Origin of the sequence: Haoranjiania flava (assembly GCF_025631005.1) — a bacterium.
GTDB classification, from domain to species: Bacteria; Bacteroidota; Bacteroidia; order Chitinophagales; family Chitinophagaceae; genus Haoranjiania; species Haoranjiania flava.
The window spans coordinates 1-57671 of sequence record NZ_JAOTPL010000001.1; the positions used below are offsets into that span (position 1 = coordinate 1).

The following is a 57671-nucleotide window of genomic DNA, read 5'->3' on the forward strand; positions in this document are numbered from 1 at the left end:
CTCCCACTCATCTGATGTATTGTTGATGTTGGTTAAAGCCAGCGAACGAACGCCTTTATCCGCCGCTTCCTTGACAAGTTTGCCGGTTGAATATGTGCCGTAGCGCAGGCTGTAATATTTTTTACAGTTCAGATACATGTTTCCTCCTTTTCAGGAAGTAAAGGTATAGATTAAAAACTAAAATATTTAGTATAAATACTAAATATTTTAGCTACCATTTATAGTTCGTTGATAATGCAGCTAAAAAATTAAACGAATGTTGCTAAGATCAACATGTAAGAAATACTAAACCAAAGTATAGATTTTTCAATAAAATATTATCTTAATATTCCTAACATAGGAAATTTGAATACTTTCATAAATGAATAGAAAAAAATTCTGATAAAATAGCAACGTGAAGATTATCAACCAAATCATGATCATTAAAAATTCATTATTATTCCTTTTTTTAGTTTCTACTTTGATTTCTTGTAAAGCTTTACAGTATGGAAGCAATTATCCGGAAGAAAGTAAGTTTATTAACATAACGTCTATGGGACTACCCAAAAAAGACTTTGTTGCCAAATATGGCAATCCAACAAGTTTGATTATACAAACTGACGGAAGTGAAAAACTTTATTACTCAGAAAAATTACAAACTGTTATTGTTACTACAATATTCACGTTCAAAAAGGGTGTTCTTGTTGAAATGGAACTTCTTAATATTTCAGAAAACTTCCAACCTTATATGGATTCAATTAGATGGGAAATAAGGACACATTAATTAAACAAAATATATAATCATGAAAAAAATCACACAGTTCGCTTTAATGGCATTAGCCTTTGCATTTTTGGCGACTTCCTGTACGAAGAAAAATGAACTTATTGTTGATGAAACTCATAAATCATCTAAAATATCAGGTCATAGTAGTGAAAAATTTTTATCTAAAACCTTTTCCAATTTGAACGACACGATTATTCCTTTGAAAAAAGAAGATTACCTAAATCAACAAAAAAAGAACATGTCTGTGGTTAGGTCGGGGGATGTTTGGAGTGACCTTTATCAGCTTGAAGGAATTGAATTTCAATTGAGTACTATTAACAGCTATTTTGGAAAAATACTTTAAAAACTAACGGTGCAGGTCAGCCCCTCACATTTGATTCGTATACAACTAACCCCAGTGAAGCACATCTATTTTATTTAAAATTTTTACCAGCATCATCTGGCATCCCGTATATGATCTACTCTTACAAAGAAAAAAAGCCAGTTGGAATAGGCTCATATCAAAGTGATCCTAATACTTAAATCGTTTATACCAAACAAAATGATGTGGGAAGTACATTTGGTTTTGCTTGGGATTTCTTGACAGGTACAAATAATAAAGGATATATAGTTCAAAATAATGATATCCCTTTTGCGGGAGATGATAGTCCATGGGATATTTATTATAGAGTTATTACAAATAATCAAGGAAATGTCTCATTGCAGCGCAATTCCAATTCTCTTTATCAGCAATTCAATGTTATTCCAAATGATGAGTTTCAAATCCTACAGATGACAATGGATATTGATAATGCTATAATATTATCTTCAACCCCAACTGTAATTTCTCAAAAGACTGTTGAAAATCCAACAAATGAAATTGGATCTAGAACAGTTACCTTTACAGAAATCAAACAAGATAAGTACGATTTCAAAGAGTCTTCCGGCGTCTCCTATCAGTATACTGCAAATATCAGTGCTAGTTTTGAACTCTTTAAAATAATACAAGCTAGCTCTTCTTTCACCTTTACTACTGGAAATACTACTTCATTAGAATACACAACAGGAAATAGCAAGACTATTCAATTAAGTGACAGCTATACAGTACCTGTACCCCCTCAAACTCGTTCTTTGTGTACATTTAATGCTATGAAACATTTAGCTAATGTACCTTATACTGCCACAATTAAGGGCATTAGAACAAGAAAACCTATAACCATCCATGGTTATTTTGAAGCAATTGATTATACTACATCAAACCTAAGAGTTGAAAACTTTCCCATAACTGGAAAAACTATAATACCATCAAATGTTATGTACATAGAACCAAATAAAAAGAAATGACGAAATCAGCATTAATCCTTATTATTCGGAATATGGACAGATAAATCGTATGACAATTGAAATTCTACAAATTTTTCTTTATAAAGACATAATGCCAAACTATTTTTTTACATTCAGGGAGCCGCAACTTACGGCTCTCTTTCATTTACCTTAATAGTTCATTTGTTCTTAATCATACAATAATTTTAAATGCCTTTGTGGCTGTTTGGAATTGCAAATATTATTTGTTGAGACAAGTGCTTCCTGGCTAACATAACTTATTGGAAATCTTAGTTAACATACTGAATTTGATTATAAATGGAACATCCGCTCCATTTGTTATATCAAGCCTATTAATTCCCCTAAATAATAAATGACTTAATGGCTAAAAATAAATCTACATCTTTTTCATTTTCTTCTTCAAAATATGTTTGATTCTTCTTTATAAATGACATCAACGTATCGTCTTGTATACAAATGGGAAAGGTTTCAGAACAAATATATTCAATTGAGCTACCTAACGTCTCTACATTAATACCAAATTTACGAAGTGTATAGATCAGCTTCGCATCACATTCTGCAAATAAAATGCTGTTCCCAATCGATGCTATGGGATAAAAAGCATTGAACAACATTTTCTTCAGAAGTTTTATTCTGTTACCCGGTATTTTATTCGAGATAAAGAACCTGCCAACATGCCATATATTTTGCGTTTCAATAAACGGCAACCGATCTATTTTTATACCAAACAATTTTTCTATGGGTAATGTGCAATTTCTATCCCGTAAAGTAGTTCGTATTGATGCGTGTATATTATTTTTTTTATGATCCCGTAAAACATAATATACCGAGTTGCTGAAGTAATTGGTATCTTCAGCATATAGAACCCCAAGCTCTTCCAAATAATCTTTTTGTGTAAAATTTATAAAATCAAAGTGGTCGTATATATCTAATATAAAAGAGCTTAGCAGTTGTTTTATCTCATTTTTTTGAAGAGTACTTAAATAATAATCTTCAGGTATGTAATGCATTTTTTTTTAGGTTTAATTACTCCGACGGACAAAGTTAGATAGCTATGGTTATATTTCGTGATTTTTCATAAAATACTATACTTTAGTGTAGTTCTTCTTTTATTGAATTAATTTAATTTTGTAAAGAATGAAAAATTATCCCATATGAAAAACAGTATAACACCAAAAAGCTTTGAGGAAGTAAGCCTGGTAGTACTGCCTAAAGGTAGAAATGATTATCTGGGTTTAACTTCTTACGTAGAAACAGCAAAAGCCATTTCCAGAGCCAGCCATCAATGTGTTTACATCTTTGATTATTACAAACAAAACTTTCTGTATTTGCCTGATAATTCCATGTTCTTATGCGGTAAAAAGGCACCCAAAGTAAAAGAGCAGGGTTTTAATTTTTTTATAGATCATGTGCCCGAAAACGAAGTAAAGATGTTAGTAAAAATCAATAAGGTTGGCTTTGAGTTTTTTAATAGTCTTGGGGTTGAAGATAAATTCTTACATACAATTTCATATAACTTTCATCTTAGGCAAAGCAAGGGAGAATACATATTGGTTAACCATAAATTAACGCCCATAAAAGTTGATGAGTTCAATAATATCTGGCTGGCGATGGGTTTGGTTACCATGGCTTCTGATACCAGCATAGGCAATGTGGAAATAATGAAAACCGGCACAAACCAAATTTATCAATATGATTTTGATAATGAAAAATGGGAGCTGAAGAATGGGCTGCAACTATCATCCAGAGAAAGAGAAATTCTATTTCTTACCGCACAAGGCTTAACAAATAAACAAATTTCAGAAAACATTCACTTGTCTGAGACGACCATAAAATTTCACAAAAGCAAGCTTTTTAAAAAAATGGGCGTGAATAATATAGCCGAAGCGTTTGTATATATTACCAACTATTTGAAATTGTGAATGATGGGACAGCATTAACTAATCAAAGAGGTAAAATAAAAGTCAGGGAAGTATTTTATCTTCTTATCCCTAACAAAACTAAAAATAATTTCATTTACCATTGCTGCAAGCAGGTAAACGCCTGCAGATAGTTGAGGGGGTGACAAATTTAAGTTTTCAGCTTTATATTCATTTATAAAATCCTCAATCCAAGTATATTGTTGTCCTGTTTTCTTTAAATTATCAATCAAAAAAGCCGCGACCTTGAATTCAAAATTCATAAAGTTATTTCCAAGCATATCCATTGGATCTCCGGTTGGTGAAATGATTGTTACGAAACCGGCCCATCCGAAATTATACGGATGAATGACCGGAATATTTTTCTTTTGACATATTTCATCGAATAGAAATGGTACGTTAGAGGAAAAATCAAGTGCATTGATAGCAATACCAAAATCATGTATAAAATTGCTCACATTCTCAACTGTAATAAATTCTGAAAATATCTTTATCCTCGCATTCTTATTAATGCTAAGTAATCTTGTTTGCAGAGAGATGGTTTTATAATTACCAATATCACTCTCCGTATAATTTTGTCTGTTCAAATTGCTGAGCTCTATCTTATCTCCGTCTATGATTGTAAGATTTTCAAATCCAAATCTTAGAAGGCATTCAGCTATGACACTGCCAATGCCTGCGCCGGCTAATAAAATCCTGAACTCTTTGATTGTTCTTTGATCTTCTTCGTTTATATAAATTCTATTTCTATGATAACGGTTCTCCATGTCTAAAACTATTACTTCCCAAAAGTAAAATAATCTTAAGAAAATCCTCATAAAGCTTTGCAGTATGCTCATTTCCTATACTTATGTATAGTTTTTTCAGGAATTCGATTGAAGTTTATGTATTCATCCTTTGACCTCCCCCCTAAAAACCGTAGCGTTTAAAAGTAGAAAATTGGGGCAATATTCATAAATTGAAAAATGAAATATTGCGCATGAAAAAGTCAAAATTTACAGAGGCCCAGATCGTGTTTGCGATACGGCAATCTGAGCAAGGTGTAAGGGTTGAGGAGATCTGCCGGAAGATGGGGATTTCGGAAGCTACTTTTTATAATTGGAAGAAAAAGTATGGCGGTTTAGGCGTATCGGAGCTTCGGGAACTCAGGATGCATAAGGACGAGAACGCCCGGTTAAAGCAAATGGTGGCCGACCTGAGTTTAGATAAACAAATGTTGCAGGACGTGATAAAAAAAAAGCTCTGAAACCTGCGCAGAAAAAAGCATTAGCCGAATATCTCATGCAACAGTACAAGGTATCAACCAGGCGTTCTTGTCAGGTCATGATGATTTATCATTCGGTGTTTTATTACAAGCATCGTCGCAGAGAAGATCAACCCCTGCGGCATAGAATTAGAGAAATAGCCGAAACGAGGATCAGGTATGGTCATTGGCGTGTTTAGACTTTGCTCAGGCGTGAGGGTTGGAAGGATAATCACAAACGGGTCTATAGGGTGTACAAGGAAGAAGGGCTTAATCTAAGAGGTAAGAGGCCAAGACGTAGCAAGGCTGGAGCACATCGTGTGGAACGCCCTGATAACAACAGTTTACACGCCTGTTGGTCGATGGATTTTGTCAGTGATGCGCTATTTGACGGCAGAAAGTTCAGGGCTTTAACTATAGTGGATAATTTTAGTCCTGAATGTTTGGGTATTGTAACAGGCCAATCATTGAAAGGAAGTGATGTTGTGAGCGCATTGGAGCAAATCCAGGCGCAAAGAGGTATATCTCCTCAAAGAATCCAGACAGACAATGGCAGTGAATTTACTTCTAAGGAAGTGGATCGCTGGGCATATGAAAACAACGTTACAATGGATTATTCCCGGCCAGGTAAGCCGACGGATAATCCGTTTATAGAGTCATTCAATGGAAGTTTTAGAGATGAATGTTTAAATGCGCATTGGTTCTTATCTTTACAGGACGCAACTGAAAAAATCGAGGCTTGGCGAATAGAATATAACGAGTTCCGGCCTCATAGTTCTTTGGGTGATAAAACACCAGCTGAATTTATTGATTGGTGGAAAAGCCAGCAGATGTAAATACAATTATTTTATGCCTGCCGGCGGCTCCTACGTACGCAATGATGTGTTACGATCTTTAAACAGAAGGATCAAATAAGTGACCACACATCATTGCGTCCGCAGGCTTACAACTAATAGAAAACAGCCCCGATTCTACAATTTAAGCTGCTACGAAATATGGGAGGACGTCAAAATTTAATGGTTTTCCAACTAAACTTGTCCGATTTTCGGGGGGAACTATAAAAGCAACCGTTAACATTGCTCAGAAAATATATTGTAATAAGACTCACTTTGGACAGTATCCGGTTCAGCACCTCTAAAGTATCTAAAAAAATTCATCGAGCAGTCTGTAGAATTTCATTTTACGCTCATCCAACCCGGACATTCCGTATTCATGGCAGAATAGACTGACCAGGTCATCATCAAAGTGATCCTGAATATTTCTTACTGCAATGGCAATATCCCGGTACTTATCGGCCACCCCTCCGCCGCCGATATCAATAAACCCACTGAGGCGATCTTCATGAAAGATGATATTGTCAAGGCTGTAATCTCCGTGGGTAAATACCAGTTCATGATCAGATGGCTTTAATTCCAGCAGCCTGTAAAACAGTTGTGAAGCAGTTGAATACCGGTTTTCCGGTTGCAGGTCGTCCATGTCCATCAAGCTGTTATCCAGATTAAACCTTGCTTTACTGATTATAGTGTCGAGCGGCTGTACCTGTGCCGCGCTGTCTATTGGCAGGGAGTGCAGGAGCTTCAATGCACGTGCATAACGGGTGACTATTTCTTCAGTATTGAGTTCGCCGATATAGGCCTCAAGGGTTTTACCGCTTAATTCTGAGACGCAAAGCAGTTCCTCTGATCCTGTTGTGTAAAAAAAGGCCACGGCAGGAACGGGAACTTTATTCAGCAGCCATTCATAATTTTGTTTTTCGCTGCAAAGGCTGTAAGATGCAGCATTGGCAGGCTGTGTTTTTAAGATGTAAGTCCCTTTAGTTTTTGTGATTATTTTATACAGACAAGCAGCAGTAGCCCCTCCGGGGATTGGCAAAACCTCGTAGTTTCGGAAATACTGGTTTAAAATATGTTTTAAATCAAAAAGTGGTGTCATACTTGCATAGTTACAAAAAGTTATTCATCGCTATTAACCGCATCTTGTCTATCCGGCAATTGACAAAGCATTTGCAACTATTCAAATTTTTTTTCTTTGCTAAGCATATTACAAATGGCTGCCGCTAACACATTGATTACAGATGCCGACTTAATTTATTCTTCACTGTATTATCGGACGCCAGGATTTGTTTAGAGCTAAGATAGCACTTTATCATCACACTTGAGAGTTCTGTTTCGAACTTATGCATTGTAAAAGCAGATTGCCTGAGGGTTATCGATTTGAATAGCAATTAATGGCCGGACAGGTCAAAAATAATTATCTCTGTGGATAGCTTGAGAATTATTTATTCACTGAATAATAAAAAAGGAAAAATCATCAGATGGTTGATAAAGCAATATTAACTAAGAAGCAAAGCCATGTTTAATTATATTTAAACACTGTTAAGTTTTATGGGTCAATTCCATTTACCAATAAATTGTGAGAAGATATCCTTATACTGATGGCCCACGTTGATCAGTATCTTGCCAATATGTACTGAGCTTTTGGTCATCGAAGTGATCTTGTCCAGCGAAATAATAAACGAACGATGTACGCGCATGAAACGTTTCGCGGGTAATTTTTCTTCCAAGGCCTTCAGGCTGGTGAGGGAGAGTAATGGTATTTCTGTATTCTTTAATTGAACTTTCACATAATCCTTCAACCCTTCAATATACAAGATATCGTCCAAGGCTATGCGTACGAGTTGATATTCTACTTTTAAAAAGATATAATGCTCATGGGTGTGTTCAGGCTCATTTGAGATAACGGGTGGTGTAGCACGTCTATTCAGTAACTCTGTGTAATGTAAAGCTTTATTGCCTGCACGCAGGAACTCTTCATAGTTAAAAGGTTTTAGCAGGTAATCCAGCGCATCTACCTGATAGCCTTCAATGGCAAACTGATGATGAGCAGTTGTAAATATAATGTGTGGTTTATTCGTTCGTTTATCCAGGGCTCGCGCCAGTTGAATGCCGTTAAGGTCGGGCATTTGTATGTCCAGGAACACTACGTCTATCTTCTGCGTGTGAATCGCATTCAATGCGTGCAAAGCATTTGAATATTTTCCCACCAGTTTAAAAAATGGAGTCTGTTCAATAAATTTGCTCACCTGCTCTAACGCCAGGGGTTCATCATCTACTGCTATGCAATTTAAAGTCATGATAAATTAAGAATTAAGTGAACAGTATATTCATTATCCGCATTCAGTTCGCATATATCCAATTTATGCTTACCGGGATAAAGCAAATCAAGCCGCCGCCTTGTATTTACCAGGCCAATACCGCTGTTAGTATCTATATCAACACTAAAGTCATTTATAATCGCATTCTTTATGGTAATATCAAGCATGCTGGCGCGTTGCAGGATGCGGATGTCGATGTGGCTTCGCTGAGTTGCGCTCACTCCATGCTTAAATGCGTTTTCCAGGAAAGGCAGTAGCAGCATGGGCGACATAGACATATCCACTAAGTCAGAAGGCGTATCAATACGCACCTTCACCGCATCAGTCAGCCTCAGTTGCATCAGTTTGATATAATCTTTCACAAAGGCAATTTCCTGGCTCAATAGTGTCTCTTCCTGATGCGTTTCATAAAGCAGGTACCGCATCATGCGCGAAAGCCGGTGAATGGCCTGGCGTGCCATCTCCGCATCAACCGTTGTAAGTACATAAATATTATTCAACGTATTAAAGAAAAAGTGAGGGTTGATTTGCGCCTTAAGGTATGATAATTCCGAAGTTATTTTATCTTTCTCCAGTTCGTCTCGTTTTTGCTTGTCTTTCTGCCACTTCCCAATGGTCGCCAGGCTGGTGCTGATACCCAGCACTAGTACAGAAATCACTAAAGTAAAAACTTGCAATATATTTTCTCCGCGATGTGCCAATATTTGCATCATCACGCGTTTATGAAAAGCCTCATTAAACAATATTTGCTGTAGGTTAAGTGCCGGCTCACTCCATCCGTCTAAAAATATGATCGCTATAATAACACTAAGTATGATAGCAAAATAAGCTCCTGTACGATTTTTTAGCAAAAACTTCGGCACCAGAACAAACGCATTAACATAAAATGCAATCACGAGCAGGCCAAGCGTAATTACTTGCCTGACCCAGAATTGATAATGAATATCAATACCTGAAAGGAATGGAACATAAAAGAAAATAGCCAGCCCGAATACACACCATGCCAGAACATGCACCAATAGCGTGATCCGTTTATTTTTTGATAGGTGTATCATGGATTTATAAAGTAGGCAATATAACCTATTTAGAAATTACCTGCAAACGCAACCGCCGGCGCCCCGTTTTTTACCGACGAATAGTAAATTATTATCTGCTAACTTCTAAAACAATCCTTGGTCGCATACACACCTCTCCCCGTCTGTGTTCATAAGCTTGCTATCTATTACGTTTTTTGGTAGTTGAATAAAGTTTTTGTTTTGTCTTATGAAGATCCGCTTAATAACAATATTTATCTTCTTTACCTATTGTGCATTCCTCATCAAAGTTATGGTATTTAAAGACGTGCCATTCATCAGAATCGGATGGATGATGATTTATTTTGGAGCTTGGCAAACAGACCCGGCCAACTTAATACTCTTCAAGACCATTTTAATATACCTGCCTGGCGGCAAGGGTTTCATCATCGGTGGCATCAATCTTATCGGGAACACTGTACTGGTTATTCCTGTCGGGTTACGCAGCCCTATTAAAATTACGGATCGCACTACTATAAGAAACTCAGCCGGTGCCATTTCAGCATCAGGTTTAAAGATAGGTAACAGGGTAACGATAGTCATATTCAATCAGATAAAGACGGGAAGAAAATTTCAGCCACCGTTTTAGTCTGCAACGCACAAAATTAAAAATATGAAAACGCATTTCCTTACAGTCATCGTATTGTTTTTAACCACTCAATTGTATGCGCAAACCGGCCGCCAGGTAAGTGGTGTTGTAAACAATGCGGAAGGCACAGCACTGCCTGGAGCAACGATCAAATTATTAACCGCTAAGGACAGCTTAGTTGTTGCCGCTGATGACCAGGGCAGGTATCACTTTCTTTCAGTGCCGGTTAATCAGTTCAGCCTGCTGGTTACTTCTATTGGTTATCAGCAGGCAAAGTATAGCTATAGGCTTCCGCCCGGCAGATTGGCTGTCGAACTATCGCCGGTCATTTTGAAAAGCGATACAACTACACTTAGAGACGTTACCGTTAGCAGCATTACCGCTGTGAGAATGAAGGAGGACACGATTGAATATAATGTTGCAGCATACAAAGTGCGTAAAGGTGCCGTAATAGAAGATGCACTTAAAAAAATGCCGGGATTGGAAGTTAGCAGAGACGGCAGCATCTCTGTACAGGGCAAACAGGTAAGTAAAGTACAACTGAATGGAAAGGATTACATGGCCGGTGATGTAAAAAGCCTTACCCGAAATTTACCTGCAGAACTGGTGCAGAATGTGCAGGTAATAGATGATCACGGCGATCAGGCCAGGCTTACAGGAATTAAAACCAGCGATGCACAAAAGGTGATGAACATCAATATAAGAAAAGACAAGAATCATGGTTATTTTGCCCTGGCAACAGCAGGTGGTGGCGGTGATATGATTCCTCAAAGCAGGGGCGGAAGGAATAACGGACGCTATGCGGCTTACACTAACATATTTAATTTCGAAGGCCAGCGGCAGATCACCCTTTCAGGAGACCTTAACAATACCAACACAAGCCTGTTCGATTTTAGCGAAAGTGGAAGAAAAGGTCCGCCCGATCTGTTTGGCGATAAACAGAATGGTATAACTACTGTGCGCTCATTGGGATTTAACTATCGTGATGATTGGGGAAAACAGCTCACTGTTTATGGAAGCTACAGCGTTGCGGAGAATGGAGTAAACACTATTTCACTAACAATAAGAGATAACCTATCGGGGCAATCCGCGTCCACACAGACGAGCAATAGCAACAGGAATGACCGTAATTTGAATCACCGCGCTCATTTCAATATAGAGTTCAGGCCAGATACCCTGAACTATTTTAAACTTATGCCCACGTTTTCTTATGGTAATATGCGCACCAATGAATCTGTTGCAAGCAGGTTGCAGGCAAGCAATGACAGCGGTGCTTTAATGTCGGACTATACCAGAAGTTTGCAGGCCCGTTCTTCATCAATCAATTTTGGAATCAGTGCATTATACAATCATCGCTTTCGCAGGCGGGGACGCAATATGAATATATTGCTCAACGGCTGTACGGTAACAAGTGATCGGTACGAAAATCCTGTTTACAATTTTATGGCAGGCACAGCAAATGCTCCGGCAAACCAGATCATCAATACAAGCGGGCGTACAGACAGTGCAGGTGTATCGTTGTCGTATCTGGAACCAGTAGGTAAAAAGTCATACTTCGAATTCAATTACAATTTTCAGAACACCAGTATAACAGCAGACCGGTTGACGGACACTCTTTCCGCTACCGGCGAAGTAAACCGTGCATCCGATCTGAGTAATGATTATAAGTTCGATTTCATGATCAACCGTTTTGGAGTCAACTACCGGCTTATAGAAAAGAAATACAATGTTACATTAGGTTTCGCCGCGCAGCCAGCCTTACTCCAGGGCTCATCATCAGCTATGGCCAGCACGCGTAAGACATCCCTCAACTTTTCTCCCGTACTGCGGTATGTATACAACTTCTCAGATCTTCAGGCCATAGCCGTTAACTTTTCGGGAGAAAGCAGTTCGCCGTCTTATTATCAATTGCAGCCGGTAACCGATTTTTCTAATGCCAATTATCCTGTTCAGGGTAACCCCACACTACTGCCGGAGTATAACAATACCCTGCAGCTCAGGTATAACAAATTCGGTGATGGAACAGGTAAGACCTTTTTTACCACCTTGAGCTTTACACAGACCAATCACAAGATTGTAGTCAATACGGTCACTTATCCCGGCAATTATATACCCGACCCTAAATTGGCCGGCACCATACTCACCAACTATCGTAACACTTCAGGCTTTTACAATGTTTCCGGCAATTACGTGCTCTCCGGTGCCTGGGCCAAACGTAAATATACCTGGCTGTTGAATGGCAACATTTCTTATAACAACAATATAGCTTACCTCACTGATGTCCTCGACTCCAAGGGCATGAATCAAGCGATAAGAAAAAACATCGCCAAAATCCTAATACTCGCGCAGGGTGCTCGTTTCAGGGCAGATATCCTTGATGTGATAGATGCGGACGTCAGCGCCAATTACCTGATCAGCCATTCCGGGAATGCCATACCGGATGCTGATCTGAACAAGAATTTTCAAACCATTACCCTCGGCACTAGCGGCAAACTGTATTTTTTAAAGAACTGGACGCTGGGCTACACCTACAATAAGACGATTTATAAATATTTCCAGGGAGCCGCTAACCCAAATTTGTTCGATACCTATATTGAGTTCCGCTTTCTAAAGCAAAACATGGCTGCCATTCGTTTTTCAGTCTATGATCTGTTTAATGAAAATACAGGTTTTTCCTCAGCGCAAACTGCGCATAATATTATACAAACCAACGTAAAGCGTTTAGGCCGTTACTTTCTTCTCAGCTTTACATTCAGGCTACAAAAGTTTGCCGGGAAGGTTCCGCAGGAAGCGCCAGGCATGGACAATGGTGGTTGATCGTAGGTTTGTTTTTTTGGAAATATTAGCTTAAATATGTATTCCTTAGAAAAATATAATGACGATAAAACCACTCTACAATATTGATCAAGCACACCTCGGCAACTGGGGCCATAATGGCTATAGGTCTGGCTGGAAATATGAAGCAGTAAGGGAAGCAGGCAATGAAGGCTTTCACTTCATAATCAAGCCCCGAAAGCTGGAAGAGACTTTTGTAAAGTACTGGCACATGGATACCAAAGACATCCTGGAACTGAATGAAATTGCTGCGCAAGGGCATTCTTTTGGCGCTTACGATAATGGTAAACTTATCGGCTATATTATCTGTGAGGACAGGGACTGGAATAACACGCTGTTTATAGAGACTTTTCTTATCGCGGAAAGCTACCGCGGAAAAGGTATAGGTTCGCTTCTTATAACCGAGTTAATAAAACATGCCGGTGAAAAGAAGTACCGGCTTATAGAGCTTGAAGTGCAGAACACGAATTTTCCGGCCATAATGTTCTATCAAAAAAATGGCTTTTCGATTACCGGCCTTAATTTGAAGTTGTATAATAAGCTTGATGAGATAGCACTTTATATGACAGTTGAGCTATGAGGCGTTATGCTCCGCAATTATGTACAAAGTATTCATTGCTTACCCAGCTACAACCATTATCCGGAATTTCTAAGCCTGTAACAAGCAAGAAGCAACTACGTCTATTACAGTAAATGCCCAGTTATTATGCACAGCTCTCTGCCTGGTTTCGACGCGCCGCTGACATAGCCGGTTTGAAACCTCTGGTACTATCTTTTGATATGGTTGAAGCAGGAAAATCACCAATATCATCTAAGCGCTTTGCAATTGTGAATTTCACAGCTTTTCTTCCATTCACGGCATCAATACTTCTTTTTGCGTTACCTGGTAGCTCAAGTAATGCTGGAATTTTGCGGCAATTCAAATATAATTTAAAATGATTCTAAATAGACCGGTAATAGTTGCTCCGAAAAAATGTATAATCTTTATTTTAGTATGGCTATTCACGTTGCCTTACTCATTTTCCCAATCGAAAAATGGAAGATTATCCGGAAGCGTATACGCTGAGGAAAGGATCCCTGTCCCTGATGCCATCATTTCCATTTCAACACTATCATTAACTACTCATACAAATATTAAGGGTGACTTTTCTTTTAATAAGATTGCTGCGGGAACCTACGAAATTAGCGTAAATGCGATGGGGTATAAAGAAGTGAAGCAGACTATTTACATCAGCGAAGGCAAACAAAACACGATAGAAATAAAATTGGCGCCGCATGCCGCCACGTTAGAAACTATAACTCTAACTGCCGAAAAAAGGACAACGCTTTTACAAAAAACACCTGTTTCGGTATCGGTGTTGAACGCAAGAAAAGTTGAAGCTTATCGGCTTTGGTCAATGAAAGATCTGAGTGCTGTTGTACCCAATCTGCTCGTTGCCCACGTAGGCAGTGATCTGCCTTCTTACGCCATCAGGGGTATGTATTCCAATGCAGTTGACCAGTCTGTGTCCGTATATGTTGACGGAATTATCCAGTATGATGCTGACAATACATTACGTAATTTATACAATATTGAGCGTATTGAGGTGCTGCGAGGGCCGCAAGGAACTTTGTACGGGAGAAATGCCATGGCAGGCGTAATCAATATCATTTCCAAAAAACCTGGCAATGTAACGTCCGGCTGTGCGGAAATCTCGTTGGGAAACTACGGAACACAACGCTATTCGGCAGGAATTACTACCCCGATTGTAAAAGACAAATTGTTTGCAGGACTTTCAGGAAGTTACAATAAGACAAACGGTTATTACACCAACTCATTCGACAATCAGAAGTTGGACAAAAACGATCAGTTAGAGGGCAGCTTACATCTGCGGTACCTGCCGTTTGTGAACTGGGCCTTCTTCCTGAATGTAAAGGCACAGCAGACTTTCAATCATGGTACATTCCCGTATATAAGGAACGATAGCATTGCACTGGCAGACGGCTATGTAACTGCCCAAAACGCGAAGGGTGTGCACCGCAGGCACATATACAGTGCAGCATTATCTGCACAGCATTACGGCAAATGGTTTGACCTGGCAAGCATTACCGGGTTTCAGTATACTGACAAATTCGTGGCCAAAGGACTTTGGGACGGCGATTGGTCTGCTTACGATTTTTTTGAAATGGGATATGGAGGTCGTCCGAAAGACAACAGTGGCCGAACGTTCACACAGGAAATACGCCTCAACAGTGCCAACGAAACTTCTGATAAATGGAGTTGGACGGCAGGAGCATTCTATATGTATCATCCGGAAAAGGAAACGTCCTTATTGATAGCAGGGGAAGATGCCGCTACCATCCTGGATAATCCTTATGCTCCTTACACGCTTTCAACGCCATCAAAACTTACCAGTAACGGCTATGCTTTGTTCGGACAGGCAACATACAAGCCAACATCCAAACTGAACATTACCGCAGGGCTGCGGTACGACAGGGAAACCAAATATATGTACACCCAAACCACCATGATAAAAGCGGGCTATCCCGATATGGATTTGGCAAAAAGAATAAGACTGGACGGCAAATACAGAGCCCTGTCACCAAAATTTAATATCGCTTACCACCTCGATAATTCTATGATGGTATATGCTAATTACTCAAGAGGTTTCAGGGCAGGCGGATTAAATACAAGAAGCCTTGATCCTGATTTCTATGCTTATGGCCCGGAGTTCAGTGACAATTTTGAACTGGGATACAAGGCGGGCTGGCTGGATCAAAAATTATTTACCAACCTGGCACTCTTCTATACTAATTGGAATGATATGCAGGTTACTGCCTTTGGAAATACACCGGCCGAAACAGGCATACGAAATACAGGGAATGCAGAACTAAAAGAAATAGAACTGGAAATCACGACCGTTCCGGTTAAAGATCTAAGCATAGATTGTCATTTCAGTTATAATCATGGCAGCTATACAAAGTTGACCAAACCCGATGCAAGCAGCGGAACCCAAATAAACTTAAAAAACAACCAGCTTATCATGCAGCCTGAGTATATGTCCATGCTGGCTACGCAGTATTCAAAGATCATCGCGGGCAACCTGAAAGGTACGATCCGTGGCGAATGGAGTCTTCTTGGGAAACACTACCTGAACGTGGATAACACAGTCGTCCAAAAGCCCTATTCGTTGGTTAACGCAAAGGCAGGAGTTTCGTATAATAAAATTGAGCTGCAATTTTGGGCAAGGAATATTTTTAACGAACGCTACCTTTCATTTGTATATCCGTCCGGCGCACCCTATGCTATGCTCGGCTTTCCTGCCACATTCGGGGCAGGCATTATCGCCAAATTTTAATACCCTGTTTTGAAAACAAATAAAAAATACACCCTGCTGATATTGCTGTTTACCACGCAAACAATTCCCATCGCTTTTTTCGGACATGCTGTGCCGGCAATTATGCGCGACAAGGGCCTATCCCTGGAAGCAATAGGGTGGTTCCAAATGGCGCTTGCTCCTTACGGCTTCAGCTTTTTGTGGGCCCCTGTCGTGGACAAATATGGGAGAACGTATTTTAGATGGGTAAACATCTCCACGTTATTATATGCAGTATTTATATTTCCTCTTATATTTTTTGGCTTCGACAACATGGTCCCGCTAACCATATTAGTGGCACTTGCTGTAATTTCTATGACCACGCAGGATCTGGCTGTGGACGCATTTGCCATCAGGTCGTTAAGCGATGGTGAGAAAAGCATTGGCAATGGCATGCAGTCAGGAGGCGCCTATTTTGGTTTCCTCATCGGAGGCGGTGTGCTGTTGATGGTTTACAACGCTATTGGGTGGTCAGCCTGCATCCTTATTCTTTGTGTGCTAATTGTTCTGCCGTTATATTATACTTTAAAATATAGCAAGCATAGCACAAAAGACAATTCGGCATCTTCAATAAGCCTGAAAGATATATTTTCTTATTTCAAGGTGAAAGAGTTCCTGAGATGGATAGTGATGCTGCTGGTTATAAAGACACCGTTGGAAATCGTGTTTCAGTTTCTAAGACCTTTATTGATCGATAAAGGTTACCGGCTTGAGCAGGTAGGATTTATGTTTGGCATCATTACCATGTCGTTTGCAATGGCCGGTGGATTTTTGGCGGGTTTATTCTTAAAAAAGAAGAGTGAAAGGATAAAATTGATAACAGCCATAACCGGCTCTGTCATCGCCATTGGTTTCGCACTGCTCATGGCTGAATATAAAGCTTTGCCCTATTCGGCTTACCTGCTCTTTTGCTCGATTATCGGCTTTGCTTGTGGCTGGAAGGCTATGGTAGTGTTCCATATTGCCATGAACAAAGTGAGAGCGGGAAAGGAAGCTACCGATTATTCTTTTCAGAGCTTTTTAGGTTCTGTGCTTTTTATGCCCATGTTGCCGATAAGCGGCATGCTTGCTGACAGATATGGCTACACCTTGCTGTTTAGCCTGATGGTGTTTTTTTCCCTGATTATCTTTGTAATGGTGATCCTGCTTTCAAAAGCTCGGCTGACTCAACCAGCACACGATTAGCTTTTTAATTCACTGGGCAAAATACCGAATTTGCGCTTGAATGCTGCTGCAAAATGCTGCGGGTGCTTATAGCCGATCTGGTCGGCCACTTCGCCGACGTATAGTTTCTCGCACACCAATAGTTGCCGCGCTTTTTCCATTTGAAGATCCTTGACGTAGCCGAAAACAGTAGTTCCGAATAATTCCTTGAAGCCGCTTTTTAATTTGGTCTGGTTGATACCTACGATTTTAGCCAGGTCGATGATGGTACACGGTGTGTGATAGTTCTTTTCAATATACAACCTTGCTTCGTGCAGGCACGAAATATCACGGTTGTTTAATTTAGTTGTAATAACCGGGTTGTTTATAATCGATTGAACCTGTTGGAGAAAAAGATCAGCAGCTTTAGTTTCCAGGAATAGCTGTTGCAATGAACCGGTAAACAGGCTGCTATCCAGGTCTTTAATACACTGAAGCATGGCAGGCATTATGGGGCATTTGATGGCCGTGCTGTATTCATTTTTATGTAAACTGTTGAAAAGAACCTCTGAATAGGGCGCCTCTTCATCAATCACCTTTTGTAAAAATGACCGCTGCACAGCGAGCTCCAGAAATTCATGTTGTTGTCCGGCAGTGATACTATCTGCTTCTGCCTGCTCTTTGTGCTGGTAATAGGCACTGTAAGTATTTACACACGATGCAGTAAGATTAAGGCCTTCATTAGTGAAAGTACTGTTCAGGACAAAATGAGCCACATAAAACGAATCATCAAAATTTAAAGAATAGGTGCTGTCCGTTTCAGAAGATTGTTTTCCACGCATCAGATGAAAATTCCTTAAAGATACATCGTTCAGCTCCATTGAAATATTGTCATCTTTATATACCGTAGTACTTTCCAATAATTGCGGGCTGAAAAAATCATTTTCAGCAAATAAAGTCGCTTCTCCTAATTGCATTTTATACCCCATAGCAAACTTCCTTTTACGGCTTTAATACTTCCAAAAGCGTTGATGCTCATCGGTAACTCATCAAGAACTTTGCAGACGTAAACCTTACCGTAAAGGTACATTATTTAGAATGAAATTAAATTAGACATGGCATTAGAAAACCTTACCCGTCAAGAAAAATTAAATGATACCGCTCAACCCACGAAACTTATGAGCAGTGATGCTCTAAGCCGTTTGCTATCTCCTGTAAAGGGCTATATCATTGCAGGATGCCTGTTAGCTATGCTGGCGTCGGCTTTCGGATTAGCGCCTTACATCGCCATCGCAGAAATAGCGGTGCTCATCTTTAAGGATCCTAATACCGCTTCTCAAGCAGTTTGGCAGTGGGTAGCCATTGGGATAGCAGGAACGTTTCTTCGGATGGTTTTATTGGTCTTTTCAACACGGCTGGGACACATTGCCGATGCGGAAATCCTGCATAAAATCCGTATCCGTATTGTCAGGCGTTTGGGAACTATACCCCTGGGTTGGCTCAGGGCAAAAGGTTCGGGCGTGATTAAGAAAGTAATGACTACCGACCTGGAGGAAATGCACCAGCTCATCGCTCATTCACTTCGTGAGATGATAGGCGCGGTAACGGCAATTGCGGTCAGTATCGCCTATTTATGGGTGGTCAACCGGCAGATGACGCTTATCAGTATAGCTGTTTTGCTGACGATGTATGTCAGCTTCAGGGTAGCAATGCGTTCGGCAACCACACATATGAACAGGCTTATAAATGCCGAGACCAGAATAAGCACATCATCTGTGGAATATGCAGATGGCATTACGGTTGTAAAAACCTTTGGTGTCGGCGGAAGGTTGTTGTCGCGTTTTGATAACGCTGTAAAAGAATATAGCAATGCTTTTAAAGTTTGGGTTTCGGAAACCAGGTACAGTTCTGCAATTTCACGCATGTTCGCTTCCGAAGTAACCCTTTTAGGCGTTTTGATTATTACAGGAATGCTGTTTATCAGCAAGGGTATGCTTGCTGTTGCAGACTTTCTTCCATTTCTTATTGTAGGCATTGGTTTGCCTACGGCCATCGTTCCCGCCGTACATGGCTCGCAGGGATTGCGTAAAGGCAGGCTTTCCGCATCCAATATTGAGGAAGTGCTGTTACAGGATGTGATTCCGGAAAGTGATAACCCGCAACAACCGCAGGAATATTCCGTTGCTTTTCATAACGTATCGTTTGCCTATTGCGGAAACAATGATGTAATCAGGGATATCAGCTTTGAATGTCCGCAGGGAACGGTAACAGCGTTGGTAGGCAGGTCCGGTTCGGGGAAATCAACCATTGCCCATTTGTTACCCCGCTTCTATGATGTCCGGAAGGGCAGCATCACCATCGGCAGCATCAACATCAGGCAAATAAGTTCCCAAAAGCTTTTGAGCAGCATGTCTTTGGTATTTCAGGACATCGTTTTGTTAAGAGATACCTTAAGGGAAAATATCCGCATTGCCCGTCCTGACGCTACGGACGAGACAATCATAAAAGCAGCGAAAGCCGCATACATACATGAAGTTATCGAACAGCTTCCCCAAGGTTATGACACCGTGTTGGGAAAAGGTAACTTCGGGTTATCGGGAGGCGAACAACAACGGCTGACCATTGCAAGAGCTATGCTTTCAGATGCACCTATTGTAATACTGGACGAAGCAACAGCTTCGCTTGATCCCGACAATGAGGTCTTAGTACAAAGCGCCTTGAGCGCGCTTGTAAAAAATAAAACGGTCATCATGATTGCCCACCGCTTATATACGATAAGCAATGCACATCAGATTATAGTGCTCCAGGAGGGAAGAATAGCTGAAAAAGGAACACATCAGCAATTACTAAACAATAAATCGCTTTACGCGAAAATGTGGGAGGCACAAGCTATTCACTAAATCTTCAGAAATAAAATGATAAAACGACTTTATACTTTATTCCCGAACAAATCGGTTATTCTCAGGCTAACGGTACTTAACGTTATTCTTGCTTTATTACAGGGCATCCTATTGGCGATGCTTGTACCGATACTCCACTGTCTGCTTGAACCGCAACCCGATTATAGTTCGATCACCATTTGGTTGACAACAGGCGGTATAGCTTTTTTATGTTACCTGATCTTAACCGCCATTTCTTCGCCGGTTGGATTTAGTGCAAGTATGAAACTGGCTGAACAATTAAGAAACGATATAATGAGCCGTGTTACACAGTTTCCCTTAGGCTGGTTTACAGCAGATAAAAAAGCGCGTTTAGCCCGAAACATCACCGCTGATGTGGGGTTGATCTCACAGTTGGCTGTAACCATCGGAGCACCTGCTATTGTTGCCATAATCGTTCCTGTAGCAATTATCATTGTCGCCTTTTTTATCAGCTGGAAAATAGGGGTATTATTGCTGGTGTGTATGCCCATTGCACTTTTGGTATTGCGATGGATCGCAAGGATAGCAGCGGAAGAAGACGTAAAACTGGATAAGGAAGCTACCAAAATTGCAGGACAAGCGATCGAATTGGGGCAGGCTCAGACGGTACTTCGGGCGGCTGGAAAAAGCGTTGAAGGTACGGCAGCATTACAGGGGGCGCTTGAAAGGCACCGTATCGTTTACCGCAAAGGATTGCGGCGGGCAACATTGCCCTATTTAGGTTTTACCGGTACGCTTACGGTTGGGTTTGTTGCCGTTCTTTTTTTGACAACCTATCTGTTTCTTGAGCAATCGTTTTCCGTTCCGGAAGCTATTGTTTTATTCATTTTGGCAGTACGGTTTATTGAGCCGTTAGGCCATTTCACAGAATTGATCGGAGCTTTGGAGGCAATGGACAATGCAATGAAACGTGTACAGCAATTATTACAAACCCCTACGCTCCCAATGCCGGAACGCCCGGTTAACGACATTAAAAGCGCATCTGTACAAGCAGAAAACATCGCGTTTGCTTATGGCGAAAATCCTGTAATAGAAAATGTTTCTTTCCATTGTCCGCCGGGAAGCGCCACCGCTTTAATCGGCGCATCAGGTTCGGGGAAAACAACCCTTGTCCGGCTGATTGCCCGGTTTTATGACGTGCATAAAGGAGCTATAAAAATTGGGGGAACAGACATCCGGAAATTAGACTACAACACAATGATGAACGACATTGCCATTATTTTTCAGGACGTTTATTTGTTTGATATCACCATAAAAGAAAACCTGCTGATTGCCAAGCCCGATGCCACAGAATCTGAACTAAAAGAAGCAGCCGCAGCGGCACAGCTTACTGAAATGTTGGAACGCCTGCCCGATGGTTGGGACACAAAAACAGGAGAAAGCGGTTTGCAGCTTTCAGGGGGTGAACGTCAGAGGGTATCCATTGCAAGGGCGTTTTTGAAAAAGGCGCGCATGATACTTATAGATGAAGCAGCATCAGCCCTGGACCCTGAAAATGAAAGGGCAATCAGTAAAGCTATTGCCAACATTAGCCATGATAAAAACCGGACGGTCATCATCATTGCACATCGTCCAGTTACCATACAATCCGCTAACCAGGTTATTGTTTTAGATAAAGGCAAAGTAATAGAAATGGGCAGCCCGCAGGATTTGTTGAAACAAAACGGGCACTACGCTAAATTTATTCAACAGTATCAGCAGCGTAAGGAATGGAAGGTGGAAGGTTAAGTTCAGCTTTTAAAGATACTCATTGTTCGCTATTACTTACCCTTTGGGAAGAAATTATCTGCCATCAGTTTTAACCTGAGATTCATTTCCGAAAAGGCTTTCAATCATCCGGCACATAGTACATCCGCGGGATATTGCCTGCGTTAACGCTTTACGTACCTAAGGTAACTTCTTATATTTTCTTCCAAGTCGAATGGATAATTATATCCCAACCTAACAGCTACGGCGGTGCCCAGCAGGTGAGCTACATCCGCGTAGGCAAACAATGCCTTCCAGTTTTCTTCAAGGTTACTTCCTGAAAAGGTTTGCTCAATTTTTCCCCATAAGCCTGCCGGCAAATATTTTTTAAACAGCCTCCCATGTTTATTGGTGGTGATATTCCAGCCATGCTCACTGCCAATATACCATTCTATGAGCGGAACCAGATAATCTGTTCTCATCATATCTTCAGACATGAATTTGGCATAGAAGAGTTCATCGCGCTTCAGGCATTTGGCAACATAAGTCATGTCCCACCAAAAATCATTCAGCAACTGGTTAAATCTTTTTTCTTCCGGTTTGTTAATGAGCACAGATTGATAAGTTGGGGGTTTTAATGCTGTAGTAATACCATCTTTATCGACCAGCACCTTGTAACCTACATCCCAGTCTTCCGGTAATTCCTCTTTTTGAGCATCCTGCATGAACTCATGCTTTTTGTACAACTTAAAATCAACTTTCACATGATCGTCATAAAGCACCATTTTCATCGCGTTCTTTCCTTCAAAGAATGTCTCATCTTCCTCCACCATTGCAATCGGTTTTCCAAAATCCCACACCCATTTGCTTGAGAATTGGTAGGGATCAATATCATCAAAAACCAGTTCAATATCCAGGTCACTAAACTCGTCAACCGGGGCGATGGCGCTTGCTAAAGAACTGGTCAGCAATACGGCGCGGACATCGTTATTTTCTTTTGCCCACTGGGTAATTCTTTTCAATTTATCTTCTCTTGCCTGCATAGTTGTGGTGTATTGTGAACAGATCTTTTTAAATTTTATATGCTTTTCGAAGTGTTGCTAAATTTGTGGTGCATGCTTTCCCTGCAGGGCAAAACATACAACTTCTTTGATTATTTTTCGCTATTTCATAAATAACGTATATGCCCTAAAGCTGCTACTAAAATTATCTCAACATATTCCGGGTTTAAGCGGCATTTAAAAACTCAGTAATTCTGCTGCCAGCGAGTTCAAACAGGCTCTCCGAATGTAATCAGGTTATTATCAGGATCAACAAGGCAGAACTCTTGCTGCCCCCAGGGTTTGGTCTCCAATGGAGCATTTGGGTGAATGCGCACGTTTCTATCCAGTAGCGCCCGGCACAAGCCTGTAATATCTTTTGTTCTAATATAAACCTGCCCGTAATTACTGTATATATCCAGGCCTTTGAATTCAAAAAAATGGATCTCGATACTGTCTTTAGCCAAAATCAGATAATCACCGTAGTCGGCTAACTCTGTAAATCCCAGTTTCCCTATATAAAAATCTTTTGTTGTGTTTATGTTCCGCATTGGAAGCTTCGGATGTACACTCACTAAATTAAAATTTGACATTTGCAGAATTTGTATCAGGTTGATCAATTAAATGACTTTATAGGATTTCTAAGTGTAAATTAAATAAAAATGCTACTGCAAAATCATAAGAAGAAAAAAAATTTCTGTAAATGCTAAATCATAAGGTGAATGCACATGAAATAACCATAAGCAAGGTTGCATACCAACCGCGGATGAATAAAGGCTATTCCATGTGACCATAAAGAAAAAATAAAAATATACACATGAAATAGCCATAAGCAAAGGTGCATACCAACCGCGAATGAATAAAGGCTATTCCATGTGACCATAAAGAAAAAATAAAATATACACATATGAAATAACCATAAAGATTAGGAATCTATACGGGAATGAGTATTGAATCTAAAAAAATGGTTATTCCATGTGGCAACTGAAAAAACAAATAAATATACACACATGAAATAACCATAAGCAAGGTTGCATACCAACCGCGAATGAATAAAGGCTATTCCATGTGACCATTAAGAAAAATGAAAAATATACACATGAACTCCCTTACACATTGTAAACAATTCTACCAGCCTGTACCTGAATCATTTTCAAAGTGGAATAGTATTTGATTCACTAAATATACTCACCACATAATCTGAACTATGAGCCTCGAAAAATATAAACAAAAACGGGACTTTAAAAAAAGCCCCGAGCCTACAGGCGGCAAATCTGATGACAACAAGCTGCGCTTTGTAATTCAAAAGCATGATGCCTCTCACCTCCATTACGATTTCCGGCTGGAAATGGAAGGCGTGCTCAAAAGCTGGGCAATACCCAAAGGCCCTTCTACAGACCCTTCCGTAAAAAGGCTGGCAATGATGGTAGAAGACCATCCGTATGACTACCGTACATTCGAGGGGATTATTCCAAGCGGCTATGGCGCAGGTACCGTTATCGTTTGGGATGAAGGGTTTTATGAACCGGCAGAATCAACAGCAAAGGATAAAGATACACAAGATAAAGAATTGCGGCATCAGCTCCACGCGGGTAAATTAAAGATCACCCTGAAAGGTAAAAAACTGAAAGGCGATTATGCACTGATCAAAGCCCATGGCCGTGGAGAGAATGCCTGGCTGCTTTTTAAGATCAATGATAAATATGCATCCACGGAAGATATTTTACTGAAAGATAAATCTGTCATCTCAAAAAAAACATTGGAGCAGGTGGAAAAAACCTCCTCAAATTTTTATGGCCAGCCGCCGGAACAGGAAAAGAAAGAAGCTTCAAATACTGTAAAAAAAGTTGCTGCTAAAAAATCCGCTCCGTCAACGACTGCCGCGAAAAAATCTGCAACAAAAACCGGAACAATAAAAAAAAAGCCTGAACAGTTAGCTGTGTCAGCATTGATTGCCGATGCACCGGATCAACCTTTTTACACCAGCCTAAAACCTATGCTGGCTACACTGGTAGACAAACCTTTTGAGGACGAAGGATGGTTGTATGAAGTAAAATGGGATGGATACCGGGCCGTAGCATTCATGAATGAAGGCGAAGTGATACTGAAATCAAGGAATGATAAGGGTTTCGAGGCAAAGTTTTATCCTGTCTATGAGGCGCTGAAAAGCTGGGGCATCCATGCGGTTGTGGATGGCGAGATCGTGGTGATTGATGATAACGGCAAGTCCAATTTCGGCGCATTGCAAAACTGGCGTAGCGAAGCTGACGGAGCCTTGTATTATTATGTGTTCGATATGATATGGCTGGACGGCAAAAACCTCAGCCAGCTGCCATTATCTAAAAGAAAAGAAATACTGCGTTCGCAATTGCCAGGCGAAGGCATTATCCGGCTTAGCACTGACTTTAGTGAATCAGGAATAGATTTCTTTGAAGCTGCAAAGAACATGGGACTGGAAGGTATCATCGCCAAAAAAGCCGACAGCGTATATACTACTAATGCCCGTTCCAGAGAATGGCTGAAAATCAAAGCCAATAAACGACAGGAAATGGTGATTGGTGGCTTCACAAAAAATGATGATACCAATAAACTGTTCAGCGCATTGCTGGTAGGTGTTTATGACAATGGCAGGCTGCATTACACCGGCAAGGTAGGTACCGGGTTTAACCGCAAGATGCAAAAAGAAATGATGGATCAGTTTGAAAAAATCATTATTGACACGCCGCCTTTCAAAGAAATACCAGATATCAATAAACCTTCTCGTTTTCGCCCGAACCCGCCGCACGCTATGGCTACCTGGCTAAAACCTGAACTGGTATGTGAAGTAAGTTTTGCAGAAATGACCTCGGACGGTATCATGCGGCACCCCTCTTTTGAAGGTATGCGCGCAGATAAAAGCGCTAAAGAAGTAGTTATGGAAAATGAATTACCAACCGGGCAAATCGTACAGCAGGCCAATGACAGGGAGGAGTCAACCATTGTAAAACCGGCAGATAAAAAAGAAAGGCGAACACTATTAAATCCTACAGAAAAAACACAGGTAAAAAAGGTCAACGGCCACGAGCTGAAATTCACCAACCTGAGCAAAGAGTTCTGGCCAAAAGAAAAAATCACCAAAAGAGATCTCATCAATTATTATTACCAGGTAGCGCCTTATATTTTGCCTTACCTGAAAAACAGGCCCCAATCCATGCTGCGCCACCCTAACGGCATTGAAGGCGAAAGCTTTTTCTATAAAGATGTTACAGGACGCGCGCCCGAATGGATAGAAACCTATCTCTATCACAGCGATGCCGATAACCGTGACAGGCAATACCTTGTAGCAAAAGACGAGGCAAGCCTGCTATACATGGCCAACCTGGGCGCCATAGAAATGAACCCCTGGCACAGCACGGTGAAAAAAGAAGATTACCCCGATTGGTGCATTATGGATCTTGACCCGGCCGAAAATACTTTTGAACAGGTCATCGAAGCTGCACAGGTAACCCGTGAAGTGCTGGAAAGCCTGGGCATTACCGGCTACCCTAAGACCAGCGGCTCTACAGGCATACACATTTATATTCCTTTAAGGGCCAAATATACCTATGAACAATCCAAGGAGTTTGCGCGAGCCATTGCCAAGATGGTGCACAGCCGCATTCCTGAATTTACAAGCATTGAGCGCGCAGTAAAAGACAGGCAGGGAAAAATGTATATCGATTTTTTGCAAAACCGGCCACAGGCAACGGTTTCAGCGCCTTATTCCGTAAGGCCAAAGCCGGGCGCTACTGTTTCCATGCCATTGGAGTGGAGCGAAGTAAAAAAAGGTTTAAAGATGTCTGACTTCAACATCCACAATGCAATGGACCGCATCAAATCATTAGGAGATATCTTTAAACCCGTGATCGGCAAAGGCATTGATATGCGCAAAGCCATCAAAAATTTTGAAAACCTGGCGGAAAAATGATCAGGAGCACAACTAAAATTACTTTCCAGTGCACATGCAAGAATCTTTGGATTTGCATTACAGCACCGAACCTATAAAAACTTACCGGCTAAATTAAATGCACTCTGGTAAATATCATAGAGACGGAGAGCTGCCGGTACAATAAATATCTTTCTCCCCGCTAAAGCGGGGCAAAATTATTAGCCTCCTGCGAACGCAAAAAGTATACGAATGAAACTAATACAATCACTGGCGATCTGTTTATTGATCACCCAAACAGCCCTGGCGCAAAAACAAAAACAGATTGAAGCCGACAGGCCTGGCAATGGCGTGTCCGGATCTATTACAGGCATCAACCAGCTGGTTACAGAAATCGGTTTTGAAAGAGAGGCGCAGGAGAACGAATGGCAACCCGGCTGCCTAATACTTTCCTAAGATATGGCATCGGCAAAAATATGGAGCTGCGCCTGAAAACGGAGTTAAGCTCCACCAAAGACCTGCTCACAAACGAGACGCAGACTGGGCTGCAGCCACTGCAGCTGGGAACTAAAATTGCTTTGGCAGCGGAACGCAACGGCTTCCCTTCCGTTGCAGTTTTATTAGCTTCTGACCTACCTTTCACAGGGTCTAAAGATTTGCGAAATAAGCATTGGGCGCCGGAATTAAGGTTGATCTTTGAAAACAAATTATCAGGTAAGCTCAACCTGAACTATAATTTGGCAACAAAATGGAATGGCGCAACTATTGACCCCGACTGGATGTATGCAACTATGCTCGGCTACAGCGTTTCAGCTTCTTCAAAAATTGGTGTTGAAGTTTATGGAAATGTTAGGCGCGCCACATCGCCCAATCATTTTGCAGGATTGAATTACAGCTACTTTTTGGGCAACAACAGTAAGTTAGATGCAAGCACGAGCAAAAGCCTGGTAGAGAAAGACGGCTGGTTCGCCGCAGCTGGGTTTTCCTTTTTAATTAAATAACGTGGCGCTAACGCTACACACAAGCATTACACAAACAACATAATGATTAGCTTTGTGAACGGTGCATATCCATTGTGCACTTCTGGTTCCATTTTAGTTTTTAAAACACAAGGCTCAGAGTAGGCATAAACTTTTTTACAAAGAAATTCTGACTGGTGTCTTTAGTGGATTTGATCGCGCCCTTATGGTAAAGAAAATTTTTAAACGCTACATGCCAACAAAAAATATAAACCGCCAATGATCATAGCAACGTACAATATCAACAGTATAAACCGACGCCTGCCACTGTTGCTGCAATGGCTGGAGCAGCGCAAGCCCGACATTGTTTGTTTACAGGAACTGAAAGTGAACCAGTCATCATTTCCTGAAGAACCATTGAAAGCCGCCGGCTACAACGCCATCTGGAAAGGACAACAAACATGGAACGGCGTAGCTATCCTGGCACGAAACAGAGAAATACAGGAACTCCGCACAACACTGCCCGGAGAGGAAGATGATTCACAAAGCAGGTACATAGAAGCAATTATTGACCAGATGATCATTGGATGTATCTACCTGCCCAACGGAAACCCTTACCCAGGGCCAAAGTTTGATTATAAACTCCGATGGTTTGAAAGGCTGCGAAAACATGCATGCTTTCTCTACGAATATGATGTACCCGTGATATTGGCAGGAGACTTCAATGTAATGCCTACAGAGCTGGATGTGTACAAACCACAGAAATACATCAACAACGCTTTGTACAGGCCCGAAAGCAGGGAGGCTTTTGAAGAGATCCTGAAACAAGGCTGGACAGATGCCGTAAGAAAATTGCACCCTTCCACACCGGAATATTCTTTCTGGGACTATATGCGCAACGCATTCGCAAGAGATGCCGGACTCAGGCTCGACTTTTTCCTGCTGAGCCCACACATTGCCCAACGATTGAAGAAATCAGGTGTAGACCGCGAAATCCGCGCGGCTGAAGGCAGCAGCGACCATGCACCCGTATGGATAGAGATCAAATAATTCATTGATTCAATCCTCGCGTGCCCATATTCCTCATATGATCATACAATACACAAAAGTTGCCATGCAGCAGGCAATGTATTATCAAATGAAGTTGATGCTTTTATCATCCGGCAATAGTTAGGCTGGTTTACAGATATAGCACAAAGGATGGTTTTCAGCGAGTATCACTGAGCTTTTCAGCTATAGCAACGGCAACATTTTGTCCGTCCATGGCCGCGCTGATGATACCGCCGGCATAGCCTGCGCCTTCTGCACAGGGATAGAGATTGGCTACCTGTATATGCTGCAACGTTTCTTTATCGCGGGGAATGCGCACAGGACTTGATGTACGGCTCTCGGTTGCAAGCACAATAGCCTCATTGGTGAAATAGCCTTTCATTTTTTTACCAAATCCCCTGAAAGCATTTTGCAACCGCTGAAATACAAATCCGGGCAACACCTCCTGCATATTTACACTGTTTACACCCGGGATGTAGCTGCATTTTGGAAGTGTGGAAGATACTTTATTATAGCTGAAATCAGCCATACGCTGGGCAGGAGCTACAAACCTGCCACCACCCGATGCGTAACATTTTCTTTCAACAGCTTGCTGGAAATTCATCAGCAACAAAGGGTCTTTAATGTCAATCTCTTTATTTTTAAAATAATGGTAAGCATCCTGTTGATCCACCTGCACTACCATTCCACTGTTGGCAAACGGGTTGTTTCTTTTGCTGGGGCTCCAGCCGTTCACCACCAGCTCCGCATGATCAGTGGACGCAGCTGCAATAACGCCCCCCGGGCACATGCAAAAACTAAATACACCCCGCTCATTTACCTGCTGCACCAGCCCGTAAGAGGCCGGCGGCAATAATTGTCTTTCTGCTTCTTCGGCAGTGCAATGGTATTGTATGCGGTTAATTAACTCCTGCGGATGCTCAATGCGCACGCCTAACGCAAAAGGCTTGGATTCTATCAATATATTTTTTGCGTGCAACAAACGGAAGATATCGCGCGCAGAATGTCCCGTGGCAAGAATGTAGGCATCGGCGCTGAAACTGTTGCCATCAGCCGTTTTTACAGATGTTACCCGGTTATGCTCTAATATTATATCTGTAACTTTTTGCTCAAAATGTACCTCCCCGCCGCAGTTGATGATATGCTGGCGCATGGCAGTAATAATGTTGGGGAGTTTATTGGTACCAATATGAGGGTGCGCCTCGTAGAGTATATTTTCTCCGGCGCCGAACTGTACAAAAATATTGAGTGCATCATCTATGCTGCCGCGCTTATTGCTGCGGGTGTAGAGCTTACCGTCGCTGTACGTGCCTGCGCCGCCTTCACCGAAACAATAATTGCTCTCTGGGTTTATTTCACCTGCTTTGTTTAGGATGGCTAAGTCGCGCCTGCGGGCTTTTACATCTTTGCCCCGCTCCAGGATCACAGGCTTTATGCCTTTCTCTATCAGCTTCAGCGAGGCAAATAAGCCTGCCGGCCCTGCGCCGATAACAACTACACTACCAGATGCGTGCGTTACATCTTTAAATGCTGTGGGTTTCACAGCTCTTTGCTGAAAAGGTTCGTCTATAAATACATTCAGCGTCAGATTGATCCATATCTGCCTGCTGCGTGCATCCAGTGATTTCTTTAAAATATGGTAGCCGGTAATGCTTCCGGCTTTTAAGCCTGCCTGTTCTTCTACAGCTTTTTTCAACATTTCATCTGCTGAGAAGTCAGTAGGCAGAATGCGCAGCGATATTTTCTTTTGCATAAGGTCAGGTATTTATCCTAAAACAAGAGGTCAAAAATAAAAAAAGCTGTCCGCAGACAGCTCATTATGTATACTAATTTTATTTTTTTTAGAATCTCACCCCGGCAGTAAGCTGTATACCATTATTTCTTCGTGAACCATAGCTGGATTCTGAAGGCCCGTTAACATCCGTAAAGCCTATTTGTGCGCGGAGGCCTAAACCGAATTGAGGAGCGCGGTCATCTGCATTAGGGAAATAGTATTCTACTCCCACCAGGCCGCCAATATCATACTTCTTGTACAGATTGGTAAAATCTTTTTTATTACCAACACCCGGCGCTTCAGAATTCATGTGCGTAAGCAACCCTACTTGCGGACCACCGAATATGCCAAAGCCTGAATACAATGGGCGATATTTAAGCATTAACGGCAACTGTACATAGTTGAAGTTATCTACTAACTGTGCCATTTCCTTTTTACCATTATCTAAAGCAACCTCGCCATTATATCTTGAACCCATGTTTACATAATTTAATTCCGGCTGGAAATATAAGCCGTTTTTAATAGGCACTTCAAGGGAAACGCCTGCCAGGCCTCCATATCTTGGGTTACTACTCCAATCTCCATCCAGTGTAGCAAAGGTCTGGCTCGCTACACTCAAACCGCCCTGTATGCCTATTTTAGTACGTTCTGTGATCATGTTGCCTCTTCTCACCTGCGCATCTGCGGCAGCTACCAGCATCAAGGCACAAAGAGAAAATATAAGTCTTTTCATTTTCTATGTATTTATTTATTTTTAATTGTTAAAATGGAATGCCACATAAAATTCATTGCTGTTTAGCGCCTGGATAATTACCGTATTAGTCCAGAGATTTTTATGCTGCATTTCATTTTTGTATATTTTTTTGTCAGGTTTATTATCGGTTTTTTCAGACTGTATGTAAGATAAATTTACTGTTAAAAAGTTTAATGCTGTGCAAAGATCGCATAAATCTTTATAATGTCAACAAACTGCACCCTCTAAGGTCACTATTATCGCGCCTGCCCCAAACTTCAAAATAATCCGGATGCGCCACACCGACATCATCGGTGGCAATAAAGCTACAGCTATATAGGTTAGCCGGATCAATCACGTTGATCAATCCACGCCCTGCCGCATGTAAAGCAAAAGGGTCAGATGCTTCGCGCACCAGTATGCGCATCCACGGCGGGCAACGGTACTGTCCTTCAGATTTTGAATAGGCCTGGCTTAGTAATTCCGTCATGCCATATTCTGAATGTACAGCAGGTACGCCAAAGCTGTCTTTTAAGATGCCATGCACTTCCGCGCGTGTCATTTCCTTCTTCCTGCCTTTCATACCGCCTGTATCCATAATGATGGTGTGCTTCAGTGGGATGGAATATTGTTCGGCAAAATCAAGCAGCGCAAAAGTTACGCCCAGTAACAAGGTTTTCCTGCCTTCGGATTCCAGCTTGCGCAGCAATGCAGCCAATGCCTCAAAGTCGTATAAATAATAGCCGCTGTATTCATTGCCTGACAGCCTGATAAGCGTATCGGTCATCTTCACCAGTGAAGAATTGCTACGTTCCAGGTAATTAGGCAATAGCCCTATGATGCAGTATTCATGAATATTTCCATAAAAATATTCAAAACAGGTGGTAAAACTTTTTTCGTACAGGCTTTCATATTTTACATAATGCCTGCTGTTAACGGTGGCGGTAGTGCCACTGCTTTCAAAAACCAGTTCAGGCTCAAACATGCCGCAAACAACCCGGTGCGTTTTAAAAAACGATACAGGCATAAAAGGAATGTCTTTAACTGCACGCACATTCTTCACATTTTTTCCGATAGAATCGCACCATTCACGATAAACAATATTGTATGCGTACTGAAAGCTGAACACACGCAGTATGTCTTCATCTGTAAGAAAGCTTCCTGAAAAAATATGTTCAATAAGATGGTTATCCATGGAATAATTGCAAAGAAAACGAGATTTTATCTTACTTTGAAGTATTAATGAAAAGATTTACAGATTTATTCTTTTTCAGCAATGTGTTTTATGGTATCTGTATGGTGGCTATGACCGATGATTCTGTTATATTTCAGCAAATTAATTTACCCGGTATATTCTATTTTACTTTCATCTTCTGCGCATCCATACTGTACTATACATTTGCATATGCGGGCATTTTCAAATTGCACCGGCAGAGAAAGCCTGCGATAATCAATGACAAAAACCGCCGGTTTAACTGGTACCGCAAACATGCCATAACCATTTTTTATGCACAAATAGCCCTTGTTTTTGCTGCGGCCGTATCGCTTTACATGCTGCTTTACCGCACCTCAGGCCAGTATCATAAGATCAACGGAGAATTTTTATTGATCGCACTTGTGTTTCCTGCCGTCTCTATATTTTATTATGGCCATATTTATTTCCCGGGCTTGCATTTCACCCTGAGAAATAAGGGGCTGCTGAAACCTTTTGTCATCGGCTTTGTGTGGGCCGGAGCCATTGTATGCTACCCTGCATTGTTCAACTATATTTTTTATGATCACACACCTATGGTATCTCTCAGAACCATGTACTGTTTCCTGGATTATTGGTTGTTTGTATCCATACTTTGTATCATGTTCGACATTAAGGATTATGCCGATGATGCGAACAGAGATGTAAAAACCTTTGTAGTAAAATGGGGGCTTAAAAATACCATTTATAAAATACTGCTGCCTGTATGCCTGTTGTACGCAGCCTTCAGCTTTGTAAAAAATATCGCAGCCGGGGTACCTGCAACCAACTTCGTGGCCGACAGTTTTATAGCAGCCTGCCTTTACCTTGTGGTGATGGGCCTTACCAAAAGAAAACCCATCCTTTTTTACCTGTTGGTTATAGACGGGCTCATGCTGCTGAAAGCATTAACTGGTATTGTGATTAATTGGAATTAATAAGGTAAGATGAGATCTGAAAACAAGCTGTTTTTATTAAACACCATTTCTACCACTGCATGATCGAAATCAACAGACTTATCTAAAATATCAGAGGAGTAGTTTTTCTCGTATGCACATTGGATACGCAAAGCATTGCTTTTATCGCTGGAAAGAGAAAGATTTTGAGCGCTTAAAAGCGAAATGATCTCTTTATTATCGGCTGATGCAATTTCCTGAACAGTCATTTTGCCCGAATTGTAAGAATTTTCATCCAATTGATAAACCAGGTTTTTTACATTATTTTTATTATCCCTGATTATGAGGTTTTGAGGTTGTATGTGTAGGATGGTACCTGAAACGCTTAAAGGTACAATCCTTTCATCAACCAGGTTGTTGAATGCATCATAGTAGGAAATTTTGCTGCCGGGTGTAAGTGTCCAGCCACCTTTTAGTTTTTCAGCGAAAGTAGAAGCTTCATCATCTGTATTATATGTAAACAGAGAGGAAATAATACTGATAAGTAAAATTATTTGCTTCATAACTGTGTTTTAAATATTTAATAATTTAAATATTTATCGGCTTTAGGGTTGATATAATTATATCAAACTTAATGCCAGCTTCTATTAAAATTAACAAAATACAAGAAATGCAATCTTTTTCATTAGTTTTGACCAGTGCAAAGATAATGTTTTAATTTGATTTCTAAGCAATTGCTTATTAAACTAAAATTAATTTAAAATTAAGCCAGTGTTACCAATATCGTGTATACGTAAATTTTCCATGAAGTGTTTCACTACTGTAAAAAAATTATCTTTATCAAAATTTTATATCAATGAGTAAAAAATCACCTAAAAGCATACTGGATAAAGCTTCGTTTGAGTTTTTGGAAAGTTATATTAATAATGCCTCGCCGGTAGGATTTGAAGTTACCGGCCAAAAATTATGGCTGGATTATATAGAACCATATATTGATACCAGGATCATTGATCCATACGGCACGGCAGTAGGCGTCATTAACCCGGAACATCCTTTCAAAGTGGTGATTGAAGCGCATGCAGACGAGATCGGCTGGTTTGTAAACTATATTAACGACAAAGGTTTTATTTACGTAAAAAGAAATGGCGGCAGCGATCACCAGATAGCGCCTTCCCTGCGTGTATTTATTCATGGCAAAAAAGGACCGGTGAAAGCAGTGTTCGGATGGCCGGCCATTCACACACGCAAAAATGCCAAAAAAGAAAGCACGCCTGAACTGGACAATATCTGGTTAGACTGCGGGGCTACGTCCAAAAAAGAGGTGGAGGCAATGGGCATCCACGTAGGATGCACTGTTACCTACCAGGACAGGTTCGACAGGCTTGCCAATGGTTTCCTGGTTGGCAGGGCATTTGACAACCGCATCGGCGGCTTTATGATAGCACAGGTGGCCAAACTCTTAAAAGAAAATAAAAAGAAGCTGCCTTTTGGCTTGTATATTGTAAATGCCGTACAGGAAGAAATTGGCCTGCGCGGCGCAGAGATGATCGCCAGAAGGCTAAAACCCGATGTAGCTATCATTACCGACGTGACCCACGATACCCAAACACCTATGATCAATAAAAATATCCAGGGTGATACAGCCTGCGGCAACGGACCGGCGCTGACTTACGGCCCTGCCGTGCAGAACAAACTTCGGGCGCTGATAGAAGAAACAGCTCGTAAAAATAAAATACCCTTACAGCTACAGGCGGTAAGCACTTCCACCGGCACAGATACAGACAGCTTTGCCTATGCCAATGACGGCTGCCCTTCGGCTTTGATATCCATACCGCTGCGTTACATGCACACAACCGTAGAAATGCTGCATGAAGAGGATATTGAAAACACAGTGCAACTGATCTATAAAACTGTGCTGGCGATAACCCCCGAAACCAACTTTAATTATTTGTAAGTGTAAGCAGGCAAAATTCAGAATCAAGTGTTTTAGATGCAGCCAGCAAGGTATCTAAAACACTTTTTCCGTATACTGAATATATGGATCCGAAGTTTTCCACACGCTCCTGGAGTGAATTGTGAGGAAATAACTGTTCTTTCAATTTTGTTAGCTGCCTGGCCTCGGCATCAAGCCTTTTTCGCTGTGCGCTATCTATTTTCTTTTGCAAGGCTGCAAGCTTTCTGCCTGCCTGCCTTCCCAGGGCCTGCACATGCTGAGCCAGCGTAGAGTCTGCCTGTGCAGTTTTTTCACGAAGATGGTTATAAAAAATTTCGAGCTCCTTTCTTTCGCTATTCAGTGATATAGCCCGGCCTGTATGTTGTGAAATAAGGTTTAGTATCTCAAAATTTTCTTTGAACAGGTCCTCCGGAGCGAGCTGTAGTTTGTCTATGATAGACTGCTGCTTTTCATTTAACAGTAAAAAAGAATTTCTTAGAATAAGCATCGGGTAAGGCGCCCCCACTTTATCGAACACACCCCTGAGCTCAAGCCAGTAGGCCAGTTCTCCGCCGCCGCCCACAAAAATAATGTTGGGTAAAATTATTTCCTGGAACACCCCCCGCAACACCACATTGGCACTGAAGCGTTCGGGATAGCTATACAACTCTTGAAGTATTTCTTCTTTAGAAAAAGTGATGCCCATATTGTTCACCACATATTGATCGCTAAGCGGCTCAATGCGTTCGCGCTTATCTCCAAGTAAGTAAAATAAATTGATTTCTCTGCCGGAAGCCTGTATTTTATAGCCCGCATCATTGAGCGCTTCAGCCGTCTTTTTTACTGCCTGATGCGAGAACTGCTCCAACAATTCCTTTTCCACAACCGGCTCAAAAACTTTCTTCAACCTGGCATTATCGGGGATCAATACAATCAACCCGTGAGCTGCAAATAATTCATGCACCAACTCAAAAGTGGCTTGCTGTATACTTTTACCCTTTGTGTAAGCCCTGTTCAATACATCAATCCACTCATTACCGAAAGGGTTTACGCCTAATTGTCCATGCACTTCACGGATTAATCCCATCAGTTCATCATCGACCAGCATTCTGCCCACAGCGCCCGTCTGTGTTGTGTTCCAGGTATATTTCTTCCCATGGATCTCTATATGGTTGAGCTCATCCAGGTCAGCATCTTCACTACCCATGTAATAAACCGGCACAAAATTATTAGCCGGAAACTGCAGCTTTAAATCAGCAGCAATTTTAATGGTGTGTATTATTTTATAAATAAAATACAGCGGCCCGGTGAATAGATTCGGCTGATGTGCCGTGGTAATGGTGAATGTATTTCTTTCTTTGAGTAAAGCAATATTTTCCTTAACCCTGGCGTGCGGCTGCAAATGGCGGTATTGCGCTTCCAGCACTTCGGCAAGCATATCCCTGTCGGTAGGAAAATATTCCCTCGAAGTCATGGCTTCCTTTACACCGTTATAACTCACGTCGTGCCTGTAAAAACGGCGCAGCGCAGCGCTTGCATTTAAATAATCGTTTACGGTTTTTGAAAAGAAACCTGTGGAGCTATAAGGTAAATATTGTAGCAAAAAAATTTGTTTAATGATTTGAACGTTCTACCAATACGCCTTCAAGGTCGTAATCATAAGCATGAGTAATTTTCACCTGCACAAATTCGCCGATAACCAAAGGCCGCCTCGAGCTGATGATCACTTCATTGTCCACTTCCACACTGTCGTATTCAGTGCGGCCGATGTACTTGCCGGCTTCTTTTTTATCTACCAGCACTTTGAATACTTTGCCTATTTTTTCTAAATTTTTATCCAGGCTTATCTCCTGCTGTACGGACATAATATCTTCTGCACGCCTGCGTTTTTCTTCTTCCGGAACATTGTCTTCCAGGCCGTAAGCCGATGTGTTTTCTTCATGGCTGTAGGTAAAGATCCCTACCCTGTCAAATTCATTTTTAACCAGGAAGTCTTTTAACTCTTCCACATCTTCCAGCGTTTCTCCCGGGAAGCCGGTAATGAGTGTGGTACGCAGGCAAATATCAGGATTTTTTTCGCGGATAGCTTTTACCAGCTGTTCCATTTCTTCGCGTGTACTCTGGCGCTTCATAGCTTTCAGCATGTTGTTGCTGGCATGTTGTAATGGCATGTCCAGGTAGTTGCAGATATTTTTTCTTTCGCGCATTACATCCAGTACATCCATAGGAAATTTATTAGGGTAGGCATAATGCAACCTGATCCATTCAAGGCCTTCCACATCAGACAGCCTGCTCAGCAATTCTGCCAGCTTGCGTTCTTTATAAAGATCAAGGCCATAATAAGTAAGCTCCTGCGCTATCACCATTATCTCCTTAACGCCTCTTTTTACCAGCGTTCTGGCCTCTTCCACTACCTGCTCCATAGGTTTGCTTATGTGTGTGCCGCGCATAAGCGGAATGGCACAGAAGGAACAGGTACGGTTGCAGCCCTCGCTTATTTTTAAATAGGCATAATGAGTGGGCGTACTCAGCAGGCGTTCGCCTAATAATTCTGTTTTATAATCTGCATTAAATTTTTGCAATATAAGCGGCAGCTCCATAGTACCGAACCAGGCATCCACACCGGGAATTTCTTCTTCCAGCACATCTTTGTAGCGGGCGCTGAGGCAGCCTGAAACATACACTTTATCGAGCTTTCCTTTGTCTTTGAGATCAACCTGCTCCAATATGGTATTGATGCTTTCTTCCTTGGCCTTATCTATAAACCCGCAGGTATTTACGATTACAATATTATGGTCGTGGTGTTTGTTTTCATGTACCACATCAATCTCGTTAGCTTTTAGTTGCCCGCTCAGCACTTCACTGTCAACCAGGTTTTTGCTGCAACCCAGCGTTATGATATTGACTTTATCTTTGTTTAATGTTTTTGATCTCATTAACTGCAAAAGTAAATAATTTCAGCGCATAAAAAATTAAACACAAACAAAAAGCGGGCATAACAGCCCGCTCTGAGTAATAGTTTTATGGAAGTTTATCTTTTAAAAATATACCTCAAGCCAAGTCCGAAACGGCCGGCAGCGAAATTAGAGCCATCACTCAATGCCCATAGAGGACGCCAGTCTAACCCGATATTTATAGGCGCGCTCGGAATAGTATATTCCAAACCTAATGTAGGCCTGATAGCAAATGCAGAATTATCCTTACCTATCCACACTTGCGGACCAAAACCTATGTTCCAGTCTAATCCATTAGCTCCAGGGATAGATTTGTTGTAAGAATATTCACCGCCAAGAACTACAGTATTATCAGCAAATAACACCATGCCCTGTAATGCATTGGGTCCGCCGATAGATTGTTTCAGGGCGGGGCCTACAGCGGTAGAACCATCACCGAAATCTACAAATAATCCACCTGCTGTTTTATAACTTTGTGCAGATGCCTGATGCGACCCCAAAAGGGCTGCTCCCAGGATAAAAGCTCCAACGAATAATTTTTTCATTTTGTTTTTTTTAATTTGTTAGTCAATACTTGTTTTAGAATATAAACACTGTTTGGTTTTATCGTAAAAAGGCAAAACATCTGCAACATTTTCAGAAAGGCAATACAGCATATCGTTTTCTAAACCATATTTTGCTAAACGATGCCAATGCGTTGTTAAAGCAGCAAAAGTTTTTAAATCCTTTTTTTGAACTTTAAACAAATTTTGTGCCATAAGACTGCTATCACAATGAATTTCAAAAAAATCTTTCACGTTGTCGATAACAGCTCCCGCAAACAGTGTATCCTCCATATTGAACCGGTTTTTCCAGCCGGAGCATGCCAGTATCACGTTCTTCCTGCGCAACTTTAAATGCGCGCATACACTGTTTAAGTTGGGAAACGAGCCGGTAATAATTTCGTCTGCTCCCCGCTCCAGCGCCAGGTGAAGCATTTGTGTACCATTGGTGGTGGTAAGTACCAATGTTTTATTTTCAATAAATTCCCGGCTGTATTCCAGGGGCGAGTTACCATGCAGCAGTCCTTCAATGATTTTACCGTCGCGCTCTCCTGCAGTAATGGCATTTAGTTCTTTACCGATTTCTATACACGCATCTACCTGCGCTACCGGTATTACCCTCTCGGCGCCGTTGTATAAAGCTGATGCAATGGTGGAAGTAGCCCTGAATACGTCAATGATCACAACGATGCATCCATCAAGATTGTAGAGGTCTGTAAGTTTGGGTGAAAGTACTGTAAACAGTGTTGGTTTTTTATCCATAAATTTTATTGTATTCCATACAGGCTGCCGCCTTTCTGCCAGAGCCTGTTAATATTTTTTGCTGTTTGTTCGTCTATGACCAGTTCAGGCGCATGATGGGGTTTTTTCCTGGCATCAATCACCAGGGGACCGTCACAGCCGAAATGTTTGAATTTGATAAAGCTGTTGATACCATATATATCGTGAGAAGGATTGCTGCGTGTAAAAGTTACCCATACAAAGTTAGCAGTATGCTTAGCCGTAAAGGGGCTGTCATCGCAAATCACTATCAGGCCGGTTGAACCTAATTCTTTTTTATCTTTCAATGCATCATTCAATCTGCCCATTTCTTTTTCAGCAGTATCATAATTGCTGAATTGATTTGCCTGTAAAGCAATGATGCCGGGCATTACAAGTTGCGGATTATAGAATTCATTATTCATTTCCTTTAAACATACAGGAACTTCTTTACACAACGCTCGCCTTTTATCGGCATGCACCACAAAAGCAACTTTACTTCCGTGGTTTAATTTTGTGCCTGTATAATCCAGGGTATCAATGGTAGTTTCGGTAAAGAAATGCAGGTCTCTGGCAAGATCGATCCTTTCAAAAATAAATTGCAGGTAATCTTCTACATGATGTGTGCTTAATATATTTTTCTTGTCTGCTGTTAAGAACAGGTACTTGGCCAGGCTCAGCTGTCCGGTGCCAAGCGTACGGTTGGCTATGGTCAACAGTTCCAGCGGTTCTTTGTTGCCATAAAATGGCGTGTACCGCTCTTCGCCGATAGCAAGCAGTAAAGGGTGTACACCTGCAGCATCTACGGCATGCACTTCTTTCAGGCCGGGTACTTCCTGCCCTATGGCATCGCCTGTGATCTCGTGGATCAACTGCCCGAAGCTGGTATCTTCCTGCGGCGGCCTGCCTACAACCGTGTATGGCCAGATGGCATGCTCTTTGGCGTATACTTTATGTACGCGCATCAAAGGAAAATCGTGTTTGAGACTGTAATAACCGTAATGGTCGCCGAAAGGCCCTTCGGGCTTTACTTCTTCCGGATAAATTTCACCTGTAATAACAAAATCCGCATCTGCGCTGATGCAGAAACCGTCTTCATAAAAATACCTGAAACGCCTGCCGCCCAGCAAGCCGGCAAATAAGATTTCGCTCAGTCCTTCCGGCAGGGGCATTACTGCTGAAAGCGTGTGTGCAGGCGGCCCTCCCACAAATATGCTCACTTTCAGTGGCTTGTTGTATTTATTGGTGAGCGACTGATGCACACCTATGCCGCGGTGAATTTGGTAATGCAAGCCTATTTCTTTGTCAGCAACAAACTCATTGCCTGACAACTGAATGCGGTACATGCCCAGGTTGGAATGCATTATACCCGGCTTATCGATATTTTCTGTATAAACCTGCGGCAACGTAATGTAAGCGCCGCCATCCATCTGCCAGTGGTGTATCTGCGGCAGGTCGCTAATCTTTATTTCCCTGAACCTGCCTTTGCCGGCAGATGTTTTCAGGGGCAAAGCGTTGATAGCAGCCAGTCCGCTGCCTATATTTTTCAGCGGGCTTTTAATTGCGTTAATGGGATTTTCCCGCAGGGCGATAATATTTTGAACTTTTTTCAAAGTATCACGAAAGAGAAACTTACTTCTCTCCAAGGTGCCGAAAATATTGGCGGCACAACGGAATTGGGTACCTTTTACATTTTCAAATAGTAAAGCCGGGCCTTTGGCTTCGTACATACGAAGCTGGATAGCTGCCATTTCCAGGTAAGGATCCACCTCTTCTTTTACCCGGACGAGCTGGTGATTTTTTTCCAGGTCCAGTAAGCATTCTTCTAAACTTTTATACATCTTGCATTCATGGTTTGTCTGTAGCCTTGTTAGAGTTGCAGCATTTTCTATTTAAATATCTCTTTGAGCTCCTGTGCATCGTCTGCTTTCATTTTGCCCGATAGTATCAGCCGCAGTTGACGCCTTCGCATTGCGCCCTGGTACAATATTTTTTCCTGCTCGGTTTCAGGTATCAGCTCAGGAACCTTTGCAGGCTTGCCTTCAGCATCCAATGCTACAAACGTAAAATAGGCTTCATTGCTCAGCTCTCTGGCCGTATGGTCAAGGTAAGCAGTCCACGCCTGAATGTGTATTTCCATGGATGAGGTAAATGCACGCGTAACTTTAGCTTCAATAGTAACTGTAGAGCCACGCTTCACCTGTGTTTTAAAACTCAGGTTGTCTACGCTTACTGTCATGCTTGGCATACCGCTGTGCCTTACAGCGCAGATGGCAGCGGCAATATCCATCCAGTACATCAGTTGACCGCCCAGTAAATTATCAAACGGGTTAGTATGCCCGGGCAAAACAAGCTCACTCATGATGGTCAGGCTTTCGGCAGCAGTACGTGCATTCATCAACAGGTTATTTTTCGGCAAATATACCTGATAATTGCTAAAACAGTTTTGTGCTAAGGATACTTTCAACTTTTCATTTACTTTTGCAGGTAGGAAAATTTATTTATTATTACAGGCAAATGGCAAATACACCCAAGGAAGAAATTCCTGTAACCGATACACCAAAAGATAACAGGCTTAAACTAACACTGAGCATACTAAGTATACTTATAGGCTTATTTCTTTTTATCTCACTGGCTTCTTATATTTCTACCTGGCGCGAAGACCAGGATATTGTGCAGCGATATGGTGTAAAGGTTTTTAGCGTAAAGGATGCAGAGGTAGAAAACCTGTTTGGCGTGCTGGGTGCATACACAGGCCATTCATTGATCTATAATGGCTTTGGCATAGCAGCTTTTCTCATTACCATGTTCTTTTTTGCCATGGGCATCAACCTGTTTGCAGGCAAAAGAGTTTTCAGGCTGTGGAGAACTTTTAAATATATCGTTGCAGGCCTGCTGGTAATCAGTATTTCGCTGGCTTTCTTTACGCAGGGAGCAGAATTCTCCTGGGGCGGCGCTACCGGCGAGCTGATAAAAGACTGGCTGATAAAATGGATAGGCAAACTGGGCACCATGATACTGTTGATTACAGTCGGCCTGTTTTACGTAATCTGGCAGATGAACCCTTCATTGAAATTTGCTGCGGGCAAAAAGCGAAAAGCAGCCAATGGTTCTTTGGAAGAAAATGACACTGCAACGGCTGCTGAGGCCGATGAGGCCAAACTGTTTATCGATGAAAGCCTGGAGACAAACAATGATACACATAAAAAAGGCGTGGCGGTGATCATGCCCAAAACACCTGCTGAAGACGATGGCGAAGAATTTACGTTGATAGATGAAGATGAGGAAGAAGAATTAATGGAAAACAACGAGGAGGAAGAGCAGTTTATCCTGACGGAAGAGCCTGAGTTTACTGAAGATATTGTACCGAGAGTGCCCATGACACCCACCAAGCCCGTGCAGGCAGAAGATATTCCTGACCTGGAACTTACCCAAAACAACGAAAACATTCCTTCAGAAATAATTATTGGCAAAGAAGAAAAAACTGCCAGGATAGAGGTAAAGGGCGATTACGAACCCACACTTGACCTGCGCAATTATAAATATCCCGAGCTGGATATGCTTGAGCTGCACGGTACCGAAAAAGTGATCATGGATAAGGAAGAGCTGGAAGAAAATAAAAACCAGATCATCAACACGCTGAAGAACTACGACATACAGATTCAGCGTATTTCAGCCACTGTAGGCCCCACCGTAACGCTTTATGAAATTGTTCCTGCACCGGGTGTAAGAATTTCACGCATTAAAAACCTGGAAGATGATATTGCGCTGAGCCTTGCAGCGCTGGGCATCCGCATCATTGCGCCTATACCCGGCCGCGGCACCATTGGCATTGAAGTGCCCAATGTGAACAAGACCACAGTGAGCATGCGCGCTTTGATCTCGTCTGAAAAATTTCAGAACAATAATTTTTCATTGCCGATTGCTATTGGCAAAAAGATTAATAATGAAAACTTTATCGTAGACCTTGCCAGTATGCCGCACCTGCTGATGGCAGGCGCTACAGGCCAGGGAAAATCCGTCGGCATCAATGCGCTGCTGATCTCACTGCTCTACAAAAAACATCCGTCGCAACTGAAGTTCGTACTGGTAGACCCTAAAAAAGTTGAACTAAGTATTTATCGTTTAATAGAAAATCATTTTCTTGCCAAGCTGCCGGGGGAAGATGAAGCCATCATCACCGACACCAAAAAAGTGGTGACCTCCCTGAATGCCTTGTGCATTGAAATGGACAACCGCTACGACCTGCTAAAAGAAGCCGCCTGCCGCAACATAAAAGAATACAACGAGAAGTTTGTAAAACGCAGGCTTAACCCCGAAAAAGGGCACCAGTTCCTGCCATTCATTGTGCTGGTGATAGATGAATTTGCCGACCTGATCATGACTGCCGGCAAAGAAATAGAGCTGCCGATAGCGCGCCTAGCACAACTGGCGCGTGCCGTGGGCATACACCTGATCATTGCCACGCAACGCCCGTCTGTAAACATTATCACAGGGATTATTAAAGCAAACTTTCCTGCGCGCATCGCATTTAAAGTTTCGTCCAAGATAGACAGCCGTACCATCCTGGATGCGGGCGGCGCTGAACAACTGATCGGCAAAGGAGATATGCTTATCAGCTACAACGGCGCTATCACCCGACTGCAATGTGCATTTGTAGATACGCCCGAGGTAGATAAAATTGTACATTTTATCGGCGAGCAACAAGGGTACCCCGAGCCTTACCTGCTTCCTGAATATGTAGACGATAAAGAACTGGCTGGCAACGGCGCTGACCTGAGCGACAGGGATTCGCTCTTTGATGAAGCCGCCAAACTGATCGTAGCCAACCAGGTAGGCAGCACCTCGCTGATACAGCGCAAAATGAAGCTGGGGTACAACCGCGCAGGCAGGATCATGGATCAGCTGGAAATGGCGGGCATTGTAGGCAAATCACAGGGCAGCAAACCCCGCGATGTGCTGGTGCAGACAGAAGCGCATCTGATGGAAATCCTAGACGGGTTATGATTGTAAATTACAGATCATAAATCATAAATTATAAATTGCAAATTGCAAATTGCAGGTTAAAAATTACAGATGAGTAGAAATTAACTCCACCTGATGGAAGATTTCCTTGCAGAAATCCCTGCATATTTCTTTGCATAAAAAACTATATAACTCCCAAGTTTTTTTGTGAACCTTGTGTATTATTCGTGCACATCGTGGTTAAATAAAAAATTGGCTCTTCCTAATGTTTGCGAAGCGCATGGCGAAGCATAGATAGATGCTGATCATAATCCGAAAGAAATAGTTTGCACTTTCGGTTGGCTGACTTTAAGCAGGCCGGACTTTTTGAAATGTTTTTCTTTAGTGCTTTGCGTGAAATATATTTATTATGTTCTTTATCACGCAAAGAACTGCAAAGTCTTATCCACGCTAAGGCCGCTAAGTTAATAGACCTTTTATTTTGCAATCTGTAATTTGCAATCCTTAATTGCAATTCAAAAAAACTCACCGAACAAATAAACGGCTTTACCTATTTATTGCCGCCTGAAATTTATTTTATGTGTAACTTGCTGCATTAATTATTTTCCACAGACATGTCTAAACACACCGAATTTAAACGCATTACCACCAACTCCTTACAACTCATGAAAGCCAATGGGGAAAAATTCTCTATGCTTACAGCTTATGATTATTCCTTTGCTAAGATATTTGACCAGGCAGGCCTGGAAGTGATCCTGGTTGGTGACAGCGCCGGCAATGTAATGGCGGGTCATGAAACCACACTACCCATTACGCTGGAGCAGATGATTTATCATACACAGTCTGTGGTACGCGGTGCAAAACGTGCACTGATCGTTGCAGACCTGCCTTTTGGTACTTACCAGTCAAACGGTGAGGTTGCACTGGCATCTTCCATCAGGATGATGAAGGAAGGCGGCGCGCATGCATTGAAGCTGGAAGGAGGCCTGGAAGTATGTAACAGTGTAAAAAGAATTGTAGAAGCGGGTATACCTGTAATGGGACACCTGGGCTTAACGCCACAGAGCATATACAAATTCGGCACCTACAATGTGCGCGCTAAAGAAGAAGCTGAAGCTGAAAAACTTAAATCCGACGCACTTGCCTTGCAGGAAGCAGGCGTGTTTGCCATAGTACTGGAAAAAATTCCTTCCAAACTTGCAAAGGAAGTTACCGAAAGCCTGCAAGTACCCACCATAGGTATCGGTGCAGGAAACAGTTGCGACGGGCAGGTGCTTGTAATGCACGATATGCTTGGTTTGTACAATGAATTTAATCCGCGCTTCGTGCGTAAATATATGAACCTGTTTGAGCCTGTAACCCAGGCTATACAACAATACATCAATGATATAAAATCGGGTGACTTCCCCAACAAAGAAGAAAGCTACTAATGATGATCACGAAGAAAACAACATTCCTGCAGGGCGTGCTGGTATTTTTAATACTGGTGATCCTTGTAGTGTTTTCTTTTCTTTTTTTCCCGTACAACAGGCAACACTCTCCTTTCGAAAGCCATCGTTTTATCAATTGGTTTGTGTATAGCAATATATTCCTGCTGCTATTTTATTTTTTTAATTCGCAGTACCTTATACCGAAGTTTCTTGCACGTAAGAAAACTTTGCTCTACACCGGCATCGTTATCGCATGTCTGCTTATCTTTCTTTATTTCTTTACCTACATTGGTTTTGAGGCGCAGGAAACAAAAGACCATATAGAAAAAATGCGCTCAAGATCCATAGCAAAAGGAACGCCGATGAGGGTTAGAAGCTATTGGGAATGGTTTTTTTCTTCCGGGCCTATAGTGATGTTTCTTACCGCATTTACACTAAGTTCTTTATCTAAAATTATTTCTCAATGGTTCCTGGCAGAAGAAAGAAAAGCAGCCATTGAAAAACAAAACATCACCAATGAGCTTACGCTGCTACGCTCGCAGGTAAATCCTCATTTTCTTTTTAATACCTTAAACGGTATTTATTCGCTTGCGGTAACCAAAGACGATAAAGCGCCCGATGCTGTGATGAAACTCAGCCGCATTATGCGTTACACGCTGGAGGAATCGCAAACGGAAACTGTTGATCTGACTAAAGAAATTGAATTTATCAAAAGCTACATTGCCCTGCAAAAGCTGCGGGCTAATGAAAAACTGCACGTTGCATTTGAAGTGAAAGGCAATATAGACCATGTAAAAATTGCGCCGCTGCTATTCATTCCCTTTATTGAAAATGCATTTAAATATGGGGTGAGTGCACATTCGGATTCTAATATTTATATACTCATAGAAAGAACAGCGGACCGGCTGCACATGCAATGTGTAAATGACGTATTCCTGAACCAGGCCGCCAAACGCGGCACCGGCACTGGTATTGCTAACGTGAAACGAAGATTAGAATTGTTGTATGAAAATAATCACGAGCTGAAGCTGACGCAAAAGGAGAATCAATACACAGCCGACCTGTTCATTAACCTTTAAACAAAATGTTGTACTGTATAGCTATAGATGATGAGCCGTTAGCGCTGCAACTGATACAAAGCTACATAGAGCGCCTGGAAGATGTTGAGCTATGCGCCACTTTTACTGATGCGCTTCTTGCCGAAGATTATTTACGAGAACATGCCATCGACCTGATATTCCTGGACATACAAATGCCTGACATTAGCGGCATTGACTTTTATAAATCTCTGGAACTGAAGCCGGCTGTAGTTTTCACCACAGCCTACAGCAGTTATGCAGTAGAAGGTTTTAATCTGAATGCCGACGACTACCTCCTGAAGCCTTTTGAGTTTAAACGTTTTGAGCTGGCTGTAAGCCGCGTAAAAGAAACCCTTGAACTGCAAAAACAAAAAGCAACAGAAGAAGCGCACCTGGTAGTAAAACACAATTACCAGTGGATAAAAATCCCCTTTGCAGACATTATTTACATTGAGGCTTTGGATGATTATATAAAAATCCATACCGCTGAAAAGGCTTACCTTGTACACATGAGTATGAAAGCTGTTGCCGAAAAGTTAGGTAATGACAGATTCTTGCGAACACACCGTTCCTACATAGCCAATACGGCCTATGTAAATGCGTGGGGAAAAAATTCCCTGCAGGTAAAAGACATATCTATACCGGTAAGCTCTTCTTACCAGAAGCAGGTTTTGGAAACTTTAGAAAAGGAGAACATGCCATGAAATAGCCATAAAGACTAGGAATTTATACCAAACGAGGATGATGATAAAGAACTAAGGTTTTGGTTATTCCATGTGGCAAACAGGAAAATTAAATATTAACACATGAAACGCTCATGATAATTTTTCGCATACAGGGAAATGTATAATCAGCGTTCCATTCCACAAAAACATTAGCCGCAAAGCGGCGCACTTAAAATTATACGAATGAAATAGCCATAAGCAAAGGTGCATACCAACCGCGAATGAATAAAGGCTATTCCATGTGACCATAAAGAAAAATAAAAAATATACACATGAAATAACCATAAAGATTAGGAATCTATACCAATCGGGATGAGTATTGAATCTAAAAAGCTGGTTATTCCATGTGGCAACTAAAAAATAAATAAATATACACACATGAAATAGCCATAAGCAAGGTTGCATACCAACCGAGAATGAATAAAGGCTATTCCATGTGACCATTAAAAACAGCCGCAAAGCGGCGAACTAAAATTTATACACATGAAATAACCATAAAGATTAAGAATCTATACCAACCGGGAATGATAATAAAGAATGAAGGTTTTGGTTATTCCGTGTGGCAAACAGAAAAATTAAATATTAACACATGAAATAACCATAAAGATTAAGAATCTATACCAACCGGGAATGATAATAAAGAATGAAGGTTTTGGTTATTCCGTGTGGCAAACAGAAAAAATTAAACATATACACATGAAATGTGTGATCATCGGCACAGGCAACGTAGCAACCGTGCTGGCAAAGCTTATTTTCAAAAACGGGCATACCCTTTTACAGGTAGCCGGCCGGAATGAAGCAGCAGCAAGGTATTTAGCCAATGGCCTTCAGGCAGGCTACACTACTGACTTTAAACATCTTGACTACAGCGCTGATATGTACATCATTGCGGTAAGCGACCATGCTGTGGAAGAAGTTGTAGCGCAATTGCAATTACCCGAAGATAAAATGGTTGTGCACACCACCGGTTCACTATCTGTAAATATATTGAAAAAACTAAGCAGCAACTACGGCGTCTTGTACCCATTGCAAAGCATACGCAAGGAGATGCATCATATCCCTGAAATTCCTTTCTTTGTCGATGCAAATAACGAAGCTGCCAGGCAAGCACTAAAAACTTTTGCACAATCGCTTTCACCGTTGGTTTCTGATACAAGTGATGAAGAGCGTGTAAAACTACACGTAGCTGCTGTGCTGGTCTCTAACTTTACCAATTATTTATTTACAGTAGCTGAAGACCTTTGTACAAAAGAAAATATAGACTTTAAATTCCTTTTGCCGCTTATCAGCGAAACCGTTAGCAGGCTTAACGATTATTCCCCTGCTGAAACTATGACTGGGCCTGCATTCAGGGCAGACCACAATACCATCAACCGCCACTTGGAAATATTAAAAAATTATCCGGAGGAAAAAGAAATCTATCAATTCCTTACCACCAAGATCATGGAACGTTTTCCCAGGCATTAAAATCCGTACCTGGCGCCGAGCCAACTGCTTTTAACAGGTACTATCCAGTTTTCAAGCAATTCTTTTTTACTGGCTACCAGGTTATTAAAGAATAAAGTATCGCCGTTAATGAAACCATTATCTGCAGCATACTTCACCTGCGACATAGGTATGATCTGCACCTTGTCTTTTACAATAAATGCCAGTGACTGCCTGTCAAATAAATTTACGGAAAAAGTCTTTTCCACTTCTTTGATGAAACGTACGGATGAGTCGATGCTGCAACCACTGATCCTGTGTGCAGATTCATCTGCCATCAGCACCAAAAACTGACCGAACAATAATTGTACAAATCCTTTGTTCAATGCTCCGTGCGTGTTCCACTCCGAACTAAATTCCTGTATCATTTTTTCCAAGTGCAATGCTTCAGGGATAGACAATATGCGGCCGGACTGGTAAACCCACACTTTTGCATCGTCCGGAAAATCTGCAGGAATATATTGTTGATAATCTAAATTCATCCTATTTAATTTTTTATCTGCTGCGCTACTATCTCTGCAACGTCAAGCACAGCAACGGTTTCAGCCTTGTTTTCGCTTTTAACGCCATCGCTCAGCATGGTATTGCAAAACGGGCAGGCAGAGGCTACCACCTCGGCATTGGTGTCAATCGCTTCCCTGGCGCGCTCTATATTTACACGCACATCGCCTTTTTCTTCTTCTTTGAACATCTGTGCGCCGCCGGCTCCGCAACAAAAACCATTTTTCCTGCATCGTTTCATCTCGACGAGATCTGCATCCAATGCTTCCAGCACTTTGCGCGGAGCTTCGTAAATGTTGTTGCCTCTGCCGAGATAGCAACTATCATGAAAGGTAATTTTTTTCCCTTTAAACGCGCCGCCTTCCTGCAATACGATCTTTCCACTGTCAATCAGTTCCTGTATAAATTGTGTATGATGAACTACGTCGTAGTTGCCGCCAAGCTGCGGGTATTCATTCCTGAGCACATTAAAACAATGCGGGCAGGCTGTTACTATTTTTTTGATGTTATAGCCATTCAGCAACTGTATGTTCTGGTAGGCCATCATCTGGAATAAGAACTCATTGCCAGAGCGCCTTGCAGGGTCGCCGGTACACATTTCTTCCTTGCCTAAAATAGCAAAACGTATATTGGCCTTCTGTAAAATTTCTACAAATGCTTTTGTTATTTTCTGTGCCCTTTGATCGAAACTGCCGGCGCATCCCACCCAGAACAATACTTCGGGAGCTTCCCCACCTGCCATCATTTCACTCACTGTAAAAACCTTGTCCATATGCGATCTTCTCTGTAATGTAGAAAAATCAAAGATACTCTTTTAATGTAAAAAATATTGGTAGTTTACACAGGCTTACAAAAAAAAGAACCGGCAGGAATACCGGTTCGATTTTTTACTTACTAACTCACTAAATTGTTTTGCTAAATTACAATATTGGGCAGATATTCAAAATTATTTTTGCAAAATGTGAATAAGTTTAGGCATTTATTAAACTCCCAATTGAAAATTTAAAATTGTAAATTTATTTCAATCAATCAGTTACAACAATTAACTTCTATTAAATCCGGATATGCTCATTGTTGGTGTCATAAAATTTGTACTGTATGATTCCCAACGCACTATCTTGCTTCACCTGCAGGTTGACCTTATATTTCTTGCTCCATTTTCTTTTGATGGAGGTAAAATAATTTCCTTTGGTGAGGTGAGAAAAAACTATGGGGTGAACCATCAGGGTAAGCTGCCTGTGCTGATTAGACACCAGGTAGGCAAGTTTATTTTCAATATCGTCTATTAGCACCAGCGTGGAGGTTACTTTACCACTGCCTTTGCAAGAAGGGCAAATCTCAGAAGTATTGATCTTCATTTCGGGGCGCATACGCTGGCGCGTGATCTGCATTACACCGAATTTAGATATAGGCAGCAATGCGTGCCTTGCACGGTCTTCACGCATAAAGTTTTCCATAGCCTCTAAAACCTTTTTACGGTTTTCAGGATTCTTCATGTCTATGAAATCTACTACAATGATGCCGCCAATATCGCGCAGGCGCAGTTGCCTTGCAATTTCTTCGGCAGCTTCGAGGTTGGTGGCCAGTGCATTTTCTTCCTGGCTGCTGCTGATGTTTTTATAGCCGCTGTTTACATCAATCACACTCAGCGCCTCAGTATCTTCAATAATGAGGTAGGCGCCGCTGTTGAGATTCACGGTTTTACCAAAAGCGGATTTAATTTGTTTTAACACGCCGTGTTGTTCAAATACAGGCGTGGAATCCTGGTAATAAGAAACTATGTTTTGTTTTCCGGGAGCGATCCGCTGAATATAATCAGCTGTTTCGTTGTACAACGTTTTATCGTTTACAATAATGCGGTTAAATTCTTTGGTAAGCAGGTCGCGGAGAATGCTGGTGGTTTTATTCTCTTCGCTCAGGATTTTTACAGGGGCTTTGGCATCTCGCAGTTTCAGCTGAAGGTCCTTCCAGTTATCAAGCAGGTTGCGCATGTCTTCATGCAGTTCGGCTGTATTTTTGCCTTCTGCCGCTGTTCTTACAATAACACCGATATTCTTAGGCTTGATGGATTCTACGATCCTTTGCAATCTTTTTCTTTCTTCAGACGAATGTATTTTTTTAGAAATGGCTACAATGTCGTTGAATGGTGTGATCACGATAAACCTGCCGGGAATAGAAACTTCGCAGCTTAGCCTGGGCCCTTTTGATGCGATGGGCTCTTTTAATATCTGCACCAGCACGTTGGGCTTACCGTTGAGCACCTCGGTGATCTTGCCTGTTTTAGCGATTTCCGGTTCTACCTGGAATTTAGAAAAATCAAAACCCGTGTCTGATTTATCCACCATGCAAAGCTGTGTAAATTTCAGGATGGATCGAATGTATGGGCTAAGGTCTGTGTAGTGCAGGAATGCATCTTTTTCATAACCCACGTCTATGAATGCTGCGTTGAGGCCCGGCATCAGCTTCTTTACTTTTCCTAAAAAAATATCGCCTACAGCAAAGCCCGCATCTGATTTTTCGTTGTGCAGCTCTACCAGTTTTTTATTTTCGAGCAATGCAATTTCCACTTCTCCGGGCGTTGCATTGATGATAAGTTCTTTGTTTAATAGCTCTTTCTCCACTGATCAATAATTTATAAACAGCCTGCGCATAAGCGCTGCCATTGTATGTAAATAAAAGGAGAATAACTAAGGAATAATTATAAGTATACCTTTTGTATTCTGCATAAATAAGTTGGGGAAAGGATAAAGTTGCAGAAACAAAAGTTCAAAGAAAAATCAAATCTCTCTTTATTGCGCACGCAACAAAAAGAGATTTGCAGAAATACAGCTTAAAGCTTATTTCTTTTTATGACGATTTCTTCTAAGTCTTTTCTTACGTTTGTGTGTCGCTATTTTATGACGTTTTCTTTTTTTACCACAAGGCATAATTCTTATTATTTTATTGTTTATTAAAAATATTTTATTTCATTTTCAATTCCCTGATGCGTGTATCTATGTCCTGCTTTGCCTGTTCAAGATTCACTTTTCCGCGTGCGATCGTGTACCATTTTATGGCGTTTGCTTTATCGGAAAGGCGCTCATAAGATTCTGCAATGCTAAAGATAGCCAGCAGGTTGTCGGGCTCTTTTTGCAGCACTTTCTCAAAACGTTTTACAGCATTATCGAACTGCCCGCTCTTCATACCACCCAGGCCAAGCATCATTTGCGCATACGTATTGGCAGAGTCTCTTTCCGCCACTTGCCTCACTTTCATGATTCCCTCCATAGGATTATCTGAAATATTGCCAAACATATAGGTAGCGCCTAACCCAATAACCGTGGAATCATTAGCCGGGTTTATTTTCAAGGATCTTTCAAAAAGCTCTTTTGTTTGCTTAGCTATCCACCTTTGTTTTGACGGATCGTGCTCTACCATCAGGTAATTTAAGAGCGAATTGGCTGCAAAGTTGAGATTTTTTTCTGAATTTTCCAATTTTGCCTTCTCGCCTAAATAGTAAGCCGCTACAGGAAGATTTTTCAGGGAATCTTTCCAGTAATGCGAAAGACTGTGATAAGCCGATATGCGCGCGGCTACAGATTGTGCATTTAACCTGCTTTCAAGAGCTTTTAGTTGTGTAGTTTGTGCGGATGATAATTTTTCCTTTTCTGCAGCCAGTACATCAACAGGAGCCATTAACGCGCTGTCTCTCGCTGGCAATTCCAATTTAGCCTCCCCTGGTTGTTTGGGAGGAGTTTTATTTACAAAAAAATAAATTAAAACAAACAATAAAGCCGCAGATGCTAAAAGAATAACCTGTTGTTTTCTCACTAATCAGTAAATTTTGGTGTCTGCGAAGTTAGTTAGTTTTTAGCTTCTCTTTTACGTCTGCAACAAATTCTTTTGAAGGTTTAAAGGCAGGAATATAATGTTCAGGTATCTCCACAGCTACATTTCTTTTAATGTTTCTGCCAATCTTGGCTGCTCTTTTTTTGGTGATAAAGCTGCCAAACCCTCTTACATACACATTCTCGCCATTTGCCAGGTTTTCTTTGATCTCCTTGAACAGGTTTTCTATGGTCACCAACACATCTACTTTTGGGATGCCTGTTTTCTCGGAAATATTATTTACTAAATCAGACTTTCTCATGCTAATATCTTTTGGTTAGATTGAAGTAATTGTTTTTTATTCTTTCTCCATGGAAAGAGTGTGTAAAGTGTATAGTTTATATTCGCTAAATTATAACATGCAGACTTTTAAAACAAGTTCGTGTTTTAATTTTAACAATTGAAGGTATGAAATTTACATATAAAAAAACATTTTTTATAAACAAATTATCGGGTATTAATAGCCTTTGTTAACGGAAGCTTGTAATCTCTTGATTCTTACTGCTTTACAAAAGCATGTAAAATGAATAATTATATTTGCTATGGGCGGTATTAAATTATAGCAGATCTTAACTTTACAAGTTTTTCAAGCATTTCCTCCAGCTTATCCAGTTGCAGCATGTTTGCTCCATCGCTTTTGGCCACGGCCGGTTGCGGGTGTGTTTCAATAAAAAGCCCGTCGGCGCCGGCTGCAATAGCACACTTTGCAATGGTTTCTATCATCCCCGGGTTGCCGCCGGTAACCCCGCCTGACTGATTGGGCTGTTGCAGGCTGTGCGTGCAATCCATCACTGCCGGTACATCATTAGCCTTCATCAGGGGAATATTCCTGAAATCTACCACCAGGTCGTGGTAGCCAAAAGTTGTACCTCTTTCTGTGAGCATTATCTTTTCATTACCTTCGTTGCGTAGTTTTTCCACGGCAAATCTCATAGACTCCCCGCTTAAAAACTGCCCTTTCTTTACATTAACCACTTTGCCGGTTTGCGCAGCAGCAATCAACAGATCTGTCTGCCTGCAAAGGAAAGCAGGGATCTGCAGCACATCAACGTATTGCGCAGCTATGGCACATTCCTCGGCTGTATGCACATCTGTGGTTAGCGGAATATGGTATTTTTTACCAATAGCCTGTATCAACCCCAAAGCTTTCTCATCACCGATACCGGTGAATGAATTAGCGCTGGTTCGGTTGGCTTTTTTATAACTTGCTTTGAAGATATAGGGAATGGCAAGTTTTTTACAAATGCCCGAAACGGTGTAAGCCACTTCTTCCAGCAGCTCTGCACTTTCCACAACACATGGACCGGCTATGAGAAAAAAATTGTTTTTATCGTATTGTTGAGATGAAAATAAATTATGGTAAAGATCGGGTTGAGGCATAATGGTTTTTATTTAATAGTTATATGAGCGATAATAAACGTTTGCTTTATTTTATATACTAACTAATTTGCGAACTTACCGCAAAATTAATTTTCTTTGTTTAGTAATTAAAAACATTTCTTTATGAATACAAAGGAGAAGATCCTGATCATTGGTGCATCAGGCCAGATTGGTGTAGAGCTTACGCTTGCACTAAGAAATATCTACGGCCCTAACAACGTAATTGCTTCAGACCTGCGGGAGGTGAACCCGCTGATTAAAGACGGGCCGAGTGTACTGTTCGATGCTATGAATAAAGAAATGATGCATGTGCATGTAATACGCCACAACATAACGCAGATCTACGTTTTAGCGGCCATGCTGTCTGCTAATGGGGAAAGGCATCCCAACCTTGCCTGGAACCTGAACATGCAGGTGTTGCTCAATTCACTTGATATTGCCAAAGAAGAAAAAATAAAAAAAATATTCTGGCCATCTTCCATGGCGGTCTTCGGGCCTACATCTCCCAAGCACAAATGCCCGCAACAAACCATTATAGAACCTTCTACCGTGTACGGTATCAGTAAATCTGCAGGGGAATTGTGGTGTAATTATTATTTTAAAAACTTTGGTGTGGATGTGAGGAGCGTGCGCTACCCTGGTATTATTTCCTACAAGTCTGCGCCCGGCGGAGGCACAACTGATTATGCGGTTGAAATTTTTCATGAAGCGATAGAAAATAAAAAATACGAAAGCTTCTTAAAGCCGGATGCCTACCTGGAAATGATGTACATGCCGGATGCTATACGTGCCACGGTTGAGCTTATGGAAGCGCCTGCCGAGAAGGTAAAAACGCATCTATCTTACAACATAGGCGCCGTAAGCTTTTCACCCGAAGAGATTGCAGCAGAAATTAAAAAAAGCATCCCTGAATTTGAGATTAGCTACAAACCTGATTTCCGCCAGAACATTGCCGATAGCTGGCCACGCAGTATAGACGATACACAAGCCAGGGTCGACTGGGGCTGGAAACACGAATACGATCTCCCTAAAATGACACAGGATATGCTGGAAAATATCGGTAAAATGCACCAATAATTGTAGGGAGATTACTGTTGATCATATCGCAGAAAATGCTTTGTCTTTTTTGTAAGCATCCTTACAAGCAGTTTACCAGCGCAAGGATGTTTTACCTGTGTTTTGATGGGGATTAACAACGTTCAGCAGCAAGTAATTTTACCTAATCGCTTATAGCCTGTTGTATATTATAATCTCCTACAAGAACTTGGCAGTCCTGCTTTTTTTAGACTTTTTAAGATCTTTGGGAACACCTGCAAATACAAGTTCTCCTCCTCCTTCGCCGGCTTCGGGGCCAAGCTCTATAACCCAGTCGGCAGATTTAATCACATCAATATTGTGTTCTATTACAATAATCGAATGCCCTTGCTCTATCAAAGCCGAAAATGCATCCAGTAACTTTTTTATATCATGAAAATGAAGGCCGGTGGTTGGCTCATCGAAAATGAACAACACTTTATCTTTTGTTTTTCCTTTGCCCAAAAAGCTGGCAAGTTTTACACGCTGTGCTTCGCCGCCGCTGAGTGTGTTTGAAGCCTGCCCAAGCTTTATATAGCCCAAACCCACATCATGCAGGGTTTGCAGGGATTTGACAAGATTGTTTTCATCTTTGAAAAATGCGATTGACTCATCCACGCTCATTTCCAATACCTCGTAAATGTTCTTTCCTTTGTACGCTACATCAAGCACCTCTTCCTTGAATTTTTTACCATTGCAGACTTCGCAGGTCAGATGCACGTCGGCTAAGAACTGCATTTCCACAATCTGTTCGCCCTCACCCTTACACGCATCGCATCTGCCGCCGTCCACATTAAACGAAAAGTGTTTGGCCTGGAAGCCTCTGACTTTTGACAGATGTTGTTTGGAGAAAATATTTCTTATCTCATCATAGGCTTTAATATAGGTAACGGGATTACTTCTGGATGACTTGCCGATTGGATTCTGGTCCACCATTTCAACCGTGGAAATCTCTTCTATATCTCCTTCAAGGCTGTCGTGATCGCCTACCTTTTCCGTAGTGCCCTGCTTCATTTTCATGAGCGCAGGATATAATACCTGCTTCACCAGGGTTGTTTTACCGCTTCCTGATACCCCGCTGATAACACACAAAACATTTAAAGGAATTTCAACATCCACATTCTTCAGGTTGTTCTGGCGCGCACCTTTTATCACAATGCGCTCATGCCATTTGCGCACTGTCTTAGGAGGCGCAATTTTTAATTCGCCTTTCAGGTACTTACCCGTAAGGCTTTTTTCATTTGCTATCAACTCTTTGTAATTGCCAGCAGCTATGACTTTTCCGCCGAGATGCGAAGCCAGCGGGCCCATATCAATAATATAGTCTGCATCGCGCATCATTTGCTCATCGTGTTCTACCACAATAACCGTATTGTCCAGGTCGC

Annotated in this window: 48 protein-coding genes and 1 pseudogene (1 of these 49 running past the window's edge); 24 read left to right on the forward strand and 25 right to left on the reverse strand. The window is 41.5% G+C overall.

What is annotated here, in order from left to right; all coding sequences use genetic code 11:
* Positions 1-394: 394 nt before the first annotated feature.
* The 3 genes from OD355_RS00005 to OD355_RS00015 all read left to right on the forward strand — a co-directional run bounded on the left by OD355_RS00005 (position 395) and on the right by OD355_RS00015 (position 2086).
* Positions 395-763 carry a hypothetical protein gene (locus OD355_RS00005; RefSeq protein ID WP_263036384.1) on the forward strand — a complete coding sequence of 123 codons (369 nt, stop codon included), beginning with the start codon at positions 395-397 and terminating at the stop codon, positions 761-763.
* A 19-nt stretch (positions 764-782) separates the two neighbouring features.
* On the forward strand, positions 783-1106 hold the full coding sequence (locus tag OD355_RS00010) for a hypothetical protein (RefSeq protein WP_263036385.1): 324 nt from the start codon (positions 783-785) through the stop codon (positions 1104-1106).
* Between the two features lie 203 nt (positions 1107-1309).
* Entirely contained in the window at positions 1310-2086 is a 777-nt protein-coding gene (locus tag OD355_RS00015; protein ID WP_263036386.1) for a hypothetical protein, read from the forward strand.
* A gap of 341 nt (positions 2087-2427) precedes the next feature.
* Here the strand turns inward: OD355_RS00015 and OD355_RS00020 are convergent, their stop codons facing one another.
* Positions 2428-3096 (reverse strand): hypothetical protein, encoded by a 669-nt coding sequence (locus OD355_RS00020; protein WP_263036387.1) that lies wholly within the window; start codon positions 3094-3096, stop codon positions 2428-2430.
* Positions 3097-3240: 144 nt separating this feature from the next.
* Here OD355_RS00020 and OD355_RS00025 point away from each other — a divergent pair, with 144 nt between their 5' ends.
* Positions 3241-4008, forward strand: a complete 768-nt coding sequence (locus tag OD355_RS00025; RefSeq protein WP_263036388.1) for a helix-turn-helix domain-containing protein — start codon at positions 3241-3243, stop codon at positions 4006-4008.
* 14 nt (positions 4009-4022) lie between these two features.
* On the opposite strand, the gene OD355_RS00030 is transcribed toward OD355_RS00025, so the two are convergent.
* Positions 4023-4844, reverse strand: coding sequence for a ThiF family adenylyltransferase (locus OD355_RS00030; protein ID WP_263036389.1), 822 nt, complete (start codon positions 4842-4844; stop codon positions 4023-4025).
* 140 nt (positions 4845-4984) lie between these two features.
* Between OD355_RS00030 and OD355_RS00035 the strand changes: the two are divergent.
* A pseudogene (locus tag OD355_RS00035) lies at positions 4985-6084 on the forward strand (IS3 family transposase).
* A 307-nt stretch (positions 6085-6391) separates the two neighbouring features.
* Here the strand turns inward: OD355_RS00035 and OD355_RS00040 are convergent.
* The 3 genes from OD355_RS00040 to OD355_RS00050 form a co-directional block, all read right to left on the reverse strand.
* A complete protein-coding gene (locus OD355_RS00040; protein WP_263036390.1) occupies positions 6392-7180 on the reverse strand; it encodes an APH(3') family aminoglycoside O-phosphotransferase in 789 nt (262 codons plus the stop codon).
* A 457-nt stretch (positions 7181-7637) separates the two neighbouring features.
* Positions 7638-8381, reverse strand: coding sequence for a LytR/AlgR family response regulator transcription factor (locus OD355_RS00045; protein ID WP_263036391.1), 744 nt, complete (start codon positions 8379-8381; stop codon positions 7638-7640).
* Positions 8378-9457: a sensor histidine kinase gene (locus OD355_RS00050; protein WP_263036392.1), complete on the reverse strand. Its 1080-nt coding sequence runs from the start codon at positions 9455-9457 to the stop codon at positions 8378-8380. The genes OD355_RS00045 and OD355_RS00050 overlap by 4 nt, the downstream gene beginning before the upstream one ends.
* 208 nt (positions 9458-9665) lie before the next feature.
* Here OD355_RS00050 and OD355_RS00055 point away from each other — a divergent pair, with 208 nt between their 5' ends.
* From OD355_RS00055 to OD355_RS00075, 5 genes are all read left to right on the forward strand, one after another.
* The gene (locus OD355_RS00055) at positions 9666-10064 is read left to right on the forward strand and encodes a hypothetical protein (RefSeq protein WP_263036393.1); all 399 of its coding nucleotides are present in this window, start codon (positions 9666-9668) and stop codon (positions 10062-10064) included.
* A 24-nt stretch (positions 10065-10088) separates the two neighbouring features.
* Positions 10089-12881, forward strand: coding sequence for an outer membrane beta-barrel protein (locus OD355_RS00060; RefSeq protein ID WP_263036394.1), 2793 nt, complete (start codon positions 10089-10091; stop codon positions 12879-12881).
* Between the two features lie 58 nt (positions 12882-12939).
* Positions 12940-13479 (forward strand): GNAT family N-acetyltransferase, encoded by a 540-nt coding sequence (locus OD355_RS00065; RefSeq protein WP_263036395.1) that lies wholly within the window; start codon positions 12940-12942, stop codon positions 13477-13479.
* Positions 13480-13834: 355 nt separating this feature from the next.
* Positions 13835-16237, forward strand: coding sequence for a TonB-dependent receptor (locus tag OD355_RS00070; RefSeq protein WP_263036396.1), 2403 nt, complete (start codon positions 13835-13837; stop codon positions 16235-16237).
* A 9-nt stretch (positions 16238-16246) separates the two neighbouring features.
* The gene (locus OD355_RS00075; protein ID WP_263036397.1) at positions 16247-17440 is read left to right on the forward strand and encodes an MFS transporter; all 1194 of its coding nucleotides are present in this window, start codon (positions 16247-16249) and stop codon (positions 17438-17440) included.
* On the opposite strand, the gene OD355_RS00080 is transcribed toward OD355_RS00075, so the two are convergent.
* Complete coding sequence (locus OD355_RS00080; protein WP_263036398.1) at positions 17437-18387, reverse strand: helix-turn-helix transcriptional regulator; 951 nt, start codon at positions 18385-18387, stop codon at positions 17437-17439. The genes OD355_RS00075 and OD355_RS00080 overlap by 4 nt on opposite strands.
* A 126-nt stretch (positions 18388-18513) precedes the next feature.
* Here OD355_RS00080 and OD355_RS00085 point away from each other — a divergent pair, with 126 nt between their 5' ends.
* Together OD355_RS00085 and OD355_RS00090 are read left to right on the forward strand one after the other, a co-directional pair.
* Positions 18514-20298 (forward strand): ABC transporter ATP-binding protein, encoded by a 1785-nt coding sequence (locus OD355_RS00085; protein WP_263036399.1) that lies wholly within the window; start codon positions 18514-18516, stop codon positions 20296-20298.
* 15 nt (positions 20299-20313) lie between these two features.
* Complete coding sequence (locus OD355_RS00090; protein ID WP_263036400.1) at positions 20314-22047, forward strand: ABC transporter ATP-binding protein; 1734 nt, start codon at positions 20314-20316, stop codon at positions 22045-22047.
* A gap of 143 nt (positions 22048-22190) precedes the next feature.
* Here the strand turns inward: OD355_RS00090 and OD355_RS00095 are convergent, their stop codons facing one another.
* Positions 22191-23048, reverse strand: coding sequence for an AadS family aminoglycoside 6-adenylyltransferase (locus OD355_RS00095; RefSeq protein ID WP_263036401.1), 858 nt, complete (start codon positions 23046-23048; stop codon positions 22191-22193).
* 227 nt (positions 23049-23275) lie between these two features.
* Positions 23276-23638: a bleomycin resistance protein gene (locus OD355_RS00100; RefSeq protein WP_263036402.1), complete on the reverse strand. Its 363-nt coding sequence runs from the start codon at positions 23636-23638 to the stop codon at positions 23276-23278.
* Between the two features lie 614 nt (positions 23639-24252).
* Between OD355_RS00100 and ligD the strand changes: the two genes are divergently transcribed.
* The 4 genes from ligD to xth all read left to right on the forward strand — a co-directional run bounded on the left by ligD (position 24253) and on the right by xth (position 28958).
* Entirely contained in the window at positions 24253-26991 is a 2739-nt protein-coding gene (gene ligD, locus OD355_RS00105; RefSeq protein WP_263036403.1) for a DNA ligase D, read from the forward strand.
* Between the two features lie 210 nt (positions 26992-27201).
* Positions 27202-27405, forward strand: a complete 204-nt coding sequence (locus OD355_RS00110; RefSeq protein WP_263036404.1) for a hypothetical protein — start codon at positions 27202-27204, stop codon at positions 27403-27405.
* Positions 27375-27950 carry a transporter gene (locus OD355_RS00115; protein ID WP_263036405.1) on the forward strand — a complete coding sequence of 192 codons (576 nt, stop codon included), beginning with the start codon at positions 27375-27377 and terminating at the stop codon, positions 27948-27950. The genes OD355_RS00110 and OD355_RS00115 overlap by 31 nt, the downstream gene beginning before the upstream one ends.
* A gap of 237 nt (positions 27951-28187) precedes the next feature.
* Positions 28188-28958, forward strand: coding sequence for an exodeoxyribonuclease III (gene xth, locus OD355_RS00120; RefSeq protein ID WP_263036406.1), 771 nt, complete (start codon positions 28188-28190; stop codon positions 28956-28958).
* A gap of 157 nt (positions 28959-29115) precedes the next feature.
* On the opposite strand, the gene OD355_RS00125 is transcribed toward xth, so the two are convergent.
* The 3 genes from OD355_RS00125 to OD355_RS00135 form a co-directional block, all read right to left on the reverse strand.
* Positions 29116-30711 (reverse strand): NAD(P)/FAD-dependent oxidoreductase, encoded by a 1596-nt coding sequence (locus OD355_RS00125; protein ID WP_263036407.1) that lies wholly within the window; start codon positions 30709-30711, stop codon positions 29116-29118.
* A gap of 88 nt (positions 30712-30799) precedes the next feature.
* Positions 30800-31465: a porin family protein gene (locus OD355_RS00130; RefSeq protein ID WP_263036408.1), complete on the reverse strand. Its 666-nt coding sequence runs from the start codon at positions 31463-31465 to the stop codon at positions 30800-30802.
* A gap of 220 nt (positions 31466-31685) precedes the next feature.
* Positions 31686-32660, reverse strand: coding sequence for a LuxE/PaaK family acyltransferase (locus tag OD355_RS00135; protein ID WP_263036409.1), 975 nt, complete (start codon positions 32658-32660; stop codon positions 31686-31688).
* A gap of 47 nt (positions 32661-32707) precedes the next feature.
* On the opposite strand from OD355_RS00135, the gene OD355_RS00140 reads away from it, so the two are divergent.
* Positions 32708-33634 (forward strand): UbiA prenyltransferase family protein, encoded by a 927-nt coding sequence (locus OD355_RS00140; RefSeq protein WP_263036410.1) that lies wholly within the window; start codon positions 32708-32710, stop codon positions 33632-33634.
* Here the strand turns inward: OD355_RS00140 and OD355_RS00145 are convergent.
* The gene (locus OD355_RS00145) at positions 33631-34155 is read right to left on the reverse strand and encodes a hypothetical protein (RefSeq protein ID WP_263036411.1); all 525 of its coding nucleotides are present in this window, start codon (positions 34153-34155) and stop codon (positions 33631-33633) included. The genes OD355_RS00140 and OD355_RS00145 overlap by 4 nt on opposite strands.
* Before the next feature lie 293 nt (positions 34156-34448).
* On the opposite strand from OD355_RS00145, the gene OD355_RS00150 reads away from it, so the two are divergent.
* Positions 34449-35546, forward strand: coding sequence for a M42 family metallopeptidase (locus OD355_RS00150; protein WP_263036412.1), 1098 nt, complete (start codon positions 34449-34451; stop codon positions 35544-35546).
* On the opposite strand, the gene bshC is transcribed toward OD355_RS00150, so the two are convergent.
* The 6 genes from bshC to OD355_RS00180 form a co-directional block, all read right to left on the reverse strand.
* Positions 35533-37128 (reverse strand): bacillithiol biosynthesis cysteine-adding enzyme BshC, encoded by a 1596-nt coding sequence (gene bshC / locus OD355_RS00155; RefSeq protein WP_263036413.1) that lies wholly within the window; start codon positions 37126-37128, stop codon positions 35533-35535. The two genes, OD355_RS00150 and bshC, sit on opposite strands and share 14 nt — an antisense overlap.
* A 10-nt stretch (positions 37129-37138) precedes the next feature.
* Complete coding sequence (gene rimO / locus OD355_RS00160; RefSeq protein WP_263036414.1) at positions 37139-38461, reverse strand: 30S ribosomal protein S12 methylthiotransferase RimO; 1323 nt, start codon at positions 38459-38461, stop codon at positions 37139-37141.
* A 95-nt stretch (positions 38462-38556) separates the two neighbouring features.
* The gene (locus OD355_RS00165) at positions 38557-39024 is read right to left on the reverse strand and encodes a hypothetical protein (RefSeq protein ID WP_263036415.1); all 468 of its coding nucleotides are present in this window, start codon (positions 39022-39024) and stop codon (positions 38557-38559) included.
* An 18-nt stretch (positions 39025-39042) separates the two neighbouring features.
* A complete protein-coding gene (locus tag OD355_RS00170; RefSeq protein WP_263036416.1) occupies positions 39043-39783 on the reverse strand; it encodes a 2-phosphosulfolactate phosphatase in 741 nt (246 codons plus the stop codon).
* A 5-nt stretch (positions 39784-39788) separates the two neighbouring features.
* Complete coding sequence (locus tag OD355_RS00175) at positions 39789-41621, reverse strand: UbiD family decarboxylase (protein WP_263036417.1); 1833 nt, start codon at positions 41619-41621, stop codon at positions 39789-39791.
* Between the two features lie 47 nt (positions 41622-41668).
* Entirely contained in the window at positions 41669-42178 is a 510-nt protein-coding gene (locus tag OD355_RS00180; RefSeq protein WP_263036418.1) for an acyl-CoA thioesterase, read from the reverse strand.
* 50 nt (positions 42179-42228) lie between these two features.
* Between OD355_RS00180 and OD355_RS00185 the strand changes: the two genes are divergently transcribed.
* The 5 genes from OD355_RS00185 (at position 42229) to OD355_RS00205 (ending at position 49446) form a co-directional block, all read left to right on the forward strand.
* Positions 42229-44787, forward strand: a complete 2559-nt coding sequence (locus tag OD355_RS00185) for a DNA translocase FtsK (protein ID WP_263036419.1) — start codon at positions 42229-42231, stop codon at positions 44785-44787.
* A 572-nt stretch (positions 44788-45359) separates the two neighbouring features.
* On the forward strand, positions 45360-46175 hold the full coding sequence (gene panB, locus OD355_RS00190; protein ID WP_263036420.1) for a 3-methyl-2-oxobutanoate hydroxymethyltransferase: 816 nt from the start codon (positions 45360-45362) through the stop codon (positions 46173-46175).
* Positions 46176-46177: 2 nt separating this feature from the next.
* Complete coding sequence (locus OD355_RS00195; RefSeq protein WP_263036421.1) at positions 46178-47254, forward strand: sensor histidine kinase; 1077 nt, start codon at positions 46178-46180, stop codon at positions 47252-47254.
* A gap of 5 nt (positions 47255-47259) precedes the next feature.
* A complete protein-coding gene (locus OD355_RS00200) occupies positions 47260-47958 on the forward strand; it encodes a LytR/AlgR family response regulator transcription factor (RefSeq protein ID WP_263036422.1) in 699 nt (232 codons plus the stop codon).
* 651 nt (positions 47959-48609) lie between these two features.
* Complete coding sequence (locus OD355_RS00205; protein ID WP_382303416.1) at positions 48610-49446, forward strand: Rossmann-like and DUF2520 domain-containing protein; 837 nt, start codon at positions 48610-48612, stop codon at positions 49444-49446.
* On the opposite strand, the gene OD355_RS00210 is transcribed toward OD355_RS00205, so the two are convergent.
* From OD355_RS00210 to kdsA, 6 genes are all read right to left on the reverse strand, one after another.
* A complete protein-coding gene (locus OD355_RS00210) occupies positions 49443-49946 on the reverse strand; it encodes a hypothetical protein (RefSeq protein ID WP_263036424.1) in 504 nt (167 codons plus the stop codon). The genes OD355_RS00205 and OD355_RS00210 overlap by 4 nt on opposite strands.
* Before the next feature lie 5 nt (positions 49947-49951).
* Positions 49952-50737, reverse strand: coding sequence for a (Fe-S)-binding protein (locus OD355_RS00215; RefSeq protein WP_263036425.1), 786 nt, complete (start codon positions 50735-50737; stop codon positions 49952-49954).
* Positions 50738-51017: 280 nt separating this feature from the next.
* A complete protein-coding gene (locus OD355_RS00220; protein WP_263036426.1) occupies positions 51018-52586 on the reverse strand; it encodes an Rne/Rng family ribonuclease in 1569 nt (522 codons plus the stop codon).
* Positions 52587-52926: 340 nt separating this feature from the next.
* A complete protein-coding gene (locus tag OD355_RS00230) occupies positions 52927-53775 on the reverse strand; it encodes a tetratricopeptide repeat protein (RefSeq protein ID WP_263036428.1) in 849 nt (282 codons plus the stop codon).
* A gap of 28 nt (positions 53776-53803) precedes the next feature.
* Positions 53804-54094, reverse strand: a complete 291-nt coding sequence (locus OD355_RS00235; RefSeq protein ID WP_263036429.1) for an HU family DNA-binding protein — start codon at positions 54092-54094, stop codon at positions 53804-53806.
* Between the two features lie 290 nt (positions 54095-54384).
* Entirely contained in the window at positions 54385-55212 is an 828-nt protein-coding gene (gene kdsA / locus OD355_RS00240; protein WP_263036430.1) for a 3-deoxy-8-phosphooctulonate synthase, read from the reverse strand.
* Between the two features lie 123 nt (positions 55213-55335).
* On the opposite strand from kdsA, the gene OD355_RS00245 reads away from it, so the two are divergent.
* On the forward strand, positions 55336-56289 hold the full coding sequence (locus OD355_RS00245; RefSeq protein ID WP_263036431.1) for an NAD-dependent epimerase/dehydratase family protein: 954 nt from the start codon (positions 55336-55338) through the stop codon (positions 56287-56289).
* 177 nt (positions 56290-56466) lie between these two features.
* On the opposite strand, the gene uvrA is transcribed toward OD355_RS00245, so the two are convergent.
* A protein-coding gene (gene uvrA, locus OD355_RS00250) for an excinuclease ABC subunit UvrA (protein ID WP_263036432.1) crosses the window boundary here: on the reverse strand, positions 56467-57671 show its end. Its footprint extends 1597 nt past the window's final position; only the last 1205 of its 2802 coding nucleotides appear in the window; the start codon falls outside the window, past its right edge; it ends in the stop codon at positions 56467-56469.

Bases quoted from the DNA above. Each gene is read 5' to 3' on its own strand.
- OD355_RS00010 (WP_263036385.1), top strand. From the start codon at position 783: ATGAAAAAAATCACACAGTTCGCTTTAATGGCATTAGCCTTTGCATTT.
- OD355_RS00020 (WP_263036387.1), bottom strand. From the start codon at position 3,096: ATGCATTACATACCTGAAGATTATTATTTAAGTACTCTTCAAAAAAAT.
- OD355_RS00025 (WP_263036388.1), top strand. From the start codon at position 3,241: ATGAAAAACAGTATAACACCAAAAAGCTTTGAGGAAGTAAGCCTGGTA.
- OD355_RS00030 (WP_263036389.1), bottom strand. From the start codon at position 4,844: ATGAGCATACTGCAAAGCTTTATGAGGATTTTCTTAAGATTATTTTAC.
- OD355_RS00040 (WP_263036390.1), bottom strand. From the start codon at position 7,180: ATGACACCACTTTTTGATTTAAAACATATTTTAAACCAGTATTTCCGA.
- OD355_RS00045 (WP_263036391.1), bottom strand. From the start codon at position 8,381: ATGACTTTAAATTGCATAGCAGTAGATGATGAACCCCTGGCGTTAGAG.
- OD355_RS00050 (WP_263036392.1), bottom strand. From the start codon at position 9,457: ATGATACACCTATCAAAAAATAAACGGATCACGCTATTGGTGCATGTT.
- OD355_RS00055 (WP_263036393.1), top strand. From the start codon at position 9,666: ATGAAGATCCGCTTAATAACAATATTTATCTTCTTTACCTATTGTGCA.
- OD355_RS00060 (WP_263036394.1), top strand. From the start codon at position 10,089: ATGAAAACGCATTTCCTTACAGTCATCGTATTGTTTTTAACCACTCAA.
- OD355_RS00065 (WP_263036395.1), top strand. From the start codon at position 12,940: ATGACGATAAAACCACTCTACAATATTGATCAAGCACACCTCGGCAAC.
- OD355_RS00070 (WP_263036396.1), top strand. From the start codon at position 13,835: ATGATTCTAAATAGACCGGTAATAGTTGCTCCGAAAAAATGTATAATC.
- OD355_RS00080 (WP_263036398.1), bottom strand. From the start codon at position 18,387: ATGGGGTATAAAATGCAATTAGGAGAAGCGACTTTATTTGCTGAAAAT.
- OD355_RS00085 (WP_263036399.1), top strand. From the start codon at position 18,514: ATGGCATTAGAAAACCTTACCCGTCAAGAAAAATTAAATGATACCGCT.
- OD355_RS00090 (WP_263036400.1), top strand. From the start codon at position 20,314: ATGATAAAACGACTTTATACTTTATTCCCGAACAAATCGGTTATTCTC.
- OD355_RS00095 (WP_263036401.1), bottom strand. From the start codon at position 23,048: ATGCAGGCAAGAGAAGATAAATTGAAAAGAATTACCCAGTGGGCAAAA.
- OD355_RS00100 (WP_263036402.1), bottom strand. From the start codon at position 23,638: ATGTCAAATTTTAATTTAGTGAGTGTACATCCGAAGCTTCCAATGCGG.
- ligD (WP_263036403.1), top strand. From the start codon at position 24,253: ATGAGCCTCGAAAAATATAAACAAAAACGGGACTTTAAAAAAAGCCCC.
- OD355_RS00110 (WP_263036404.1), top strand. From the start codon at position 27,202: ATGAAACTAATACAATCACTGGCGATCTGTTTATTGATCACCCAAACA.
- OD355_RS00115 (WP_263036405.1), top strand. From the start codon at position 27,375: ATGGCAACCCGGCTGCCTAATACTTTCCTAAGATATGGCATCGGCAAA.
- xth (WP_263036406.1), top strand. From the start codon at position 28,188: ATGATCATAGCAACGTACAATATCAACAGTATAAACCGACGCCTGCCA.
- OD355_RS00125 (WP_263036407.1), bottom strand. From the start codon at position 30,711: ATGCAAAAGAAAATATCGCTGCGCATTCTGCCTACTGACTTCTCAGCA.
- OD355_RS00130 (WP_263036408.1), bottom strand. From the start codon at position 31,465: ATGAAAAGACTTATATTTTCTCTTTGTGCCTTGATGCTGGTAGCTGCC.
- OD355_RS00135 (WP_263036409.1), bottom strand. From the start codon at position 32,660: ATGGATAACCATCTTATTGAACATATTTTTTCAGGAAGCTTTCTTACA.
- OD355_RS00140 (WP_263036410.1), top strand. From the start codon at position 32,708: ATGAAAAGATTTACAGATTTATTCTTTTTCAGCAATGTGTTTTATGGT.
- OD355_RS00145 (WP_263036411.1), bottom strand. From the start codon at position 34,155: ATGAAGCAAATAATTTTACTTATCAGTATTATTTCCTCTCTGTTTACA.
- OD355_RS00150 (WP_263036412.1), top strand. From the start codon at position 34,449: ATGAGTAAAAAATCACCTAAAAGCATACTGGATAAAGCTTCGTTTGAG.
- rimO (WP_263036414.1), bottom strand. From the start codon at position 38,461: ATGAGATCAAAAACATTAAACAAAGATAAAGTCAATATCATAACGCTG.
- OD355_RS00165 (WP_263036415.1), bottom strand. From the start codon at position 39,024: ATGAAAAAATTATTCGTTGGAGCTTTTATCCTGGGAGCAGCCCTTTTG.
- OD355_RS00170 (WP_263036416.1), bottom strand. From the start codon at position 39,783: ATGGATAAAAAACCAACACTGTTTACAGTACTTTCACCCAAACTTACA.
- OD355_RS00175 (WP_263036417.1), bottom strand. From the start codon at position 41,621: ATGTATAAAAGTTTAGAAGAATGCTTACTGGACCTGGAAAAAAATCAC.
- OD355_RS00180 (WP_263036418.1), bottom strand. From the start codon at position 42,178: ATGAATGCACGTACTGCTGCCGAAAGCCTGACCATCATGAGTGAGCTT.
- panB (WP_263036420.1), top strand. From the start codon at position 45,360: ATGTCTAAACACACCGAATTTAAACGCATTACCACCAACTCCTTACAA.
- OD355_RS00195 (WP_263036421.1), top strand. From the start codon at position 46,178: ATGATCACGAAGAAAACAACATTCCTGCAGGGCGTGCTGGTATTTTTA.
- OD355_RS00200 (WP_263036422.1), top strand. From the start codon at position 47,260: ATGTTGTACTGTATAGCTATAGATGATGAGCCGTTAGCGCTGCAACTG.
- OD355_RS00205 (WP_382303416.1), top strand. From the start codon at position 48,610: ATGATAATAAAGAATGAAGGTTTTGGTTATTCCGTGTGGCAAACAGAA.
- OD355_RS00210 (WP_263036424.1), bottom strand. From the start codon at position 49,946: ATGAATTTAGATTATCAACAATATATTCCTGCAGATTTTCCGGACGAT.
- OD355_RS00215 (WP_263036425.1), bottom strand. From the start codon at position 50,737: ATGGACAAGGTTTTTACAGTGAGTGAAATGATGGCAGGTGGGGAAGCT.
- OD355_RS00235 (WP_263036429.1), bottom strand. From the start codon at position 54,094: ATGAGAAAGTCTGATTTAGTAAATAATATTTCCGAGAAAACAGGCATC.
- kdsA (WP_263036430.1), bottom strand. From the start codon at position 55,212: ATGCCTCAACCCGATCTTTACCATAATTTATTTTCATCTCAACAATAC.
- OD355_RS00245 (WP_263036431.1), top strand. From the start codon at position 55,336: ATGAATACAAAGGAGAAGATCCTGATCATTGGTGCATCAGGCCAGATT.